We start from the raw sequence: 56,326 nt of genomic DNA on the forward strand, positions 1-56,326 counted from the left end.
CGCGAGCGCGATCCCAATCTGCTGGCCTTCGTCGCCGAATGCCGGATGTACGCGCGCAACTAAGCCACCAGTGCCCGCACGCAGAAGAAAAGCAGCGACGGCCCCAGCAGGCAGCCCAGGCCGGTGTGGAAGGTAGCGGTTAGGGCGCCATAGGGCACCAGTCGGCGGTCGGTGGCGGCGAGCCCCGCGGTGACGCCGCTGACGGTGCCGGCCAGGCCGCCGAAGACCATCGCCGAGCGCGGATTGTCCAGCGCCAGCAGCCGCGCCGAGGCGGGCGTCGCCACCATGACGATGATCGCCTTGATCAGGCCGGTGGCGATGGACAGTGCCATGACGTCGGAGCTGGCACCCAGGGCGGCGCCGGTCACCGGGCCGACGATGTAGGTCACGGCGCCCGCGCCGATGGTGGTCATGCTCACCGCGTCGCGATAGCCGAAGGCCCAGGCCACCGCGGCGCCGACGATGAAGGGCAGCACGGTGCCGAGGAGCAGGGCCACGGCGCCGATCATTCCGGCCTTGCGTGCCTCCGTGGCCTGGACCTCGAAGGCGGTGGCGACGATGGCGAAGTCGCGCAGCATGGCGCCGCCCATCAGGCCTATACCGGAAAACAGCGCAAGGTCGGCCAGGCCTTTCTGGCCACCGGTGACGGTGCCCCCGACCCAGGCCAGCACCAGGCCGATGACGATGGCGATGGCCGAGCCGTGCACCCGGCCAAAGGTCAGCCGGCGTGAGAGGACCACCGAGATCCACATGATCAGGCCGATCAGCGCGAAGGCGGCGACCAGGCCGTTGTGTTGCAGGGCTTTGGTGACGATATCGTTCATACTAGCGACCTCCGGCCGGCGCGGCATGGGCGATCGCTGGCGCGGGTGCCACGGCGGCGTCCGGCAATGGGGGTAGCGGTTCGCCGCGATGGCTGCGACTGATCAGGGCGATGGTCACCCCGCAGATACCCACGGCGCCGACGGCCGCCAGCACTGCCACGGGTCCGCCATGCAGGGCGGTGACCACGTTCTGCTGGGCGGCCATGGCCACCACCACCGGAATGTACAGCGCGCCCCAGAAGCCGACGCCGAATTCGCATTCCTTGCTCATGCCGCCATGCCGCTCCATGTAGAGCCGGGCGCAGATCAGCAGGAGCATGGCGATGCCCACCCCGCCGACATTGGATTTGACCCCGAGCAGGACGCCCAGGAAGTCACCGATGATGACGCCTGCAAGCATGCAGACGGCCAGGAGCGCTACACCGTAGATGATCATTGTTGTTGTCCTCGGTTGTGCTTGGGGGTGGGGTGAAGCCTGGCCGCTGCGCCCGCTTTTACCCCCTCTCCCTCGGGGAGAGGGCTGGGGTGAGGGCAGCCGCCGTATGGGGATTGCTCAGTCCAGTCGTGCCGCCTCCTCACGCCTGAGCGCGTCCAGGGTGTCAGGATGGGTGTCCTGCCAAGCCAGCACACCGCTGGCGGGCAAGACGCGTTTGGCCAGTTGGCTGAGGACGCTGCCGGGCGCCAGTTCGATGGCCAGCCGCACGCCGCGCTCGCGAGCGGCTTCCAGGGTGGCGTGCCATTCGATGGGCCGCGCCATGTTGAAGGCCAGGTCGTCGCGCAACTGCTCGGCACGCACCAGCCGTCGTGCCGAGGTACCGCTCAGATAGGCCAGCCGGGGCGCGCGTAGCTCGACCTCGGCAAAGGCCTGATCAAGGGTCTGGGCGGCTTCGGCGAGCAGCGGGCAGTGGGACGGCACGCTCATGGCCAGGCGCTTGGCCGCCGCGGCGCCCTGGGCACGCGCTGACTCGGTCAGCACGGCCAGGCCGACATCGCTGCCCGCGACCACGTATTGCTGCTCGGCATTGGCATTGGCCAGGTACAGCGGCGCGTCAGGCCGATGGTGATTGGCGACCAGGCTTTCCACCGTGGCACGGTCCAAACCAAGGATCGCCAGCATGCCGTAGCCCTTGGGATAGGCCGTCTGCATCAGCTCGCCACGAAGGGCCACCAGGCGCAGCGCATCGGCGAAGTCCAGAGCGTCGGCCACCACCGCTGCGGCATAGGCACCGATGGACAGCCCGGCCACCAGCTGTGGCGCCGGTCCGCGGCTCAGCAGCAGGCGCGCCGTGGCGACGCCGGCGATCAGCAGGCAGAGCTGCACGGCGCGGGTGTGTTCCAGGGCCTGGACGGAGTCCAGGTTCAAGGGATCGAGGTCCAGCACCGCGGCGGCTTCCGCCAGGGTACGCCGGACCTCGGCGTCGTCGGGCAGGGCATGCAGCATGCCGGAACGCTGGGCGCCCTGGCCGGGAAACTGGAAGAGGGTACTCATGCGGCGCGCGCCTCCGGCCAGGGATCGCTCACCAGCTGGGGACCGGCAGTGGTCTTGAGTAGCACGCGTGGGGCGTCTCCGGCCCAATCGGCCAGGGCGACGCCGCCGAGTGGGGTCTCCAGGAGGATATCTAGCCGGCACTGCGCCTGCACCTGCAGCGACGCCAGCAGGGCCCGCGCCTGGTCGCGCGGCAGCGGGGCGGTGCAGCGGATCAGCAGATCCAGATCGCTCCCGGCATGCAGCGCCGGCCAGCCGGAGGCCAGTTCGTAGCCCGCAGCGCCGGTGGGGCCCCAGGGCAGGTTCAGGTCATCCAGCAGGGTTTGCACGCGGGCCAGGGTGTCGAAGACCGGTAGATCGCGGCAGCCGGTCGTGATCCGCAGGTTTTCAGGTGCGCGCTGTTGCACTACGGCGGCTGGTACAAGCCAGGCCGCCAAGCGCTCGGCGCGGGTAGCGCCGCGTAGGCCGACCGGGATACGGCCGGCCTCGGGTGCGGTTCGGCGGACCACCACGGGCAGGCCAGCCTGGGCGATCTGGTGGGCCCAGGTGGGAGCGTCCGCGGGAAGGGTATCCGGGGTCAGGCCCCAGAGGAGGTCGTGGGGCCTGTGTTGGGCTTCGCGTCGCTCAACCCAACCTACGCAGGTGTTCCGTAGGTTGGGTTGAGCGCCAGCGAAGCCCAAGGGGCCCATCCGCCCGCTCATCACGCGTTCCATCCCGCCCGTAGGCGTTCGCGTACTGCGCGAGAAGCCGCGCGATTGGCGCCGTCCAGACGCAGTTTGAGATCGGTGGCGCCGCTGGCGAGCACATCGGCCTGGGCCTCGGCCAGGGCCTGGCGTACCTGCTGCAGATCGGCGGCCGAGGGCTGGTCGGGCTGAGTGACCTCCAGCTGGCGCCAGAGCAGGCCCAGGGAGGCATAGCTGTCCAGATCGTAAGCCATGGGCGGGATATCGGCGGCCAGGCGCTCCAGGTCTTCGACGCTGCGCAGGGTCACCCGCGCCGCCGAGGCCTTGCCCATGGCGTGCACCTGCACCTGGGGATCACGCAGGGCCAGCAGGCGATTAGCCTGGTAGCCGTGGGCGAGAAAGCCCCCGGACATGGCCTTGCCCACCAGCAGGCCCAGCACCGGGTGTCCGGCCAGGCGCGCTTCGGCATAGGCACCCGCGGCGCCGGCCAGGGCCTGGTGGATGCCATAGGCCTCCTCGCGGCGACCATAGGCCTGGCTGGGCACGTCCACCAGGGCGATCAGGGTGCGTTTCACCTGGGCGCCAGCATCCTCGGCGATGGCCTGCTGAATGGCTCGGGCCAGGCCCCAACCCTCCAGCAGACCGATCTCGCCCTGGCGGGCACGGGGGAAGGGATTGTCAGTATCGGGCACCACGGCCAGCCAGCGTGCGGGCCGGCCGGCCAGTTCGAGGTCGGCGACGCGCAGGGAGGCGGGCAGGCCGGCGACGGCCTCGCCCTGGCCGGCCAGGGCCTGGAACCAGGTCAGGCCGCGTTGCGAAGGCTGGGTGCTCATGGCTGGTCTCCGGCATAGAGGTGGCGGACCGCGGCGGCGTCCGCCTGGGGACGGGTATCGAGATCGGCGAGGCGCGTCAGGTAGTGGTCGGCCCGCTGGCTGCGCAGAGGGGCGGCAACGCCCTGGGTGAAGCCCTGGCGGATGGCGGTGGTCACGGCGGCGCTGTCGTCGGCAACGAAGACATCGGCCAGGCCCGTGGCGACCCGCTGTTCGCCGCCGGTCAGGCTCCAGATGAAGGGGCGGTCGCGGGAATCGTATTCCTCGATGCCGGCTTCCTGTTCGATCACCTGGGGGCCATTGAGCCCGAGGCGTGCCTCGCGGGTGACGATCAGTTGGGTGCACAGGCCGGCGGCGATGGACATGCCACCAAAGCAGCCGACGCTGCCAGCGATGACGCCGATGACCGGCTGATGTGAGCGCAAGGCTACGATGGCCGCCTGGATCTCGGCGATGGCGGCCAGGCCCAGATTGGCCTCCTGCAGGCGCACGCCGCCGGTTTCCAGCAGCAGCACCGCGCGGGTCGGGGTGCCGGCGAGATTGTCTTCCAGCGCCAGCTCCAGGGCACCAGCGATCTTGGCGCCGCCCACTTCGCCCATACTGCCGCCCTGGAAGGCGCCCTCGATGGCGCAGACCACCGCGGGCTGGCCGTCGATCAGCCCCTTGGCCACCACCACGCCGTCATCGGCCTGGCAGACGATGCCCTGCTTGGGCAACCACGGCGACATCAGTCGCTCGAAGGGCCCGACCAGCTCGCGAAAGCTGCCGGCATCGAGCACCACACGGGCCCGCTCGCGGGCGCCGAGTTCGACGAAGCTGCGGCTGTGCAGCAGCTCCTGGACATCGGGAAGAGGGGCTTCAGCCATGGGTGCTGTCCTCCAGGTCGAGGGTTTCCAAACCCTGCTCCAGGCGCAGGCGCACCACCCCAGGGGTGGCGCCGAAGTCATGGATGTCCAGGGTCAGGGCCGGCAGGTCCTCGCGGGTAGCGAACAGCCGATCGAAGAGGGCGCGCCAGCGCGGTTCGCTGCCGTTGACCGAGGTGGTCACCTTGAGGGTGAAGTCGGCCATGGCGGGTTCGAGCAGGACCTCCAGGTCCCCCGAACCGACACAGCCGACCAGGGCGCGACCCTGGCGGCGCTGGCTGGCCGGATAGCTGCAGGTGAAGTGTTCCATCAGAGGTCTCCAGGGAGCCGGGGCTCCAGGCGATCGACGAGAAGGGTGGCGGCCAGCAGATCGGCGGCGCCGCCGGGGGAGGCATTGGCGGCCAGCAATTGGCGGTCCAGCGTCAGCAGCTGGCGGCGCCCGCCGAGACTGGCGCTGCCCCCGGCCTGCAGCACGGCGCGGGCGCCCTGCTGCATGGTGGTGAGGGCCGCAGGGCCGGCACGGTGCAACACACAGGTATCGTCCAGCGCGGTCATGATGGCCAGAAGCGCATCCAGGCGAGCGTTCTGCTCGCCGGCACCGGCCTGGCGGCTGGCGCGCAGCTGCGGCAGGCCGCGCTGGTGGATGGCGGGAAAGCCCGCGGCGGCCTCGGCCCGGGCGCCGCCGACGCCGTAGCGCTGGGCGACGCGCTGGCCATGACTGGGCGCGGCCTGGGGCGCGTCCGGATCGGGCAGGCTGGCCAGGCGACCGGCCGCCAGGCACAGCGCCTGGGCAGAAGTCGGACGTTCATGTACCGCCGCCGTCACCAGCAGCCCCAGCGCCCAGATGGCGCCGCGATGGGTATTGACCCCGCCGGTGACCTGCAGCATGGCGGCTTCGCCGTCACGCCCCAGTTGGCCGATCAGGCAGCGCAGTTCGGCGGCGGGCAGCCCTCGCTCGGCGGCTTCGGCCATGGCCTGGAAACAGGGCTGCAGGGCCTGGGCCGAGGTCAGCATCAGGCCAAGGGTAAGGTCACTGTGGGCGCCCTGGCCGCGGCGATCCACCAGGGCCGGCTTGGGCGAGAGTTCGGCTTCGTCCACCAGGGCGGATACGGCCCACTCGGCCAGGCGCTCGGCGGGCGATGAGGTACGGCGGGCGAGGGCGCGCATCACCAGCTCCTGAACTTGGCCGGGGGTTGATAGAGACCGCCGGACCACTCCACCAGCTCGCCGATGCTCTTGGCCGCGAGCAGTTCGCGGCTGGCGTCGGTGCGACGGATGCCGAGGTCTTCAGGCAGGGCCACCAGGCCTTCCTGGCGCAGGCGCCGGGCCTCGGCCGGGTCGCTGCGCAGGCCAATGGCGGTGACCCCGGCCACGGCGGCGATCATCGCGCGGCGCTCTTCCAGGGAGCGGGCGCGGTAGAGATAGGCGATGCCTTCTTCGGTGAGCAGGTGGGTGACGTCGTCGCCATAGACCATGATGGGCGCCAGCGGCATGCCGCTCTTGCGCGCCACCTCCACCGCATCCAGGGTATCGACGAAGGTGGGTTTGCCGCCTTCCTGGAAGGTCTCGACCATCTGCACCACCAGCTTCCTGCCGCGTTCGAGCAGAGCCGGTGCGCCGTCGCCGGTCTGCTGCCGCATGTCCAGCCAGGCCGGGGTGGGGTGACGCCGACCGTGCGGATCATGGCCCATGTTGGGCGCGCCACCGAAGCCGGCCAGGCGCCCTCGGGTGACGGTGGAGGAATGGCCGTCGCCATCCACCTGCAGGGTGGCGCCGATGAAGAGGTCCACGGCGTACTGACCGGCCAGCTGGCAGAGCAGCCGGTTGGATCTCAGCGAGCCATCGCGACCGGTGAAGAAGACGTCCGGGCGCTGGGCGATATAGCCCTCCATGCCCAGTTCGGTGCCAAAGCAGTGCACGCTTTCCACCCAGCCGCTTTCGATGGCCGGGATCAGCGTGGGGTGGGGATTGAGGGTCCAGTGCCGGCAGATCTTGCCCTTGAGGCCCAGGCGCTCGCCGTAGGTGGGCAGGATCAGCTCGATGGCCGCGGTGTTGAAGCCGATGCCATGGTTGAGCGACTGCACCTGGTGGCGTTCGTAGATGCCGCGAATCGCCATCATCGCCATCAGCACGTGCACCGGCTTGATGTGGCGCGGATCGCGGGTGAACAGCGGCTCGATATAGAAGGGCCGATCGGCCACCACCACGAAATCCACCCAGTCCGCCGGGATGTCCACCCGTGGCAGCTCGGAGACATCGTCCACCAGCTGGTTGACCTGGACGATGACGATGCCGTCGCTGAAGGCCGCCGGCTCGATCAGCGCCGGGCTGTCCTCGGTGCTGGGGCCGGTATAGATGTTGCCGGCGCGATCGGCCATGAAACCGGCGCTGAGCACCACCTTGGGAATCAGGTCCACCAGCAGCCGGGCATAGAGTTCGATGTAGGTGTGGATGGCGCCGACTTCCAGCAGGCCGTCCTCCAGCAGCTGGCTGATCCTCAGGCTCTGGGTGCCGGCAAAGGAGAAGTCCAGCTTGCGGGCGATGCCGCGCTCGAACAGGTCCAGGTGCTCGGCGCGACCGACGCTGGGCATGATCATGTGCAGGTCGTGCAGCCGGGCCGGATCGACCTGGGCGAGGCTGCGGGAGAGGAAGTCGGCCTGCTTCTGGTTGTTGCCTTCCAGCACCACCCGGTCGCCGGGGGCCAGCAGCTGTTCCAGGGCGGCGACGATGGAGGCGGTGGGCAACACCTTGCCATCGGCCAGCGTGGCCACCCGGTCCAGGCGCTGCTGCTTGTCGCTGCGGCGCCTGGCGATCCGAGCCGGTGGGGAGGATGTCGTTGTCATTGGGGGCTCCACGAATCACCTGTCGTGGAGTCACCCTAGCCCTCGACTGCCGGGCGTTCAATCAACCTGAGGACGGAATCGTTACGCTGAAGTTAACGATTCCTTTCAACTCAGGTGCTTGCGGCCGGCTCAGGTCTTGTCGACCGGGGTGAAGATCGAGGTGGTTTTTGAGAACCAGCTGGTGGGGGTCACGTCGACATTGGCGTTGTCGAATCTCAGGCTGTTCTGCACCTGCTTGAGCGTCAGGTTCGCCTGCCAGTATTGCTCGTGGCCCAGCTCCTGGTTGGCCCGGTGCACCAGGTCTAGGGTTTCCTGGGCCGGCAGCACCGCAGTGGAGTAGTCGACGTCGACGCCGGCTACCTTGAGGATCTCGCCGGCGCCCTGGGTGTCGCCCTGCTGGATCTTCTCGTTGGCCCGGGCCACGGCCTGATTCTTGGCCGGGGTGGCGACATAGTCGTCATGTAGCGCCATGCCGCTCCAGATCGGCAGCCAGGACGTGGCCTTGGCGTCCTGCGCGGAGACCTCCATGAGTTTGCCGTCCTGACCGCGCAGGTCCCTGGCCGACTTGAGGTAGGCGGTCTTGTCGGTTTGGGCGGTCTGCAGCGCGCTTTCGGCGGCGGCCAGTTGCTGCTTGGCCTGATCGACATGGGCCTCGAAGAGGTCCTGGCGGGCAGCGACCACGTCCATGAAGGCCTGCTGGCCCTGCTGGGAGATCGCCGGCAGAGTGGCGACCTGCTGGGTGGCGATGTCGGGTCGGGTGTCGGCCAGGGCGGCGGTGGAAAACACCGAGGTGAGGGTCAGGACGAGAAGGCTCTTGGCGATACGACGATTGAGGTTCATGTGCTTCTCCCGGATACGAAAGTAACTGGAACCGCGGGGGTATCGGGCAGGGTTGCGAGATACCTTGAGTTCAGTGTCGATCCGGTGAGCTTAACGAACGCTTAGCAGGCTATCGGTAGGTGTAAAACGATGTTTCGGACGCTGGAACGGAAACAGCGCCCGCCCCGGAGAGTCCGGAGCGGGCGCTGTTGGCGGGCCGAGGGCCTAGCGCACCAGGCAGGGCTTCTTGTTATCGAAGGTCCAGTTGGGCGAGAGGAATTGCATGGCCATGGCGTCGTCCCGCGCGCCCAGGCCCTTGGTCTTGTACAGCTCATGGGCGCGGGCGAGGGCGTCCAGGTCCAGCTCCACGCCCAGGCCACCCTGCTGCGGCACCTCGACCAGGCCGCCCTTGATCTCCAGGGGCTGGCGGGTGAGGCGTTGACCGTCCTGCCAGATCCAGTGGGTGTCGATGGCGGTGATCTTGCCCGGCGCCGCGGCGGCGACGTGGGTGAACATGGCCAGGGAGATGTCGAAGTGGTTGTTGGAGTGCGAACCCCAGGTCAGGCCCCAGTCGTTGCACATCTGCGCCACCCGCACCGAGCCCTGCATGGTCCAGAAGTGCGGATCGGCCAGGGGGATGTCCACCGATTGCAGCTGGATGGCGTGACCCATCTGGCGCCAGTCGGTGGCGATCATGTTGGTGGCGGTGGGCAGGCCGGTGGCGCGACGGAATTCCGCCATGACTTCGCGACCGGAGTAGCCGTTCTCGGCGCCACAGGGATCCTCGGCATAGGCCAGTACGTGGTGCTGGTCGCGGCACAGGCGGATGGCTTCCTTGAGCGACCAGGCGCCGTTGGGGTCCAGGGTCACGCGTGCCTCGGGGAAGCGCTCGGCCAGGGCGGTGACCGCCTCGATCTCGGCGTCGCCGCTGAGCACGCCGCCCTTGAGCTTGAAGTCCTTGAAGCCGTAGCGGTCATAGGCGGCCTCGGCCAGGCGCACCACCGTCTCGGGGGTCAGGGCCTCTTCGTTGCGCACGCGGAACCAGGCGTCGTCGCTCTCGGCTTCGCTGCGATAGTCCAGCGTGGTCTTGTTGCGGTCGCCGACATAGAACAGGTAACCGAGCATGTCCACGGCATCGCGCTGCTGACCTTCGCCGAGCAGGGCGGCCACCGGCACCTCCAGGTGCTGACCGAGCAGGTCGAGCAGGGCGGCTTCGATGGCGGTCACCGCGTGGATGGTGACCCGCAGGTCGAAGGTCTGCAGGCCACGGCCGCTGGCATCGCGGCCGGCGAAGGCCTGGCGGACCTGGCCGAGGATGCGCTGGTACTGGCCCAGCGGCTGGCCGATCAGGAACTGGCGGGCGTCTTCCAGCGTCTGGCGGATGGTCTCGCCGCCGGGCACCTCGCCAACGCCGGTGCGACCGGCGTTGTCCTTGAGGATCAGCACGTTGCGGGTGAAGTAGGGGCCGTGGGCGCCGCTGAGGTTGAGCAGCATGCTGTCCTGGCCGGCGACGGGGACGACCTCCAGCGAGGTGACCACCGGGGTGCCGGTGTGCAGGGCCGGGTTGGCATTGAATTGAGTCATGGTCGGGCTCCTTGTCGATCAGCGAGAGGTTTCAGCGGCGAGCGGGGCTTCGGCGGGCGGCGTGGGTACGCCACGCAACTCGACGCGCTTGATCTCGCCCACGACGAACAGGTAACTGATGGCGGCCACCAGGGCATTGGCGCCGACGAACACCAGGGCCATCTTGAAGGAGCCGGTGGCGGCGATGATGTAGCCGATGATGATCGGGGTGGTGATGGAGGACAGGTTGCCGATGGTGTTGAACAGGCCACCGGAGAGGCCGGCGATCTGCTTGGGTGAGGTGTCGGACACCACCGCCCAACCCAGGGCGCCGATACCCTTGCCGAAGAAGGCCATGGCCATGAAGCCCACCACCATCCAGTCGGCGTCGACGTAGTTGCAGAGGATCATGCTCATCGACAGCAGCATGCCGGCGACGATGGGGGTCTTGCGTGCCACGCTCAGGCTGTTGCCGCGACGCAGCAGGTAGTCGGAGATCACCCCGCCCAGCACGCCGCCGATGAAGCCGCAGATGGCCGGCAGGGAGGCGATGATGCCGGCCTTGAGGATGGTCATGCCACGTTCCTGCACCAGGTACACGGGGAACCAGGTCAGGAAGAAGTAGGTGAGGGCGTTGATGCAGAATTGGCCCAGGTAGATGCCGGCCATCATGCGATTGGTCAGCAGCTGGCCGATGTAGCTCCACTTCGGGCCTTCGCTCTTCTTGCCGGGGGTATCCAGGTCGACCAGACCGCCGTTGCTGGCGATGTACTCGACTTCGGCGGCATTGACCCGGGGATGTTCACGGGGGCTGTAGATCACCGCCATCCAGACCGCCGAGAAGGCGATGCCCAGGACGCCCATCACCACGAAGACGTGCTGCCAGCCGAAGTGATAAACGATCCAGCCCATCAGCGGCGCGAACAGCACGGTGGCGAAGTATTGCGCCGAGTTGAAGATCGCCGAGGCGGTGCCGCGCTCCTTGGTGGGGAACCAGGCGGCGACGATGCGGGCGTTACCGGGGAAGGAGGGCGCCTCGGCCAGACCGACCATGAATCTCAGGGCGAACAGCAGGAATACCGCGGTGCCGATGCCGAATTCACCGATGTAGCCTTGCAGCAAGGTGAACACCGACCAGGTGAAGATGCTCGCCGCATAGACCTTCTTCGAACCGAAGCGATCCAGCAACCAGCCGCCCGGGATCTGACCGAGCACATAGGCCCAACCAAAGGCGGAGAAGATGTAGCCGAGGGAGACGGCACTGATGCCGAGGTCTTTTTGCAGGGCGGAGCCGGCGATGGAAATGGTGGCGCGGTCGGCATAGTTGATCGTGGTCACGACGAACAGCATGAACAGGATCAGATAGCGGACGCGCGTCTGCTTGGTTTCTTGCATGGAGAGCTCCCACTGGTTTGTTTTTGTGTGCGGGCGGAGATCGAGCAGCGGTCTTATGTTGTAAGTCGTCTGACAACGATAGCGTTATCATTAAACAGATAACGCTATCATTCAACCGGTAAATCTGTGGTGGGGTGCAAAAAATCCGTTAGGAGCTCTGGCGCTCGATGAGAACGAAACCGGTGTCGAGGTTGACCGCGGTCCGCTCGCCGGCGAGCCGGTTGAGCAGCGACTGGGCGACGCTGCGGCCCATGACATCGGCGTTGACGCTGACGGTGGACAGCGCCGGGGTCGCGAAGCGGCCATTGGTGGTGTCGCCGAAACCCATTACCGCCAGCTGCTCGGGAATGCGCAGGCCGCGGCTGTTGGCCTCGGCCACCACGCCCAGGGCCAGGGTATCGGAGCTGCACAGCACCAGTTCCGGTGGCACCGGGCGTTCCAGCAGGCGCGCCAGGCCGATCCGGCCGACCTCCCAGGTGGCGGGCAGCGGCAGCACTTCCATGGGCACTTCGCCGATACCCAGCTCGGCCAGCCGCGCCTGCAGCGCCAGGTTGCGGCGCATGGCGCGGGGATCGTCCACCGAGATCACCCCGAAGCGGCGATAGCCGCGGGCGACGAAGTGATCCGCCAGGGCCATGCCGACCTGCTCATGGGAAAAGCCCACCTGCATGTCCAGGGCCTCGGCGCTCAGGTCCCAGGCTTCCACCACCGGGATGTTCAGCGCCGCCAGCCGCTCGCGACTGGCCGGGGTGTGCAGGGTGCCGGTAAGGACGATGCCATCGGGCCGGCGGCCGAGGATGGCTTCCAGCAGTTCCTCTTCCTTTTCCGGTGAATAGCCGGTGGGACCGATCAGCGCCTGGTAGCCCGCCTCGGTGAGCCGCTCCATGATCGCCTGCACCACGGTGGCATAGATGGAATTGGCGATGGTGGGCAGCAGGATGGCCACCAGGCGACTCTTGCTGGAGGCGAGGCTGCCCGCCAGCAGATTGGGCACATAGCCCAGCTCCTTGACCACCGCCAGGACGTGCTCGCGAGTGGCGGCGCTCACCAGACTCGGCCGATGCAGCGCCCGGGACACGGTGATGGGCGACACCCCGGCGGCGAGGGCGACCTCGCGCACGGTGAGGGGCAGCTCGGTGGTGCCATCGAGCTGGGCGAGTTCGCGTCGGGACTTCCTGGCCAAAACGGGTCCTTGGATGAGAGAGACCGCCATTATGGGAGCAAGCCCCGGCGGTTGCCATGGGCGTCCGCCAGAGCCTTTGCTAGTCGACCGCTCGCGCTGCCCGGGCGCGACCGACCCGGGACTCGTTGCGCCGCCCCAGCTGGGCGGACACCTGGTGGCCCGCCTCGATGAGCTGGGGCAGGTCGAGACCGCTGGCGATGCCCAGGCCGTCGAGCAGATAGACCAAGTCCTCGCTGGCGACATTGCCGCTGGCGCCCTGGGCATAGGGGCAGCCCCCCAGGCCGGCGATGGCGCTGTCGAACACCGCGACGCCTTCGAGCAGACTGGCATAGACATTGGCCAGGGCCTGGCCATAGGTGTCGTGGAAATGCCCGGCCAGCCGGGTGAGCGGCACCTCCCGACCCAGTCGCTGCCAGAGCGCCCGGGTTCGGCCGGGGGTACCGACGCCGATGGTGTCCCCCAGGGAGACTTCGGCGCAGCCCAGCTCCAGCAGCTCGCGCGTCACGCTCGCCACCTGATCAGGTGCGATCTGGCCGTCGTAGGGGCAGCCCAGCACGCAAGATACATAGCCTCGCACCCGGATCCCCGCCGCCCGCGCGCCCTCGACCACTGGCACGAAGCGCGCCAGGCTCTCGGCGATGGAGCAGTTGATGTTGCGCTGGGAGAAGCCCTCCGAAGCGGCGGCGAAGACGGCGATTTCATCCACCCCCGCCGCCAGGGCGGCTTCGAAGCCTTTCATATTGGGCACGAGTACCGAACGGATCACGCCCGCCGGGCGGCCCAGTCCCGCCAGTACCTCGGCGGTCCCCGCCATCTGCGGCACCCACTTGGGCGAAACGAAGCTGCCCACTTCCAGATGTTGCACGCCGCTGGCGACCAGGGCCTCGCACAGCTGGATGCGCTCGGCAATGCCAAGCGCCTGGGGTTCGTTTTGCAGGCCATCGCGTGGCCCGACCTCGACCACCCGCACCCGGGACGGCAGGGCATCGCTCATGGTGCCGACTCCTCCAGTTCCACCAGGGCTGTGCCCTCGGCCACCAGTTCGCCAGGGCTGCAGAACAGCGCGGTCACGACGCCGGCGCGGGGCGCGCGGATGCTGTGTTCCATCTTCATCGCCTCCAGCACCACCAGCGGCGTACCGGCGTCCACGCTGTCACCCACCGCCACCGAGACGGCTACCACACTGGCGTTCATCGGCGCCGTGAGCCCACCGGCATCGGCCCGGCGCGCGACCTCGGCGAGGGGATCGGCCCAGATGACGGCTTCGAAACGGTCTTGCCATTCGAGGAACAGCACCTGCCCACGGCGATAGAGCCTGGCGCTCTGGCGGATGTCGTCTGCATGCCAATGGAGGCGATCACCGCTCAGCTCGACCGCCGACGAACCGGGCAGGGTGACGAGGCGCACCTCGCCGCGACAGGCCAGGCGTAGCGAGACAAGTGGCGGTCCACCCAGGCGCCAGCCCTGGCGGGAAGCCCAGGGCGACGTCGGGTCGGCAGTGGCCGGCAGCGTCGCCAGCCAGGCTTGGGCCGCCAGGGTCCAGAAGGCCTCCGGCAGCTCCCCGGGTGCGGGCAGCAAGGCATCCCGGTGACGCTCGATAAAGCCGGTATCCAGCTCGGCCGCGGCAAAGGCCGGATGGGCAAGCAGGCGCTGCAAGAAGGCGAGATTGGTGGCGAAGCCGCCCACCGCGGTTTCATCAAGCATGGCCAGCAGTCGCTGGCGCGCCTGTTCGCGGCTGTCGCCCCAGCCGATGAGCTTGGCCAGCATGGGATCATAGAAGGGCGATACCTCGTCGCCTTCCTCCACGCCGCTGTCCACGCGCCTACCCGGACCCGCCGTGGGCTCGCGGTAGAGCTGCAGGGTGCCCGAGGCCGGCAGGAAGCCCTGGTCGGTGTCCTCAGCATAGAGGCGCACCTCGATGGCATGGCCGTGCAGGGGCACCTGGGCCTGGGTGAGGGGCAGCGCCTCACCGGCGGCGACGCGCAACTGCCAGGCCACCAGATCCAGGCCGGTGATGGCCTCGGTGACCGGGTGCTCGACCTGCAGCCGGGTATTCATTTCCATGAAGAAGAAGTCGCCGCGGGCGTCGAGCAGGAATTCCACGGTGCCGGCCCCCACATAGCCGATGGCCTGGGCCGCCTGTACCGCGGCTTCGCCCATGGCCCGCCGTAGCTCAGGTGTGAGGCCAGGCGCAGGGGCTTCCTCGATCACCTTCTGGTGGCGGCGCTGGATGGAGCAGTCGCGTTCGTTGAGATAGAGGCAATGGCCGTGCCCGTCGGCGAAGACCTGGATCTCCACGTGACGCGGTTGCAGCACGTACTTCTCCACCAGCATCCGCGCATCGCCAAAGGCCGAGAGCGCTTCGCGCTGGGCGGAGGCGAGACCTTCGGCCAGGTCGGCTTCGCGCTCGATGATCTTCATGCCCTTGCCGCCACCGCCGGCGGTGGCCTTGAGCAGGACCGGATAGCCGATGCGTGCCGCGGCGTCGCGAAAGGTGGCCAGGGACTGGTCCTCGCCGTGATAGCCCGGCACCAGGGGCACCCCGGCGTCGGTCATCAGCGCCTTGGCCGCGGACTTGCTGCCCATGGCGCGAATCGCCGCGGCGGGCGGCCCGACGAAGACCAGTCCCGCCGCGGCCACCGCTTCGGCGAAGGCGGCGTTCTCGGACAGAAAGCCATAACCAGGGTGGATGGCCTGGGCGCCGGTGGCGAGGGCAGCGGCGATGATCCGCTCGCCAGCCAGGTAGCTGTCGGCCGGCTTGGCGCCCCCGAGGTCTACCGCCAGGTCGGCCTGGCGCACATGGCGTGCCCTGGCGTCGATGGCGCTGTGCACGGCGACGGTGCCCAGGCCCAGGGCCTTGGCGGTGCGCATCACCCGGCAGGCGATCTCGCCTCGGTTGGCGACGAGCAGACGGTCGAAGGTCATGGCGTGGTCTCCTGCCAGGCGGGGCGGCGCTTTTCCAGGAAAGCAGCTAGGCCTTCCTGGGCTTCAGGGGTGACGCGGACCGCGGCGATCAGGCCCTCGGTGAACTGGCGCACCGTGGGGCTCGGCACACCATCGCCGGCGCCGTCCAGGAGCCGTTTGCAGGCCCGCAAGGCCTGAGGACCGTTGTCCAGCAGGCGGGCGATCCAGGCTTCCACGAGGGGCTCCAGGTCGGCGGCGGGCGCGGTCTCGGCGACCAGGCCCAGCTCGGCGGCGCGCGCACCGGAGAAGCGTTCGGCACCCAGCATGTAGCGCCGTGCCACCCGTTCGCCCAGGGCGCGGATGACGAAGGGGCCGATGACGGCGGGCACCAGGCCGATGCGCACCTCCGACAGGCAGAAGGTGGCGTCACTGGCAGCCACGGCGAGGTCGCAGCAACTGACCAGACCCACGGCGCCGCCAAAGGCTGCGCCCTGCACCACGGCGAGGGTGGGCATTGGCAAGGCCTGCAGGCGATACATCACCTCGGCCAGGCGCTCGGTGTCGGCCTGGTTGGCGGCCGCGTCCAGGGTGGCGGACGCCTGCATCCAGGCGAGATCCGCGCCGGCGCAGAAGTGCCGGCCGCGCCCGCGTACGAGCAGAAAGCGCAGCTCGGCATCGGCGGCGATCTCGGTGAGCGCTGTGCCCAACTCCGCGATCATCCGTGCATCCAGGGCGTTGTGGCGGTCCGGACGGTCGAGCCAGAGGGTGGCGAAGCCGCGCGGGTCGCGGGTCAGATCCAGGGTTTGGAAGTCAGTCATGGCCTACATCCGGAAGACGCCGAAGGTCGTCGGCTCGAGAGGGGCGTTGAGACTGGCCGACAGGGCCAGGGCGAGGACCTCGCGGGTCTGGGCCGGGTCGATCACTCCGTCGTCCCATAGGCGCGCGCTGGAATAGTGGGCATGGGCCTGACGCTCGTACTGCTCGACGATGGGTGCCTTGATGCGCGCCGCCTCTTCGTCGTCGAAGGCTTCTCCGGCACGTTCGGCCTGCTCACGCTTGACCTGCACCAGCACCCCGGCCGCCTGCTCGGCGCCCATCACGCCGATGCGCGCGTTGGGCCACATCCACAGGAAGCGCGGATCGTAGGCGCGACCGCACATGCCGTAGTTGCCGGCGCCAAAGCTGCCGCCGATGATCACGGTGAACTTGGGCACCCGGGCGCAGGCCACCGCGGTGACCAGCTTGGCGCCGTGCTTGGCGATGCCGCCTTCCTCGTATTTCTTGCCGACCATGAAGCCGGTGATGTTCTGCAGGAAGAGCAGGGGGATGCGTCTCTGGCAGGCCAGCTCGATGAAGTGCGCGCCTTTCTGCGCCGATTCGGCGAAGAGAATGCCGTTGTTGCCGAGGATGGCCACCGGATGACCCTGCAGATGGGCGAAGCCACAGACCAGGGTGGTGCCGAACTGCGCCTTGAATTCGTCGAAGACGCTGCCGTCCACCAGCCGGGCGATCACCTCGCGCACCTCCAGCGGCTGCTTGGGATCGGCCGGGACCAGGCCGTAAAGGTCCTCGGCTGGATACAGCGGGGCGATTGGCGCCTTGAGCTGCAACTCACCCAGCTTGCGCCAGTTGAGGTTGGCGATGCAGCGCCGCGCCAGGGCCAGGGCATGGGCGTCGTTCTCGGCATAGTGATCGGCCACGCCGGAGGTACGGCAGTGGACGTCGGCGCCGCCCAGTTCCTCGGCGCTGACCACCTCGCCGGTGGCGGCCTTCACCAGCGGCGGCCCGGCGAGAAAGATGGTGGCCTGCTGGCGCACCATGATGGTCTCGTCGCTCATGGCCGGCACATAGGCGCCGCCAGCGGTACAAGAGCCCATCACCACGGCGATCTGTGGGATGCACTGGGCACTCATGGTCGCCTGGTTGAAGAAGATCCGCCCGAAGTGCTCGCGGTCGGGGAAGACGTCTTCCTGGCGCGGCAGGTTGGCGCCGCCGGAATCCACCAGATACAGACAGGGCAGGCGATTCTGCAGGGCGATGGCCTGGGCGCGCAGGTGCTTCTTCACCGTCAGCGGATAGTAGGAGCCGCCCTTCACCGTGGCGTCGTTGGCGATGATCATGCACTCGACGCCCTCGATGCGGCCGATGCCGGCCACTACCCCGGCCGCCGGCACCTCGTCCTCATAAACGTCGAGGGCCACCAGGGCGCCGATCTCCAGAAAGGGCGAGCCGGGGTCCAGCAGTTGGTCGATGCGCTCGCGGGGCAAGAGCTTGCCGCGGGCGCTATGGCGCGCCTGGGCCTTGGCGCCGCCGCCTTCGCGGATGCGCGCCAGCAGCGCGTCGAGCCGGGCCAGTTGTTCGGCCATGGCGGCGGCGTTGCGTTGATAGTCCGGGGTGCGGCGGTTCAGGGTGGAGGTCAGCACGGTCATGGAGGACTCCTCACCGGGTTTCGTTGAACAGCTCGCGCCCGATCAGCATGCGGCGGATCTCGCTGGTGCCGGCGCCGATCTCATAGAGCTTGGCATCGCGCAGCAGGCGACCGGTGGGGTACTCGTTGATATAGCCGTTGCCGCCGAGGATCTGGATGGCTTCCAGGGCCATCTGGGTGGCCTTCTCGGCGGTGTAGAGGATCACCCCGGCGGCGTCCTTGCGGGTGGTCTCGTCACGGTCGCAGGCCTGGGCCACGGCATAGAGATAGGCACGGCTGGCGGCGAGACCGGTGTAGAGGTCGGCCACCTTGCCCTGGATCAGCTGGAATTCGCCGATGCTCTGGCCGAATTGCTTGCGGTCATGGACGTAGGGCAGGACCACGTCCAGGCAGGCCTGCATGATGCCCACCGGGCCGCCGGCGAGGACCACGCGCTCGTAGTCCAGGCCGCTCATCAGCACCCTCACGCCCCCGTTCACCTGCCCCAGCACGTTGTCCTCCGGCACCTCGACGTCGTCGAAGAACAGCTCGCAGGTGTTGGAGCCGCGCATGCCCAGCTTGTCGAACTTACTGCCGCGGCTGAAACCGCTCCAGTCACGCTCGACGATGAAGGCGGTGATGCCATGGGCGCCTTGTTCCGGCTCGGTCTTGGCGTAGATCACATAGGTATGGGCATCGGGACCGTTGGTGATCCAGGTCTTGCTGCCATTGAGCACGAAGCGATCGCCACGCCGCTCGGCGCGTAGCTTCATGGAGACCACGTCCGAACCGGCGTTGGGCTCGCTCATGGCCAGGGCGCCGACGTGCTCGCCGCTGACCAGCCGGGGCAGGTAGCGCGCCTTCTGCTCCATGGTGCCGTTGCGATGGATCTGGTTGACGCAGAGGTTGGAGTGGGCGCCATAGGAGAGGGCGACCGAGGCGGAGCCGCGGCTGATCTCCTCCATGACCACTGCATGGGCGAGATAGCCGAGTCCGGAGCCGCCGTACTCCTCGCCCACGGTGATGCCGAGCAAGCCCAGGTCACCAAAGGTGCGCCACAGGTCCATGGGAAAGCTGTTGCTGGCATCGATCTCGCCCGCGCGAGGCGCTACCTCGCGGGCGACCAGGGTGCGCACCTGATCGCGCAGCAGATCGAGGGTCTCGCCCAGGGCGAAGTTGAGACTCGGGTAGCTCATGGGGTCACCTATTGTTGGGATTGTCGGGTGAGAGCGGTCGGCCGATCGGGCGCGCATGGGGCGGCCACCCGGTACGGCGCGGAGCTGAAAAAAACAGGACGGGGCAGCGCTGATGACCAGGCGCGGGCGTGGCGCGCAGGTGGACGCTGGAAAACCGTCGGGCAGGGCGGCCAACGGTAGGACAAGGGTGCGCACGGAGCGCGGCTGCGGAACGCGGGCGCCAGGGCGCGCATGACCCGTCCTCCTGTTCATTGTTCTTGTCATGGCGACCGCGAGAGGACCGCGGCGCGCCTGTGCCTCTGAGTCTAGGAGAGGAAATGCGCTATCGTGAAACGATAAAAATAGAATCCAGGTATTGGAAAATCAGATGGCAGTGCTCAAGGACATTTCGATGCGGCAGCTGCGCTACTTCGTCGCCGCCGCCGAGAACAGCCAGTTTTCCCTGGCCGCCAGCGCGGTCAACGTCAGCCAGTCGGCGGTCACCACGGCGGTCAGCCAGCTGGAGGCCCTGCTCGCCGTGCGGCTATTCGAGCGCCTGCCCCACGGCGTCAAGCTCACGGCCGAGGGGCACCAGTTCTACCACCATGCCCGACACATCCTCGACACCCTGCAGGACGCCGTGAGTCAGCCGCTGTTCCAGAGTCATGCCCTGACCGGCCAGGCCCGGGTCGGGGCTTCCTATGCGGTGCTCGGCTATTACCTGCCGACCCTCCTGGCGCGCTTCAAGCGCAGCTATCCGCAGATCGACATCGACCTGCGCGACATGGACAGACCCAGCATCGAGGCGGGCATCAACGATGGGACCCTGGAGCTGGGTCTCACGGTCATCTCCAACGTCGACGCCGCGCAGCCCTTCGAGCGCCATCTGCTGATGCGTTCGCCGCGCCAGCTCTGGTTGCCCAGCGCCCATCCCTTGCTCGCTCCGGAGCAGGTCAGCCTGGCCGACATCGCGCCCTATCCCTATATCCTCGCCACGGTGGACGAAGGGGAAACCTCCACCCTGCGCTACTGGCGCGCGGCCGGCCTGGAACCCAACGTGGTGTTCAAGACCTCGTCCATGGAATCCCTGCGCGGCCTGGTCGCCCATGGCTTTGGCGTGACCATCCTGTCCGACATGCTCTATCGCGGCTGGTCCCTGGAAGGCCGCAAGCTGGAAGCGCGCCCGGTGGCCGATGCCATCCCGCCCATGGAGCTGGGGTTGATCTGGAGCCCCGAGGAGCGCCTGGGACCCGGCGCCCAGGCGTTTCGGCAGTTTCTAGTATCGGCGGCGGGCTGAGGCGGACGCGCGAGGCCCGCCCTCCGGCCTCAGTGGGCGGCGGCCTTGGTCAGGTCGGCGTCGTTCCACTCGGTGTAGACGCAGGCATCGCTGGCGGCCCAGCGCAGGCGTACCACCTGGCCAGGTTGCAGGCCCTGGGTATGGGCCAGAGACTTGACCATCAGCTGGGCACCACCGGCAGTCTGCAGCACGCAGCTCTGGCTTTCCCCGAGGAAGAGGGCCTCGCCCACCCGGGCCGGGATCTCGTTCCAGCCCGCCGGCATGGCCAGGGTCGCCGCCTGTTCGGTGGTCAGCAGCTGCAGCTTTTCCGGGCGCAGCATCAGGAGCAGTTCCTGGTTCGGTCTGACGCTGGCGGTGGGCCGCATCGCCAGTTCCTGGCCCTCGAACGCGCAATGCGCCTGGGCGCGCGCGGTCACGCGCAGGAAATTGGAGTTGCCGAGAAAGGCGGCGACGAAGGCGTTCGGCGGATTCTGGTAGAGGTCGTAGCCACTGCCCAGGCCGACGATGCGCCCGTGGCTGAAGATGGCGATGCGCTGGGATAGCCGCAGCGCCTCCTCCTGGTCGTGGGTCACGTAGACGATGGTGATGCCCAGGCGACGGTGCAGCTGGCGCAGCTCGTCCTGCAGGTCTTCACGCAGCTTCTTGTCCAGCGCGCCCAGGGGTTCGTCCATCAGCAGGATGCGTGGTTCGTAGACCAGCGCCCGGGCGATGGCCACTCGCTGCTGCTGGCCGCCGGAGAGTTGCGCGGGACGCCGATGGGCGAAGGCTTCGAGCTGCACCAGGCGCAGCATGGCGTCGACCTTCTGGTTGCGTTCGGCGGCGCCGATCTTGCGGATATCCAGGGGGAAGCCGATGTTGTCGCGCACCGACAGGTGCGGAAACAGCGAATAGCGCTGGAACACCATGCCGATGTCGCGCTGGTGCGGTGGGACCCTCAGCAGCGAGCGGCCAGCCACGCTGATGGCGCCGGAACTGGGCGTCTCGAAGCCCGCCAGCATCGACAGGGTGGTGGACTTGCCGGAGCCGCTGGAGCCGAGGAAGGTGAGGAACTCGCCCTCCTGGATGTCCAGCGAGAGATCATCCACGGCGGTGAAATCGCCGTAGTGCTTGTTCAGGTTCTGCAGGCGGACCAGCGGGGCCGCGGGGGCGTTGTTCTGGAGTACGGCGCTCATGGCAGGCTCCGGGAGCTCAGCGGGAAAGGGGTTGGCGGCGGCGCAGCAGGGCAGCCGCGAGCATCACCAGCAGGGAAAGGCCGATCAGCACCGTGGAGGCCACGGCGATCACCGGTGTCAGGTCCTGGCGCAGCGTCGCCCACATCTTCACCGGCAGGGTCTGCAGGTTGGGGCTGGCCATCATCACGCTCAGCACCACCTCGTCCCAGGACACCAGGAAGGCGAACAGAGCGCCGGCGAACACCCCCGGCCAGATCCCCGGCAGGGTCACCCGGTAGATGGCCTGCAGGCGCGAGGCGCCGCAGATCACCGCGGCATCCTCGATGGACTGATCGAACAGCTTGAGCGAGTTGATGACAGCGATCAGGGCAAAGGGCAGGGCGACGATCACGTGGCTGACCACGAAGGCCAGCAGGGTGCCGGTGTAGCCCAGGCGCAGGAACAGGGCATAGATGGCCACGGCGATCACCACCAGTGGCACGATCATCGGCAGGGTGAAGACCGCATAGAGCGTCTTGCGCCCGGGAAACTTGCCGCGCACCAGGGCGAAGGCGCAAGGCACCGCCAGGGCTACCGAAACCAGGGTGGTCAGCAGCGCCACCTTGAGGCTCGCCAGGGCCGCCTGCATCCACTCCGGGTTGGAAAAGAATTGCTGGTACCACTTGAGCGTCCAGCCGGGCGGCGGAAAGACCAGCCATTGGGACGAGCCGAACGACAGCAGCACGATGAAGACGATGGGCAGCAGGAGCACCGCGGCGATGGCGCCGGTGATCAGCAGCAGGCCACCGCGCAGCCGCCAGCCGAGGGCACTGGGAGTCAGCAGCATGGGGTTACCTCGCGTTCTGGGGGTCGACCGGGGATTCCGGTTGCAACCTGAGATAGAGGGCGAACAGCACCAGGGCGATGACGATCAGCAAGGCCGCGGCGGCGCTGGCCAGGCCCCAGTTGAGGAAGGACTGCACCTGCTGGATGATGAACTCTGGCAGCATCATGTTCTGCGCTCCGCCCAGCAGCGCCGGAGTAACGTAGTAGCCGAGCGACATGACGAATACCATCAGTGCGCCAGAGCCCAGGCCCGAGCGGCACATGGGCAGGAACACCTTGCGGAAGTTGGTCCAGGGGCTGGCGCCGCAGATGGCGCCGGCCTGCAGCACCATGGGGTCCATGGCCTGCAACGTTGCCTGCAGCGGCAGCACGATGAAGGGGATCATGATGTAGGTCATGCCGATCACCACCCCGGTGAGGTTGTTGACCAGCGCCAGGGGTTCGTCGATCAGGCCCATCGCCATGAGCAGCTTGTTGATCACCCCCGAGCCCTGCAAGAGCACCAGCCAGGCGTAGGTACGGGCCAGCAGACTGGTCCACATCGACAGCAGCACGATGTTGAACAGCACCCGGCCCCAGCCGCGGGGCATCAGGGTGATGGTCCAGGCCAGCGGAAAGCCGATCAGCACGCTGAACAGGGTCACCAGGGCAGCAACGCCAAAGGTGTTGAGCAGCACCTGGGCATAGGCCCCATTGGCGAACAGGGTCTGGTAGTTGCCCAGGCCCGGCGTGGGTTCGAGGACGCCGCGCAGCAGCAGGCCGATCAACGGGACCAGGAAGAACAGGCCGAGGAACAGCAGGGCAGGGACGAGGTGACTCGCGCCCTTCCAGCGGACGGCGCGTTCACCCCGGGTCCGCGCCGGATCGTTCAGCGCACGGCGGTCCTTGGCAGTGCCGAGCACCGCCCGGCTGGAGCTGGAGGCAGACATGTCATTTCACCAGCCATTCGTTCCAGCGGCTGGCGATCTCGCCACCGTGCTGGGCCCAGTAGGCGAAGTCCAGGGTGACCTGCTCACTGCCGTAGGCGGTGGGCAGATTCTTGGCCAGGTCCGGGGTCAGCTTGGCGATGCTGTCGACGTTGACCGGCGCATAGGCGGTGAGATTGGCAAAATCCGCCTGGCCGCGAGCGCTGCTGGCCTCGGCCAGGAATTTCATCGCGGCGTCCTTGTTCTTGGCGCCCTTGGGCACCACCAGCATGTCGGCCATGACCAGGTTCTGTTTCCAGCTCACGCCTACTGGCGCGCCGTCCTGCTGCAGGGCGTGGACGCGACCGTTCCAGAACTGCCCCAGGGTCGCTTCGCCAGAGGCAAGCAACTGCTGGGACTGGGCACCGCCGCCCCACCAGACGATGTTCTTCTTGATGGTGTCGAGCTTCTTGAAGGCGCGGTCCAGGTCTAGGGGATAGAGCTTGTCCTTGGGTACGCCGTCGGCCAGCAGGGCCAGCTCCAGGACGCCAGGGCTCGGCCATTTGTAGAGCGCACGCTTGCCGGGGTAGGTGGTGGTATCGAACAGCGCCGACCAGTCCTGCGGCTGCTTGCTGCCGAGCTTGCCCTGGTTGTAGCCGAGCACGAAGGAGAAGAAGAAGGAGCCCACCGCATGGTCATTGACGAAGCGCGGATCGATCTTGGTGCGATCGATGGTCTTGAAATCCAGGGGTTCGAGCAGGCCCTGCTGGGCGGCGCGCAGGGCGAAATCGGCTTCCACGTCGACCACGTCCCATTGGACGTTGCCGCTTTGCACCATGGCCTGGAGTTTGCCGTAGTCGGTGGGGCCGTCCTGCACCACCTGGATGCCGGTCTGCTTGGTGAAGGGTTCGGCCCAGGCCTGCTTCTGGGCGTCCTGGGTGGTACCGCCCCAGCTGGTGAAGTTGAGACTTTCGGCCTGGGCCGGAAGGGCCAGCGTAGTCAACAGGCCGGCAGCGACCACAGAGACGACTTTAAGCTTCAGCAACATCGTGACGCCCTCTTTTGTTATTGGATCGGCGCGGCAGAGGTGCCGCGGCCTTGTAGGAGTCGTGCGATTCGAGGTGGATAGCGGCACCTCGAAGTAGAGCTGTCGACCCTGTCGAACGGGCCGTTTTGTCATTCGATATTATGGTATTCCAAACTTTTTGCAAGCTTGTCCAAGGCCTCTGGAAAAGGCTTCAGCCAGGGAAAGGCAGGGTCTCGACGATCTCCAATTCGTACCCGGTCAAGCCGGCGTACCGCAGGGGCAAGCCCAGGTGGCGAATACGCCCCACGCCCAGGTCCTGCAGGATCTGGGCACCGGTGCCTACCTCGGCATAGATGCGCGACTGGGAGCGTTCGAACAGCCGCTTGGGCTGGGTCAGCGAGGGCACCCGGGCCAGTAGCGCCTGGGAGGATTCGTGGTTGGCCAGCACCACCACGATGCCGTGGCCTTCCTGGGCGACGCGTTCCAGGGCAGCCCACAGGGTCCAACTCGGCGGCCCGCTGTATTCGGCACCGACCAGGTCGCGCAGGGGGTCCAGGGCATGGACGCGAACCAGGGTCGGCGTCTCGCGGTCGATGTCGCCCATCACCATGGCCAGGTGTACGCCGCCTTCGATGCGGTCCTCGTAGGTCAGCAGGCGGAAGGTGCCGTGCACGGTAGGCAATTCGCTCTCGCCGATGCGGGTGACGGTGTGTTCGTGGCGCAGTCGGTAGTGGATGAGGTCGGCGATGGTGCCCAGCTTGATGCCGTGGCGTTCGCCGAAACGTTCCAGATCCGGACGCCGGGCCATGCTGCCGTCGTCGTTCATCACCTCGACGATGACGGCGGAAGGGTCGCGACCGGCCAGGCGCGCCAGGTCGCAACCGGCCTCGGTATGGCCGGCACGGGTCAGTACGCCGCCATCGCGGGCGCGTAGCGGAAAGATGTGGCCGGGCTGGACTAGGTCCCGCGCGGTGGCGTCCGGCGCCACCGCGGCTTCGATGGTGCGCGCCCGGTCGGCGGCCGAGATGCCGGTAGTGACGCCGGTAGCGGCTTCGATGGACACGGTGAAGGCGGTGCCGTGGACGGTGCCGTTGTCACTGACCATCTGCATCAGGTTGAGCTGGCGGCAGCGTTCCTCGGTCAGCGTCAGGCAGATCAGGCCGCGGGCTTCGCGGGCCATGAAGCTGATCGCGGCAGGGGTGCAGGCATCGGCGGCGAGCAGGATGTCACCTTCGTTTTCGCGGTCTTCGTCGTCGACCAGGATGACCATCTTGCCGGCACGGAAATCCTCGATGATCGCTTCGATGGGATGGATGGCCACGGCTACCTCTCAGGGTTCTGGATTGTTCTGTAATCTGGTATACCATGAGACAAAACGTAGCGAAAGAGGCAAAGCGCCATGAAAGGTTATTGGATTGCAGAGGTCGATGTGACCGATCCCGAGGCTTATCGCGGCTATACGGAGCGCGCCCCTGCGGCCTTCGCCCGCTATGGCGGACGCTTCCTCGCGCGGGGCGGACGCGCCGAGCAGCTGGAGGGAGAGGGCTGGGCGACGCGCCGGGTCGTGATCGAGTTCGATTCCTACGAACAGGCCCTGGCCTGCTATCGCTCGGCGGAGTATCAGGACGCCTGCGGGCACCGGCAGACGGCGGCCCGGGCCGAGATCTTCATCGTCGAAGGACTCTGAGAGAGGCGGCCAGGCACGGCACTGCCGCGTCTGGCCGAAGACGGCTAGCGTTCGATGCGCGGCTCGTCCTGCACGCGGGGGATGAACAGCTCACGGGCCTGTTCGCCCTGGTGCTCCTGTTGCCGCTGCAGGTAGTCGAGGGCGACCTGGGCGGCGGCGCGGACGTGATCGACCGAAGCCTGGTGGGCGGCCAGGGCATCGCCACTGCGGATGGCGGCGACCATGCGCTCCATCTCCGCGTTGCTCGCCTGACGGCGATTGGCCTGGGACACCGAAGTGGCCCTCAGGTAGCTCACCCGCGCCTGCAACTGGCGCAGCTGGGTGGCGGCGACGCGGTTGCCGCAGCCCTCCATGAGCACGTTGTAGAAGTTCTGCACGGTCTCGATGACCTCTGGCAGTTCGGCGCCCTCCAGGGCCTTGCGGTTCTCCTCGAGGGCCTGTTCCAGCGCCTCGATTTCCCGGGGGCCGGCGCGCAAGGTGAAGAGTTGCACGATCAGGCCTTCCAGCACGCAACGCAGCTCATAGAGGTCGCAGGCATCCTCCAGGGTGATGATGGCGACGCGCGGCCCGCGGGCATCGGCGAATTCCACCAGGCCTTCGGATTCGAGATGACGCAGGGCTTCGCGCACCGAGGTGCGGCTCACGCCTAGGCGGTCGCAGAGATCGCGCTCCACCAGGCGGTCACCCGGCAGCAACTGGAAGTTCAGGATCGCCTGGCGCAGGCGATTGCACACCATTTCACGCAGGGTGACCGGGCTGCGGGTGATCTTGAAGCTGTCGTCTAGTTGCGCGCGTCTCATGGGGCTCTCTGGCGGACCGGTTCTACAGGCGACGACGAGGCACGCGACTACGTGGGGCCCGCGTGCTCGCCAGGGCGGAAGAGGGCAAGTCTAGCATGCCCCCTGCAGGCGTTCATGGGCCCATCCGCTCAGGCATAGATCGGTGCGGCGCCCATCCGACCCCGGTGATAGAGCATCGGGATCACCTCCTGGTCCGGCACGATCAGATTCTTCACCGCCCCGACGATGATGGCATGGTCGCCCCCGTCGTACTCGCGCCACAGCTCGCACTCGATCACCGCCGTGGCATCGGCCAGCAGCGGATTGCCCAGGGCGCTGCGCGTCCATTCGATGCCCTGGGTCTTGTCCTTGCCCTTGCTGGCGAAGGCATAGGCGATACGCTGCTGTTCGGCGCTCAGCAGGTGGATGGCGAAACCCTTGCCGTCACGCAGCAGGGGGTAGGTGTCGGAGCTGTAGTTGGGGCAGAAGAGCACCAGCGCCGGATCCAGCGACAGGGCGCTGAAGGCACTGGCGGTCAGGCCGGCGAGGTTGCCTTCGGCATCCAGGGTGGTGACCACGGTGACGCCGGACGGAAAGGCGCCCATCACTTGCTTGTAGATTGCGGGATCGATCATGACTGCCAACCTCGTTTAACGCATTACAAAGGGATCGGGCATCGGCGCCTGGGACAGATTGATCCATACCGTTTTGGTTTCGGTATAGGCCAGAACCGAGTCGATGCCGCTCTCGCGGCCGTAGCCGCTGTTCTTGAAACCGCCGATCGGCGCCATGGCCGAGACCGCGCGATAGGTGTTGACCCAGATGATGCCGGAGCGGATGTCCCGCGCCAGGCGATGGGCACGGCCCAGGTCGCGGGTCCAGATGCCCGCGGCGAGGCCCAGCTCGCTGTCGTTGGCCAGGCGCAGGGCCTCGGCCTCGTCCTTGAAGCGGATCACCGCGGCCACCGGGCCGAAGACTTCCTCCTGCATGATGCGCAGCGAGTGCCGGTCGCATTCCAGCAGGGTGGGTTCGTAGTACCAGCCGGCGCTGCCGGTGTCGGGTCGCTTGCCGCCCAGGCGCAGTGTCGCGCCTTCGGCCAGGGCCGCTTCCACCAGCCGCTCGACGATGGCGAGCTGCTGCTCGGTGGCCATGGGGCCCATCTCGCTGGCGTCGTCCTGGGGATTGCCGATGCGGATGCGCTGGGCACGCTCTACCAGTCGGGTGACGAATTCGTCGTAGATCTCGTCCTGCACCAGCAGCCGCGAGCCGGCCACGCAACTCTGCCCGGAGGCGGCATAGATACCGGCCACCGCGCCGTTGATCGCGCTATCGAGGTCGGCGTCGGCGAAGATGATGTTGGGCGACTTGCCGCCCAGCTCCAGGCTCAGCTTGGCGAAGTTCTCGGCGCTGGCGCGGACCACGTGGCGGGCCGTGGCGGCGCCACCGGTAAAGGCGATCTTGCGCACCAGCGGATGGCGGGTGAGGGCCGCGCCGGCGCCCGGACCATAGCCGGTCACCACGTTGAACACCCCGGGCGGAATGCCGGCTTCCAGGGCCAATCGCGCCAGCTCCAGGATGGTGGCCGAGGCGTGCTCGGACGGCTTGATCACCACGGTATTGCCGGCGGCCAGGGCCGGGGCGACCTTGATGGCGGTCAGGTAAAGCGGGCTGTTCCAGGGCACGATGCCGGCGACCACGCCCAGGGGTTCATGCACGGTGTAGGCGAAGAGGTCGGTCTTGTCGAGGGGCAGGGTGCCGCCTTCGAGCTTGTCGGCCAGGCCCGCGGTGTAGTGGAAGAATTCCGGCAGGTAGCCGACCTGGCCGCGGGTCTCGCGGATCAGCTTGCCGTTGTCACGGCTTTCCAGTTGGGCCAGGGCCTCCTTGTTGGCGGCGATGAGATCGCCCAGCCGGCGCAGGAGCTTGCCGCGGGCGCTGGCGGTCAGGCCACGCCAGGCCGACGCCTCGAAGGCGCGCTGGGCGGCCTGGACGGCGCGGTCGACGTCGTCGGCGTCGGCGTCGGGCAATTCCGCCCAGGCGGTCGCGGTGGCCGGATCGAGACTGGCGAAGGTACGGCCCGACTGGGCCGCGGTCCATTCGCCGTCGATGCACATCTGAAAACGTTGCAGGGTCATGCCACGTATCCCTTGATGGAAGTGGAAGGGGCCTTGTCCAGGGCGTCGTCGAGGAAGTCCAGCAGCAGGGCGTTGACCAGCTTGGGTGACTCGACCGGCATCATATGGCGCTGGTCGGCCAGCACGGCAGTGCGCGCGCGGGGAATCCGCGCGGCCAGCTGGCGCGCCATCTCCGGGGTCGAGCCGCTGTCCAGTTCGCCGGTGGCCACCAGGGTGGGCACCTGGAGGCTGTCCAGCCGCTCGGCGCCGTAGCGGTCCTGGGTGGCGAACAGGGCGTAGGTGGTCAGATAGCCCTGGGGGTCGTTGTTGGCAAAGGCCTGGCGCAGCGCCTGGATTTGCGCCGGGTTGGCGCCCTGATACTCACGGCTGAACCAGCGGGCCAGGGCGCTATCCAGGTTGGCGTCGGGGCCTTCGAGTTCGGCCTGGCGGGTCCGCTCCAGGACCCCGCTACGCTGCTCCACCGAGCGATTGAACACGCTGTTGAGGATCACCAGCGCGTCCAGCCGCTGCGGATGGCTCAGGGCGAAGGCCCGGGCGATCAGGCCGCCCATGGAGAAGCCGACCACCACGGCCGTTGCCAGCCCCAGGTGATCGAGCAGTTCGGTGAGCTGCGCGGCATAGTCGTCGAGCGTCGCCTGCGCCACCGGACGCTGGCTTTCGCCATGGCCGAGCATGTCATAGGCGATCACCTGGTAGCGCGGCGCGAGGCCCGCGAGTTGACCGCCCCACATCTCCTTGCTGAGCCCCACGCCATGGATCAGGACGAGCGGGCTGCCATCGCCGGCGATGCGGTAGGCAGTGCCGGCGGGGGTCTTGGCGTCTGTAGACCGGATCATTCGCGGATTCTCCTCAGCGCGCCTTTTCAGCCGCGAGTTCCTCGAGGTCGATGTAGCGGTTGCCGATGCGCGGATGCAGGCGGCCACCGTCGGCGGCGCCCAGCACCACCACGATCTCGTCGGCCCGCGGTGCGTCCTCGATGCGCATTTCCAGGGTGATGTAGTGGGATCTCAGGCCCTCGTCATCCTTGTGCATCATGGGGATCTGGATGGAAGTACCCGGGGCACCGCGCTTGTTGGTGAAGCTCAGGTAGCTCTTGGCCTGGACCGCCTCGCGGTAGTGGTTGCCGAATCTGAGGGTGTGGATCACCGCCGAGGCGTGTTCGATCTCGCCGTCGGCGCCGACCACCGCCGCCTTGCCATAGGCCTCGATGCGCTCGGCACCGCCGATGGCGCGGGTCAGACGCTCGACGATGAAGGCGCCCAGGTCGGAGCAGTGGGCCTTGATCTCGGGCTTGAGGTCTTCGACGAAGCCCTTGCCGACCCAGGGATTGCGGATCACCACGGCGACGCCGGCCATGGTCACCGGCTTGTCGGTCGCCTTGCCGCCTTCGATGTGGGTCTCTTCGAGATAGGTGACTACCTTGCGGATTTCGAAACTCATGCTGACTCCTGGGATGTCTGTTGGATGATGGTATGCCACGCAATTAGGCGTGTTGAAGGTCCGCGCCGGAGCGCGGACCCTGGATCAGGCAAAGGCCGGTGCCACCTTGTCGATGAACAACTGCAGCGACTTCTTCTTCTCGGCGAAGGGCAGGCTGTTGTCGCACCAGAAGCTGAATTCGTCGACGCCCAGTTCCTCGTAGTGACGCAGGCGGGTGATGACCTCGTCGGGGGTGCCGATCATGGTGTTCTTGCGGATGTTCTCCAGCTCGAACTCCGGGCGGCCGGCGAACTTTTCTTCCGGGCTGGGGGCGAGGAAACCGTTGACCGGGGTTTCCTTATTGCCGAACCAGGCATCGAAGGTGCGGTAGAAACGGCCGATGGCCTGGGCGCCGATCTTCCAGCCCTCGGGTTCTTCCGCCGCGTGCACATGGGTGTGGCGCAGCACCATCAGCTTGGGCCGGGCCACCCCGGGATTGTTGGCCAGGGCGTTGTCGAACTTGTGCTTGAGATCGACCACTTCCTCGTCGCCCTTCATCAGCGGCGTGACCATGACGTTGCAGCCGTTGGCCACCGCGAAATTGTGCGAATCCGGATCCCGCGCGGCGATCCAGATCGGCGGGGTGCCGACCGGCTTGGGCACGCTGGTGGAGGTAGGGAATTGCCAGACTTCGCCGTCGTGGGCGTAGTCGCCTTCCCAGAGCTTGCGCAGCGCCGGGACCAGTTCGCGCAGATGCTTGCCGCCAGCGGTGGCGGGCAGGCCGCCGGCCATGCGATCGAATTCCACCTGGTAGGCGCCACGGGCCAGGCCCACTTCCATGCGGCCTTCACTGATCACGTCGAGCAGGGCGCATTCGCCAGCCGCACGCAGGGGATGCCAGAAGGGCGCAATCAGGGTGCCGGCGCCCAGGCGGATGGTCGAGGTACGCGCCGCCAGGTTGGCCAGGATCGGCATGGGGCTGGGGGAGATGGTGTATTCCATCGCATGATGCTCACCGACCCAGACGGTGCAGAAACCGCCGGCTTCGGCCATCAGGGTCAGTTCGGTCAGCTCTTCGAACAGCTGCCGATGGCTGACGCTTTCGTCCCAGCGTTCCATGTGCACGAACAGGGAAAATTTCATAAGAAGCCTACCTCTTGTCTTCCACCTCGGCGCGAGGGCTCGGGTGTCTCTTGTTGGCGGTACGCGACGGCTCGGCCAGTCGATGTTTTTATTGGTATACCATAATACGTGAACTGGCAAGCAGAGATGTAACGAGATTCGGCGGCAGTCCCCAGACGTCACCGCCACAAGCCAAAAGGCGGTTGTGTAATCTGGTATACCGTAATACTTTCTGCTCACCAGGACGACCTGTCCAGCAGGCGTCTTCCACAACTACAACAATGGAATTCCTGGATGTCCGCAGCCCCTCGCTCTGCCGTCGCTATCGAAACCCATACCGTGGATCACGTCGCCCCGGCCGAACGCCACGGCCATAGCCGCGATCTCTTCACCCTCTGGTTCAGCACCAATATCGCGCCGTTGCCTATCGTCACCGGCGCCATGGTGGTCCAGACCTTCCACCTAAATCTGGCCTGGGGCCTGATGGCCATCGTGCTCGGGCATCTGCTCGGCGGGGTGGTGCTGGCCCTGGCCTCGGCCCAGGGACCGCGGCTGGGCATTCCGCAGATGGTGCAAAGTCGCGGCCAGTTCGGCCGCTATGGCGCCCTGCTGATCGTCTGCGTCACCGCGCTGATCTACGTGGGCTTTTTCACCTCCAACGTGGTGCTGGCCGGCAAGTCGATCCAAGGCCTGGTGCCGGCCGTACCCATGCCGCTGGCCATCGTGGTCGGCGCCCTAAGCGCCACGGCCATCGGGGTGATCGGTTATCGCTGCATCCATACCCTCAATCGCTGGGGTACCTGGGTCATGGGCGCGGGGTTGCTGGCGGGTTTCGCCATGATGCTGACCCAGCCGCTACCCGCGGACTTCCTGACCCGTGGAGGCCTCAATGCCAGCGGTTTCGTCGCTACGCTGTCGCTGGGGGTGATCTGGCAACTGAGTTTCTCGCCCTATACCAGCGACTATTCGCGCTATCTGCCGGAAGCCGTGGGGATCGCACGACCTTTCTGGGCGACCTACCTTGGCGCCACCCTGGGCACCATCCTGGCCTTTTCCTTTGGTGTGGTGGCGGTGCTGGCGGTGCCGGCCGGTAACGACGCCATGGCCGCCGTGGCCCAGGCCACCGGCTGGCTGGGCCCGGTGCTGATGGTGCTGTTCCTGCTCAACATCATCAGCCACAACGCCCTCAACCTCTATGGCGCGGTACTTGCCATCATCACCTGCGTGCAGACCTTCGCCGCCGGCTGGACACCGGGCGTCAAGGTCAAGGTGGTGCTGTCCAGCCTGGTGCTGGTGGGCTGCTGCAGCGTGGCGCTCATGGCCTCGGCCGATTTCATCGAAAGATTCATCGGCCTGGTACTGGCCATGACCATGATCCTGGTGCCCTGGGCTTCCATCAATCTCATCGACTTCTATCTGATCAAGCGCGGCGACTACCACATCCCTTCATTGTTCGCCGCCGACGGTGGCCGCTACGGTCGCTTCAACGGCCATGCCATCGCCGCCTACGCGGTCGGCATCCTGGTGCAGCTGCCGTTCGCCAACACGGCGTTGTTCAAGGGGCCCTATGCCGACCTGGTGGCAGGCGCCGATCTGTCCTGGCTGTTCGGGCTGCTGGTGACCTGCCCGCTGTATTTCTGGCTGGCCTACCAGGGCTCGCCGGCCCAGGCCGCCCGGCTGCAGGCTGCCTCGGCACAATGAGCTGGGTCGCTGTCGAAAACCACCTTCAATCCCCCTCCCGAGGAACCCCGCTCATGTTGCAAGACGCTTCCCTGTTTCGCCAGCAAGCCTATGTCGACGGCGCCTGGATCGACGCCGACAGCGGCGCCACCGTCCAGGTGGACAACCCGGCCACCGGCGAGACCCTGGGCACCATTCCCAAGCTCGGCCGTGCCGAGACCAAGCGCGCCATCGACGCCGCCAACCGTGCGCTGCCGGCCTGGCGGGCCCTGACCGCCAAGGAGCGCTCGGCCAAGCTGCGGCGCTGGTACGAGTTGATGATCGAGAACCAGGACGACCTGGGCCGGCTGATGACCCTGGAGCAGGGCAAGCCGCTGGCCGAGGCCAAGGGCGAGATCGCCTACGCCGCCTCCTTCATCGAGTGGTTCGCCGAAGAAGCCAAGCGCATCTATGGCGACACCATCCCCGGCCACCAGGCCGACAAGCGCATCCTGGTGATCAAGCAGCCCATCGGCGTCACCGCCGCCATCACGCCGTGGAATTTCCCCACCGCGATGATCACCCGCAAGGCCGGTCCGGCCCTGGCCGCCGGCTGCACCATGGTCATCAAGCCCGCCAGCCAGACCCCGTACTCGGCCCTGGCCTTGGTCGAACTGGCTGAGCGCGCCGGCATTCCCAAGGGCGTGCTGAGCGTGGTCACCGGCTCCGCCGCCGAGATCGGCGCCGAGCTGACCGAAAGCCCCATCGTGCGCAAGATCTCCTTTACCGGCTCCACCGAGATCGGTGCCAAGCTGATGGAGCAGAGCGCGCCCACCATCAAGAAGCTGTCGCTGGAGCTGGGCGGCAACGCGCCCTTCATCGTCTTCGACGACGCCGACCTGGACAAGGCCGTGGAAGGCGCCATCGCCTCCAAGTACCGCAACGCCGGCCAGACCTGCGTCTGCGTCAACCGTCTCTATATTCAGGATGGGGTCTACGACGCCTTCGCCGAGAAATTCAAGGCCGCGGTGGCCAAGCTCAAGGTCGGCAACGGCCTGGAGGAGGGCGTCACCATCGGCCCGCTGATCGACGCCAAGGCCGCGGCCAAGGTCAAGGAACACATCGACGACGCCGTGAGCCAGGGCGCCAAGGTCATCGCCGGCGGCAAGGCCCACGCCAATGGGGGCAGCTATTTCGAGCCGACCATCCTCGCCGACGTGCCCAAGAGCGCCAAGGTGTCCAAGGAGGAGACCTTCGGCCCGCTGGCGCCACTGTTCCGCTTCAAGGACGAGGCCGAGGTCATCGAGCTGGCCAACGACACCGAATTCGGCCTGGCCTCCTACTTCTATGCCCGCGACCTGTCCCGCGTATTCCGCGTGGCCGAGGCGCTGGAGTACGGCATGGTCGGCATCAACACCGGCCTGATTTCCAACGAGGTCGCGCCCTTTGGCGGCGTCAAGGCCTCGGGCCTGGGCCGCGAGGGCTCCAAGTACGGCATCGAAGAGTACCTGGAGATCAAGTACCTCTGCCTGGGGATCTGATCCCGTTCGTTGGGCTTCGCGGCGCTCAACCCAACCTACGGTCGAGGTAGGTTGGGTTGAGACGGCTCCATCGTCGAAGCCCAACAGTGCCCGAACTGGTCAGCCAAGGGTATGCAACTGCCCGGCCTCGGCCGTACCGAAATAGAGGCCGTGATGGCCCTGTACCTGTTCTTGAAGCCGGCGTTCGAGGATCTGGCGAATCGAGGGATAGGCCAGGTCGGCCCAGGGCAACTCGTCCGGCGCGAAAAAGCGGCGCTCCAAGGTCTCAACGCCAGCCTCGGCGTCGATTTCGACCAATTCGGCGCGGAAGATCAGATAGACCTGATTGACGCCCGCGGCATTGAAGATGGAGTAGGGCGCGAGGATCCGGGCCCTGACCCCGCTTTCCTCCCAGGTCTCGCGCAATGCGGCCTGTTCGGCACTCTCGTCGTTCTCCATGAAGCCTGCCGGTAGCGTCCAGTAGCCCCGACGGGGCTCGATGGCCCGGCGACAGAGCAGATAGCGGCCCTGATGCTCCACCAGGCACCCGGCAATCACCCGCGGATTGTCATAGAGCACATGGCCGCAGGCGGTGCACAGCAGCCGCTCGTGGCTATCCCCAGCGGGCCGGCCACGCCGGAGTTCGGCACTACCGCACTGGCAGCAGAAACGCGGAGATGAATTCATGCTGACCTCGCTTGACCGCCATTCTGATTGTTATGTCTTACGGTATACCACCGCTACGGATGGTAGGCGAGGGGGATGCGGTCAAAGCAGGACCCTGCCGTGCTCAGCAGCAAGGTCCTGACGCGTCAGCCCTTGGACTGGGCCGGATCCGCACTGCGTGGATAGGTACGCTCTTCCTCGATACGACCGTCGCTGGTGTGGATCTTGACGCTGCCGGTCTTGCCATCCAGGTATTGCGCCGCCTGGTGGACGATGGCGTCCTTGGTCGACGCCTTGAGCAGGGCACGATCGCCATGTTCCTCTTTGAATTCCCAGCCGGTGTCGGTAGGTACGATGTGGTAGTTCTGCATCTGGTCTCCCTGGGGCCGCTGGCCCGTGCCTGATCTTGGATTGCGCCTGTTTCGACCCGCGTTCGCCCAGGAACATTCGAGCGAAGCGGGTAGCCACCAGCCTCGATCCCTAGCCCTGCAGATAGACCACCTGGGTGTGGGTGTACTCATAGAGCCCGTGCTTGCCGTCGGCGCCGCCGATGCCGGACTTGCGCACCCCGGCGTGAAAGCCCTGCATGGCCTCGAAGTTTTCCCGGTTGATGTAGGTCTCGCCGAAGTCGATCTCGCGCATGGCGTGCATGGCCTTGCTCAGGCTGCGCGTATAGACGGAGGAGGTCAGACCGTATTCGCAGTCGTTGGCCAGGGCGATGGCTTCGTCGAGATCGTCCACCACCTGGATCGGCAGCACCGGGCCAAAGATCTCCTCGCGCATGATCGGCATCTCGGCGCGACAGTCCGCCAGTACCGTGGGCTGGAAGTGAAAGCCGCGGCCCAGGTCGGCGCGGCTGCCGCCGGTGACCAGGCGAGCACCCTGGCCGAGGGCGACATCGACCTTGGCCGCCACCTTGTCCAGGCCGGCGGCGTTGATCAACGGCCCCATCTCCACGCTGGTGTCGGCCTCGGGATCGCCGAACCGGGTAGCGGCCATGGCGCGGCCGATGCGCTCGATGAAGTCCTCGGCCACCGCGCGCTCCACATAGACGCGCTCGGCGCAGTTGCACACCTGGCCGGTGTTGATGATGCGCGAATCGCGGATGGCGCGTACCGCCAGGTCCAGGTCGGCATCGGCCAGGACGATGGCCGGCGCCTTACCGCCCAGTTCCAGATTGAGCTTGGTCAGATGCGGTGCGGCAGCGGCCATGATCCGCGAGCCGGTGCCGACGCTGCCGGTAAAGCTGACCATGTCGATGCCGGCATGGGCACTGAGCTGGCCTCCCACGGCGCCGGCACCGCTGACCAGGTTGAAGACCCCGGGCGGCAGGTCGGTCTCGGCCACCAGGCGGGCGAATTCATGGGCATTGATCGGGGTTTCTTCGCTGGGTTTGATGACGATGGTGTTGCCGGTGAGCAGTGCCGGCGCCAGCTTGCGGGCGATCAGGAAGAAGGGGAAGTTCCAGGGCAGGATGCCGGCCACTACGCCCAGCGGCTTGCGCAGCAGAAAGATCTGCTCGTCGGGTCGGTCGCTGGTGATGATCTCGCCTTCGATGCGCCTTGCCCACTCGGCCATGTAGTCGAGATAGTCGGCGGTGAAATTGACCTCCACCTCGGCCAGGCCTTGGACCTTGCCCTGTTCGGCGACAATGGTCCGGGCCAGCCGCGGTGCGTGCTCACGCAGCTTTGCCGCGATGCGCCGCAGATAGCCGGCACGCTCGATGGCTGGTTTGCGCGCCCAGGCCTTCTGGGCGCGGCGGGCGGCGGCGATGGCCTGGTCGACGTCTTCGCGACTGGACGCCGGTACCCGGGCCAGGGCCTCGCCGGTGGCCGGGTTATGGACGAGAAAGTTCTCGGCGGCCGGCAGGAAGCGGCCATCGATGTAGTTCTGGTAAAGAGGCAGATCGGCCATGGCGGACTCCGGGTCAATAGGTGCGAGAGGGCGCCTGGGGCGCTTCGAGGGGGCGATAGCGGGCCAGGTTGGCCAGCGCCGCCTGGCGGAACAGGCTGATGTCGATGCCGACGGCAACGAACTGGCAACCCCAGTCGCGATAGCGCCGGGCATCGTCTTCCTGGGGCGCCAGGATCCCGGCCACCTTGCCGGCCGCGCGGGTGGCATCGATGGCGGCGCGGATACGTGCCTGCACCTCGGGATGGCCCGGATTGCCGGCATGGCCGAGGCCGCTGGAGAGGTCGGCGGGGCCGACGAAGACGGCGTCCACGCCCTCCACCGCGGCGATCTCGGCGACGTTATCGCTGCCCAGCCGCGATTCCACCTGGACGATCAGGCACAACTCGGTGTGAGCGTTGTGCAGGTAGTCGGGTACCGCGTCCCAGCGGGTGGCGCGGGCCAGGCCACCACCGACGCCGCGGATGCCGTGGGGCGGATAGCGCATGGCGCGCACCAGGGCGCGGGCCTGATCGGCGGTCTCCACCATGGGCACCATCAGCGTCTGCACGCCGATGTCCAGCAACTGCTTGATCAGCACCGCATCGCCGGTCACGCAACGCACCACCGGCGCCGTGGGGTAGGGCGCCACCGCCTGCAACTGGGCGAGGATGCTTGGCACCGTATTGGGGGCGTGCTCGCCGTCGATCAGCAGCCAGTCGTAGCCGGTGCCGGCGGCGATCTCGGCGGCATAGCCGGTGGCGAAGCCGGCCCAGAGACCGTAGAGGGTGTCGCTGCCCGTGAGGCGGGCCTTGAAGGGATTGCGCGGCAGATCCATGACGGTCGTCTCCAGGGGAATCAGGAAGGGGTGTCCGGCAGGCGCACCAGCAGCCCATAGCTCAGGGCACCGGCCACCGCGACCGCGGCGGCGATGCCGAGCGCGAGGCCGAAGGAGCCGGTCTGCTGGACGATCATGCCGGTGATGACCGGGGCGAAGGCGCCGCCGAAGTAGCCACCGAAGTTCTGGATGCTGGCCAGCGAGGCCACCTGGTGCGAGGGCACGGCGACGCTCACCAGCGACCAGGTGCCGGCCACCGCCACGTTGAGGCTGAACAGCGCCAGGCTGAAGCAGAGGATGACGCTGCCGATGCCGGTCACCCCGGCGCTGCACAGGGCGAATAGCCCGGCCGCGGCCAGACCGCCGCAGATCGGCAGCTTGCGACTGAAGGCCAGGCTGCGCCCGCTGCGGGTCAGGCGATCCACCAGCAGGCCACCACCGATCACGCCACAGGCGCCGGCCAGGAACGGCAGGCTGGCGACCCAGCCGGCCTGGGACAGGGACAGGTGGTGAACCCGCTCCAGGTAGGCCGGCAGCCAGGTCAGGAACAGCGACAGCATGTAGATGATGCCCACGTAGCCGATCACCACGCCCCAGGTCAGGCGGCGGCGGAACAACCCCAGCCAGTCGGCGAAGGTCAGCCGCAGACCGGCGTCCTGGGGTGGCAGTCCGGCGTCCAGGTGTGCCCGCTCGGCGGCGTCCAGCGCTACCTGGACCCGATCGCGATAGCTCAGGTACCAGAGCGCCGCCACCAAGACGCCCAGTACGCCCATGGCGATGAACATCTGCCGCCAGCCCAGCCACAGAAGCAGGGCGGTGAGGATCGGCTGGGAGATCGCCGGCCCCAGAGAGGAGGAGAGGTTGAAGATGCCGGAGGGCAGGCCGCGCTCGCGCACGTTGAACCACTCGCTGACCACCTTGGCGCCGGCCGGGAATTGCGGCGCCTCGCCGATGCCCAGGCCGACGCGGGCAAGGATCATCAGGTGCAGACTGCTGAGCAGCCCGAGCACGCCCTGGGCGATGGACCAGAGGCAGATGCCCAGGCCCAGGGTCAGGCGCGCGCCGAAGCGATCCAGCAGGCCGCCGATGGGCAGCTGGGCGAAGGCATAGGCCCAGGCGAAGGCCGACAGCAGCAGGCCCATCTCAGTCGGCGTGAAGCCAAGCTCGCCGCTGATGGTCTGGTTGGCGATGGCCAAGGTGCTACGGTCGAGGTAGTTGACGAAGCCGGCCAGCACCAGCAGCGCCAGGGCGACTACCTGCACCCGCTTGAGGCGGGCGCTCTTGGGAGGTAGTGGCGTCGCGGCGGGGCGCGCATCCGGTACCGGTGTCACCAGGGTATCTTGGGTCGCTTTCATCCAGCCCTCCCGGGCAACGCCTCAGTGGCGATAGGGTCGTTCCAGGGTGCACTCCGGATTGAGGCGCACGCCGAAGCCGGGCCGATCCAGCGCCGAGGCGCGCATGCGGCCCCGCACCGGGACGGGTTCGTCGAGCAGCTGCGGATGGAACATGGGCACCACCTCGTCGGCCTTGGGCGCCATCATCAGGAACTCGGCGAAGGGACTGTTGGTGCGGGTGATGACGAAGTGGTAGCTGTAGACGGAGGAGCCATGGGGCACCACCAGGGCGTTGTGGGCATCGGCCAGTGCCGAGATGCGGATCAGCTCGGTGAGGCCGCCGCACCAGCCGACGTCCGGCTGGAGGATGTCGCAGCAACCCATCTCCAGCAGCAGGCGGAAGCCCCAGCGGGTGGCCTCGTGCTCACCGGTAGTGACCAGCATGCCCTTCGGCACGTTGCGCCTGAGTTCGGCATAGCCCCAGTAGTCATCCGGCGGCAATGCCTCCTCGATCCACTTGAGGCCGAATTCATGGGCGCCCTGGGCCAGGCGGGTGGCGTAGTTCAGGTCCAGGCTCATCCAGCAGTCGAGCATCAGCCAGAAGTCGTCGCCGACCCGTTCGCGCATGGTCGCCAGGGCCTCGAGATTCTTGCGCAGGCCTTCCTCGCCCTCGGCCGGGCCATGCTGCAGAGGCAGCTTGCCGCCAATGAAGCCCATCTCCTTGGCCAGGTCCGGGCGCGCGCCGGTGGCATAGAACTGCAATTCGTCACTGACGGCGCCGCCGAGCAACTGGTGTACCGGTTCCTGGCGCAGCTTGCCGAGCAGGTCCCAGAGCGCAAGATCCACCCCGGAGATGGTGTTGAGCACGATGCCCTTGCGGCCGTAGTAGAGAGTCGAGAGGTACATCTGGTCCCAGATCTTTTCCAGGTCGGTGACCTTGGCGCCCTCCAGGAAGCGCGCCAGGTGTCGCTCGACGATGAAGGCGCCCAGCTCGCCGCCGGTGGTGACGGAGAAGCCCACGGTACCGTCACTGGCCTCGACTTCCACTACCAGGGTGCCCAGCACGTTGATGCCGAAGCTGCGGCGGCTCTGGCGGTATTCCGGGTACTTGGCCATGGGCGTGGCGATGTGGTCGTCGATCCAGTGGCCGTCGCCCTGGTCGTGATAATCGGCGCCGCCGCCACGAAGGGTGTAGGCACGAACCTGCTTGATGGTGGGTAGGGTCATGGAAAGGGCTCCCTTAGTGACTGGGCGTGAGCTGGGCTTGGGGATCGACCTGGCGACGCTGGCGCAGGCCGAGAATCAGGGCGGCCGCCACCAGGGTGGTCCCGGCGAGCAGATAGAGGCCGGCGCCGGGGTGGGCGAAGGTCACCTCGGCCCAGCGCTTGGCCAGGGGCGCGATGAAGCCGCCGATGGCGCCGCAGGTGTTGATCAGGGCGATGCCGCCGGCCGCGGCGCTGCCGCGCAACTGGTCGGACGGAAAGGTCCAGAACAGCGGCTGCACGGCGATGAAGCCGGCGGCGGCGAAGCACAGGGCGATCAGCGCATAGAGCGGCGAGAAGGTCACCGAGGCGGCGATGCCCAGCCCGGAAATGGCCAGGGTGGCGGCCGCGGTGCGGCGGCGTTCGCCGGTACGATCCGACCAACTGGGGATCAGCCAGGCGGCGAGCAGGGCGCAGACCCAGGGAATCGCCGAGACCAGGCCGACCAGCAAACCGACCTTCTGCCCCAGCAGGCCGGCCACCTGGGTCGGCAGGTAGAAGACCACGCCATAGACGCTGGCCTGGATAAGCAGGTAGATACTGCACAGCAGGAGGATGCGCGGCTGACCGAGCAGACGCAGCAGCCCGCCGTGATGGGGCTTGGCGGCGTCCTCGGCATCCAGCGCTTCTTGCAGCGCCTGCTTTTCCGCATCGCTCAGCCAGCGCGCATCGCGCGGCCGGTTGTCCAGGTAGAACCAGGCCCAGACCCCCACCAGGCTGGCCAGCACCCCTTCCACCAGGAACATCCATTGCCAGCCGTGCAGGCCGCCGAAGCCGTCGAATTCCAGCAGCAGCCCCGACAACGGGCTGCCGAAGATGAAGGCCAGGGGCGCGCCGAAATAGAAGAAACCCAGCGCCCGGGCGCGATAGCGCGAGGGAAACCAGTAGGTGAGGTAGAGGATGACCCCGGGAAAGAAGCCGGCTTCGGCTACCCCGAGCAGGAAGCGCAGCACATAGAAGGATGTCGCCGTGTGGGCGAACATCATGGCGGCGGAGATCAGGCCCCAGCTGACCATGATCCGGCACATCCACAGCCGGGCGCCGACGCGGTGCATGATCAGATTGCTGGGAATCTCGAGAAAGGCGTAGCCGACGAAGAAGACCCCGGCGCCAAAGGCGAAGGCCGCGTCTGAGATGCCGGTATCGGCCTGGAAGGCGACCTTGGCGAAGCCTACGTTGGCCCGGTCGAGAAAGGCCATGACGTACATCAGCAGCAGGAAGGGCAGCAGGCGCCGGGTGACCTTGGCGACCAGCCCCGGTGACAGGGTGGTGTGCATGGCGATCTCTCTTGTTGTTGTGATTCGGCCACGGCTCAAGGTAGTCGCAGTCGCAATGCCTGGATAATCGCTTTTTGTTTAGGACCGATACCCTTAAGGTATCGGTATGCCTCACCCGCCTGGCCAGAGCCGTTGAGCCCGGCTGGACGCCTCCGCTCGCGCCTCCAGGATGCTGCCGATGAACGCTTCCCCCCATGCCCGTGCGCTGTTCGGCCGGCTGCGCTACAAGCACCTGCTGATGCTGGTGACCCTGGCCGGGACCCGCAATCTGCACCGTGCTGCCGAAGCCCTGCACATGTCGCAGCCGGCCACCACGCGCATGCTGCAGGACGTGGAGGAGGCCTTTGGCTGCGTGCTGTTCGAGCGTCAGGCGCGCGGGTTGCAAGCGACCGCGCTGGGAGAAGAGGTCCTCGACTTCGCCAGGCGCGCCCTCAACGGTCTGGATCGTTGCGCCGAAGATCTCAATGCGCGACGCGCCGGGGGGTACGGGCATCTCGCAATCGGCGCCATCATGGGTGCCTTGCCCGACCTCGTGGTGCGGGCCATCGCCGAAAGCAAGGCGCGCCAGCCGGGCCTGCAGCTACGCATCCTAGGCGACACCAGCGATCAGCTCACCGAATTGCTCGAGCAGGAACGGATCGACGTGGCCATCGCCCGGTTCACCCAGCCGGCGGACCGCGGGCGTTTCGTCTTCGAGCCGCTGGGCAACGAGCATCTGGCCGTAGTGGTGCGTACCGGACATCCGCTGACCGGTCGCATCACGCCCGATCTGGCGGAACTGGTGGCGGACTGGCCGTGGATCCTGCAACCCGAGGCCAGTCCGGCACGGGTGGCGCTGGAAGCGGCTTTCGCCCGCCGTCAGCTGCCGCCCCCCGCAGACGTCATCGAATGCGGCTCGGTGTTCGCCATGCTGCAACTGGTGCAGATCACCGACGCCATCCTGGTATTAACCGAGGCGGTGGTGCGCGATCACCTGCGTACCGGGCTGATGGTCTCGCTCGACCTGGAAATCACCGAACCCCTGACGCCCTTCGGTATCCTGCTGCGCACGGGGCAGGTACCCAGCGCGGCCCTGGAAGGATTTCTCGGCCTGCTCAGGCAGCAGGCCGCTGGCGCCACGGCCTGAACGAGACGAGGGCTTTCGCCGCCGCCGGTGCACGGCGAGAAATATTTTCTCTACGCCTGTTGTTTCTTCCCTGATAAATCAGTATCTTAGCCGCCGCTGGTGCAGAGAACCCCCGCTGAACAGGTTCTCGGCAACTGCCAGCCGGATGCCGCAAGGCTTCCATGCGCAGCGGTAGTTCAGTCGGTTAGAATACCGGCCTGTCACGCCGGGGGTCGCGGGTTCGAGTCCCGTCCGCTGCGCCATATACCACCCATGAGCTCTGCCTCGCGGGTATCGAAAGAAGCGGCCCTTGTGGCCGCTTTTTTTCGTCCGGTACTTTTGTCGCCAAGTCTTGCTGCCTGGAAACCCCAACGCCTCGGTAGCCTCCAATGGCTATTGTCGGTTTACGGGAGTGGCCATGAAGATCGCCTGTCTGGGTTGGGGTTCGTTGATCTGGAAGGCGGCGGAATTGCCGGTCGCCTCGGACTGGTTCGCCGAGGGCCCCCTGTTGCCCATCGAATTCGCACGAGAGGGTGACAGCGGCGAATTGGCCACGGTGCTTTGCGAAGGTGTGGCCGAGGTCCAGGTACTCTGGGCCTTTCTTGCGGTCGACACCCTGGAAGCGGCCCGCGAAGCCCTGCGCGAGCGCGAAGGCGTTCCAGTCGAGCAGCCCGCGTGCATTGGCAGCTGGCCAAGCGGTCCGCAATCGCCATTCCAGCAACGAATCGCAGCGTGGGCAGGCGAGCAGGGGCTCGATGCGGTGGTCTGGACTGCCTTGCCGCCGCGCAGCGGTGGCCTCAATCAGCGCATGCCCAGCGTGGAAGAGGCGCTCGACTACCTGCGTAAACTCGACCTTGAGCGCCAGGCTCACGCGCGGGACTATATTCGCCGAACGCCGGTGGCCATAGATACTGAATACCGGCGGGTAATAGCCCATACCTTCAATTGGCAACCCGCGCCTGAAGCGCAGCTGGATCTGGATGCGTCCGCCTGAGGTCCATTCCAGCGCGTTTCTCCAACGCTTTTTCAAAGGAACTGATCGCGGTTCAACCAAGTTCTCATCGATTATGCAAGTTAGGATTGGAACTTTTAATCGGCCGGTCTTCCTTGCGCTATAGCCTGCAACTACCTGCTTCACCGGAAACTTTGAGTATTGGCGTCTGCCAGCGTCGATTCATCGGCTTGGCTTAACCTTTTCTTAACGTTCAAACTTGCCATCGCGCATAATGCCCCCTATTTTACAAAAAGGTTATTTGCCACTGGCAACCGTGACATCAATCCTTTATCTTCGCGTTCAAGTTTCGCCCGCGGGCGAAATCCTACATTCCCTTTTTCATGTTGTTGTCAGGAGCGTCCATGTCCCGTCTCGCCGAATTCCGTGCTGCCGAAGAACAACTTCGTGCTCAGCTGCAATTGCTCGAAGACCTCAAGCAGGACAGTTCCCTGCAGAAGGAAATCGAATTCGAAAGCAAGCTGCAGGAGTTGATGGACGAATACCAGATGAACCTGGGCGATATCATCGGCATCCTGGATCCGAACGCCGCCCCCAAGCACAAGGCCCAGACGCCGCATCCGGAAAAGCCGGTTGGCAAGCGTCGCCCACGCAGCACCAAGCGTTATCAGCACCCCAAGACCGGCGAGATCATCGAGACCAAGGGCGGCAACCACAAAGTGCTCAAGGCTTGGAAAGCCGAACACGGCGCCGATACCGTGGAAGGCTGGTTGCAGTAAGGCGTTACCCGGGTTTCGGTCGGTGCCGTGCAAGACGTGTCTACCGACCGGAATCTTTCTACCGCTAGAGCCGCCTGAGCACGTTCCGCAATTCCGCCAGCATCAGACCGCCAATATCGGGCGATTGTCGTCCATGCGCATCTTGGTCGCCGATTCCGGTCATATTCATCATATCTTCAATGCTTCTACGCCGGGGTTGGAAGGCCATGCCGGTCGCGCTTTTGCAGGCGCTTCGGAAAGTGAAGACTGGGCGGGCAGGTGCTTTTCTTAATGGACGAATCCTATCCAGCCTAGGCGGACTAACCGTCGTGACGCAGGCGATAGCCCACACCGGGCTCCGTCACGATATAACGCGGGGCGACCGGATCGTCTGCCAACTTCTGTCGGAGATGGCCGATCACGATGCGCAAATAATGACTGTCCTGCGCATGGGTCGGGCCCCAGATATCGATCAGCAACTGGCGCTGAGTTACTACGCGTCCTGGATAGTGGGCGAGGGCGGCCAGCACGGCGTATTCCTTGCGCGTCAGAGCGATCTCGCTCGCGGCCAGAGTGACCCGGCGATAGGCGAAATCCACTCTCAAGTCACCCACGTCCAAGGCCGCGATCTGCGGGGTCGCCGTGGTCGGGCTCTGGCGGAGCAGGGCGCGACTGCGCGCCAGGAATTCCTGGATACCGAAGGGCTTGGTCACATAGTCGTTGGCGCCTGCATCCAGGGCGCGGACCTTCTCGCGCTCGTCCGCCCGTACCGATAGCACCAGCACCGGCACCGCGGACCATTCGCGCAATTCGACCAGCACGTCCTGGCCGTCGCGATCGGGCAGGCCCAGGTCGAGGATGACCAGATCCGGCTGGCCCAGCGCCGCCTGGGCGAGGCCCTCGGTGCCGGTGGCGGCTTCACTGACCTGATAGCCCCGGGCCGCGAGGCTGATGCGCAGGAATTTGCGGATCTGGGGTTCGTCGTCGATGACGAGGACGTGAGCGGGCATCTGGGGCTTTCCAGGCAAGAGGGCATCATCATAGCGTCTGGTACTGCAGGGATACGCAGCCTTATTCCGCAGGTGGCGCCGCCGGTAGCGGCAGGTGCATCCGCAGCGTGGTGCCACGACCGTCCAGGCCGTCTTCCACGCTGACCCGCCCGCCATGGGCGCCCACCATGCCCTGGCAGATCGCCAGGCCCAGGCCGGTGCCCTGGCCGCCCCGGTCACCCCGCGCGGCGGTATAGAACATGTCGAAGATCCGTGGGCGCTCTTCCGGCGGGATGCCCGGGCCTTCGTCGGCTACGGCGATCTGCAGTTCACCTCCCTGGCGTAGCAGGCTGATCTCCAGCCGGCCACCGGGTACGGAAAAGCGGATGGCGTTCTCCAGCACATTGACCAGCGCCTGTTCGATCAGCGCCGGATGAACCCAGAGCAGTGGCAGACCCGCCTCGATCCGGGTGGCTACCTGCAATCCGCTCAGCAGCGGCTGCAGGCGCTGCAGGGCGCTGGCGAGGATGTCGCCGGGGTCGACCCAGTCCCGTGCCAGCTGCAAGCTGCCGTGGCCGAGGCGGGTCATGTCCAGCAGATTCTGGATATAGCGATCGAGGCGTTCGGCCTCCTGGCGGGTGGCTTCCAGCAGTTCCTGTCGATCGCTGGCGGGAATGGCGTCCCCGAGGGTGGCCAAGGCGTCGATGGAGCCGCGCATCACCGTCAGCGGCGTGCGCAGGTCATGGGACACCGAGGCGAGCAGGGCGCTGCGCAGCTGTTCGGTCTCGCCGTGCAGGCGGGCGGCCTCCAGATCCTCGCTGAGGCGGACCCGTGCCAGGGCCTGGCCCAGGGGCTGCGCCAGGCTGGCCAGCTGGCGACGCTCCGCGTGGTCCAGGGGTTGGGCGTTGTCTCGTCGCACGCCCAGCACAGCCAAGCTGCCGCTCTCACTCAGCAGCGGCCACCACCACCAGCCGCCGGAGGGCAGGGTGTCGGTGCCGCGACCGGCCGGCTTTTCCTGCTTCCAGGCCCATTCGGCGGCGATGCGCTCGTTGTTGGCCAGGGTCAGATCGCCCGGTTGGGTCACCAACTGCCCGGCCTTTTCCGGCAGCAGCAGGCAGACGTGGCGAGTCGCGTCGCCCAATTGCTTGAGCGTGACACTGACCACCGCCTGGCGATCGCTGGCGGCGCTCAGCTGACGGGTGAAATCCAGTAGCGCCAGCGTCTCGCGCTGGGTCAGGCGTAGCGCCTGCAACTGGCGCCGCTGGCGAGCGGCCAGATCCCCGGTGAGCAGCGCCATCAGCAGGAAGAAGGCCAGGGTGAGGACATCCTGCTCGCGGTTGATGGTCAGCGAGAAGGCCGGCGGAATGAACAGGAAATCGTAGGCGAGAAAGCCCAGCAGGGCGCAGAACAGCGCCGGGCCGCGACTGCTGCGTACCGCCACCAGCAGGACGGCGGCAAGAAAGATCAGCGAGATATTGGGCAGTTCCAGCAGCCCGGACAGGCCTTCGGCGATGGCCGCGGCTACCGTGGTCGCCAGGATCGCGGCGCCATAGGGGCCGGGTTTGATCGCCCGCCGCGGGCGGGCGGCGGCCGGGGCGTCGCGATCCAGATCGAGGATGGCGATCTCCAGTCCCTGGGCCAGGCGCAACAGACGACTGGCCAGGCGACGCCGCAGGCTGAAACCGCGCGGCCGGCCGCGGCCGATCAGCAGCACGCTGGCGCGCTGGTCGCGGGCATGGCGGACCAGGGCGCGGGCCGGATCGCTGTCTCTCAGGGTCAGCACCTCGCCGCCCAGGCGTTCGGCCAGGCGCTGGCTAGCCTGGAGGTTGGCGCGGGCGGCGTCGTCCAGCGGCTGGCCGGTGTCGACGTGGATCAGGGTCCAGGGTAGGTGGCGCTGGTCGGCGAGGCGGCTGGCATGGCGCACCAGGCGCTCCGCGGAAGGCGCGGTGCCAGCGCCGACGATCAGGCGACCCAGCAGCGGTGGCGCGGCCTGGCCCTGCTGGCGGTATCTCAGGGCGAGCGCCGAATCCACCTGGGCCGCGGCGGTACGCATGGCCAGTTCGCGCAGGGCGGTCAGATTGGTCTGGCTGAAAAAGGCATCGATGGCCGCGCGCGCCTGCTCGGGCACATAGACCTTGCCCTCGCGCAGCCGCTCCAGCAACTCCCGGGGTGGCAGGTCGATGAGCACCAGGTCATCGGCGTCGAGCAGCACCTGGTCCGGCACCGTCTCGCGCACCTGGACGCCGGTGATGTCGCGCACCTCGTCATTGAGGCTTTCCAGGTGCTGGACATTGACCGTGGTGTAGACGTTGAGGCCGGCGGCGAGCAGGTCTTCGACGTCCTGCCAGCGCTTGGCATGGCGACTGCCGGGGGCGTTGCTGTGGGCCAGTTCGTCGACCAGCACCAGCTCCGGCGGATCGGCCAGCAGGCCTTCCAGATCCAGTTCGGTCAGCTTGAGGCCGCGATGCTCGACCCGCCGCAGCGGTTGCTGGGGCAGGCCGGCGAGGAGGGCGGCGGTCTCCCGCCGCCCATGGGTTTCAACGATCCCGGCGCGCACCCGGCGGCCCTGGCGCAGCGCGGTCTGGGCCGCCTGCAGCATGGCGTAGGTCTTGCCCACGCCGGGCGCCGCCCCCAGGAAGACCTTGAGGCGGCCACGGCCTTCGCGGTGTTCGGCGAGCAGCGCCTCGGCGCGCCCGGTGCTGTCGGTCATGGAGCCAGTTCCGCCAGGGCCAGATTGAGAAGCAGGACATTAACCGTTGGCGGACCGAAGCGCGAGGTGCGCGTCTGCTCGCTCACCAGGGCTTCCAGGCGCTCCGCTGCCAGGCCGCGTGCGGCCGCGACCCGGGCGATCTGGTAGCGGGCGCCGGTCGGGGTGAGGTCCGGGTCGAGGCCGCTGGCGGAGGTGGTCACCAGCTCCTGGGGCACCGGGCCTTGGCCAGCCATCTGGATGTCGGGCAGCGCCTTCTCGATCCGCTCGCGCAGCGCTGGCGACGACTGCGCCAGGTTGCTGGCACTGCTGGAGACGGTGGCGTAGTCGCCGGCAGAAGGGCGCGGCTGGAACCACTCGGGGCCGCTGAATTTCTGCGCGATCAGGCGTGAGCCGAGGACGCCGCCGTCGGCGCGCTGGAGCAGGCTGCCGCCGGCCTGGTCGGCGAACAGCGCCTGGCCGAGCACCGTCACCAGCAGCGGGTAGGCGCCCCCGGTCAGGGCGCTGAGCAGCAGGAGCATCAACACGGCGGAACGCAATTGCATGAGCATGGCGGTTTCCTCAGACCAGACCCAGGGCGCCGAGCGCCAGGTCGATAGCTTTGATGCCGACGAAGGGCACGACGATGCCACCCAGGCCATAGATCAGCAGGTTGCGGCGCAGCAGGGCGGCGGCGCTGGCGGCCTTGACCCGCACCCCGCGCAGCGCCAGGGGAATCAGCGCGACGATGATCAGGGCGTTGAACACGATGGCCGAGAGGATGGCGCTCTGCGGACTGGCCAGGTGCATCACGTTAAGCACGTTCAGCTGTGGATAGATGCCGGCGAACAGCGCGGGCAGGATGGCGAAGTACTTGGCCACGTCGTTGGCCACCGAGAAAGTGGTCAGGGCGCCGCGGGTCACCAGCAGTTCCTTGCCCACCTGCACCACGTCGAGCAGCTTGGTGGGGTCCGAATCCAGATCTACCAGGTTGGCGGCCTCGCGGGCGGCCTGGGTGCCATCGTTCATCGCCATGCCGACATCGGCCTGGGCCAGGGCCGGGGCGTCGTTGGCGCCGTCGCCGCACATGGCCACCAACTTGCCCTCGGCCTGTTCGCTGCGGATGCGCTCCAGCTTCTTCTCCGGGGTGGCTTCGGCGATGACGTCGTCCACTCCGGCCTCGGCGGCGATGGCGGTGGCGGTGAGGGGGTTGTCGCCGGTCACCATCACGGTCCGGATGCCCAAGGTACGCAACTCGGCGAAGCGCTCGCGAATCCCCGGCTTGACCACGTCCTTGAGGTGGATGGCGCCCAGCAGCCGGCCTTCGCCGCAGACCAGCAGCGGGGTGCCGCCGCTCTTGGCAATGGTCTCGATCTCCCGGGCCAGGACCTCCGGCAGGTCGGCGCGGGTCTGGCCGAGAAACAGCAGCACGGCGTCCACCGCACCCTTGCGATACGCGCGGCCCTGCCAGTCGATGCCCGACAGGCGCGTCTCGGCGCTGAAGGGAATGGGCGTGACCTGGGCGCGCGGCGGCTCTTCCAGCGGGTGCAGATTGCGCAGGTATTCCACCACCGAGCGGCCTTCCGGGGTTTCGTCGGCAAGGGAGGCATAGAGGGCGCCCTCCGCCAGGGCCTTGGGGGTGATGCCCTGGGCCGCGTACAGGGCGCTGCACCGGCGATTGCCGAAGGTGATGGTGCCGGTCTTGTCCAGCAGCAGGGTATGGACGTCACCGGCGGCTTCCACGGCGCGCCCCGAGGTGGCGATCACGTTCAGCCGCACCAGGCGATCCATGCCGGCGATGCCGATGGCCGAGAGCAGGCCGCCGATGGTGGTGGGGATCAGGGTTACCAGCAGCGCTACCAGGAAAAGCAGCGGCAGCTCGCCACCGGCCAGGGCGGCGAAGGGCTGCAGGGTCACCACCACCAGCAGGAAGATCAGCGTCAGGCCGATCAGCAGGATGTCCAAGGCGACCTCGTTGGGGGTCTTCTGGCGCTTGGCGCCTTCCACCAGGGCGATCATGCGGTCCAGGGTCGATTCGCCGGGGTTGGCGGTGATGCGCACCCGGATCCAGTCCGACACCACTCGGGTGTTGCCGGTGACGGCCGAGCGATCGCCGCCGGATTCGCGGATCACCGGCGCCGATTCACCGGTGATGGCCGCCTCGTTGACCGCGGCCACGCCTTCGATGATCTCGCCGTCACCGGGGATCAGCTCGCCGGCTTCCACACGCACGATCTGGCCCTTGCGCAGCGAGCTGGCCGGCACCATGCGCTGCTCGCCGTTTTCCTCCAGGCGCGCGGCGAGGTTCTGGCCGATGCCCTTGAGGCTGTCGGCGCGCGCCTTGCCACGCCCCTCGGCGAGGGCTTCGGCGAAGTTGGCGAACAGCAGGGTGAACCACAGCCAGAGGGTGATCTGCACCGCCACCCCGGTGCTCACGCCATTGTTGGGCGCCAGGCACAGCAGGGTGGAGAACAGCGCGGTGATCTCCACCACGAACATCACCGGCGAGCGGATCTGCTGGCGCGGGTCGAGCTTGACGAAGGCCTGCCGCAGCGCCTGGCGCCACAGGGTGCCAGGGGTAGGAGTGGGCAGGGTGTGGGTCTGGGCATCCATTTCAGCGGACTCCGAACAGTTGCAGATGGTCGGCGATCGGCCCCAGGGCGAGCGTCGGCAGGAAGGTCAGGCCGCCCACCAGCAGCAGGGTGATCACCAGCAGGGTGACGAACAGCGGGCCGTGGGTGGGAAAGCTGTTGGGACCGAGCGGCACGGGTCGCTTGGCGGCCAGACTGCCGGCGATGGCCAAAATCGGCAGGATGTAGCCGAAGCGACCGGTCAGCAGGGCCAGGCTCAGCATCAGGTTGTGGAAGGGGGTGTTGGCGCTGAAGCCGCCAAAGGCCGAGCCGTTGTTGGCCGTGGCCGAGGTGTAGGCATAGAGCAGCTGGCTGACACCATGGGGGCCGCTGGCGCCGATCCCGGCCACGCCGGCCGGAACGCTGGCAGCGATGGCGCCCAGCACCAGCACGCCCAGCGGCATGACCAGCAGGGTCGCCACCAGCAGCCGCACCTCGGGAGCTTCCAGCTTCTTGCCCAGGTATTCCGGGGTACGACCCACCATCAGGCCGGCGATGAAGACGGCGATCAGCACATTGAGCAGCATGCCGTAGAGACCGGCGCCGACGCCGCCAAAGATCACCTCGCCGAGCATCATGTTGAACAGGGCGATCAGGCCGGTCAGGGGTGCCAGGCTGTCATGCATGGCGTTCACCGAGCCGTTGGAGGCGGCGGTGGTCACCGTTGCCCAGAGCGCCGAGGCGGTACCGCCGAAGCGGGTCTCCAGGCCTTCCAGGGACGCCCCCTGGGTGATCGCCAGGCCGGCCAGCGCGGGGTTGGCGTGGTTCTGGGCACCGATGGCCACGGCGCCTCCGACCACCAGCAGGCTGAACATGGCGGCGAAGATCGCCCAGCTCTGCCGCCGATCCTTGACGTAGTGGCCAAAGCTGAACACCAGCGCGGCCGGAATCATCAGGATGGCCGACAGCTCCAGCAGATCGCTCAGCGCCGTGGGGTTCTCGAAGGGGTGCGCCGAGTTGACGCCAAAGAAGCCGCCGCCGTTGGTACCCAGCTGCTTGATCGCGATCTGGCTGGCCGCCGGGCCCAGTGGCAGGGTCTGGCTAGCGCCCTGCAGGGTGGTGGCATCGACATAGGCGGCGAAGGTCTGGGGCACGCCCTGCCAGATCAGCAGCAGCGCGAGGGGCACGCACAGCGGCAGCAGCACATAGAAGGTGGCGCGAAACAGATCGACCCAGAAGTTGCCGATCTCCTGGGCACTGCGGCGGGTGATGCCGCGGGCCAGGGCGGCCAGCACGGCGACGCCCACCGCGGCGCTGACGAAGTTCTGCACGCCCAGGCCAACCATCTGGCTGAAGTAGCTCAGCGAGGCTTCGCCGCTATAGGCCTGCCAGTTGGTGTTGGTGACGAAACTGATGGCGGTGTTCAGCGCCAGGGTCCATTCCAGCCCGGGCAGCTGCTGCGGATTCAACGGCAGACCGCCCTGGAGTACGAGGATGGCGAACAGCAGACCGATGCCCAGCCCATTGAACAGCACCAGGGCGATGGCATAGGTGCGCCAGTCCTGGCCGCGACCATCTGTGCCTACCACCTTCAGCGTCAGGCGCTCCAAGGGGCCGCCGACAAAGGTCAGCCAGGTCCGCTCGCCTTCCAGCGCACGGTAGAAGTAACGCCCCAGGAAAGGGGCAGGAAGAAAGGTCAGGGCCAGGAAGGCCAGGATCAGGAACGCGGCTTGGCTATCCATGCCGCCTCCCTAGGATCGGCCGGCGCGCAGCAGCGCCGCCAGCAGATAGACGAACAGACCCAGTGCCAGGAGCAGGGCCAGAAGATTCCAAGGGGTCATCACGAGTTCTCCAGAGACGGCCGTTGCCGCGTGGAGAAATTGTCGGGAGGAGGGGCGTAAAGAAGCGAGGCGGGGAGCGGTGGCGGGGCGTAAAGAAAGCGTTAAATCGGCCCCGCCCGCCAGTGCTGGCGGGGCCTTGTGACTATTGCTTGGGCGCGGCCTGCTGGTCTTCCTTGGCCTTCTTGTTGGCCTCGTGGTGCCCGATGGCGCAGCCCGCGGCGGCACCGGCGACGCCGTGACCCCCGGCGACATGGCCCGCGGCGCCGCCGACCACGGCGCCCTTGACACAGCCAGCGGCAAAGGTGGCTTGGCTGGCGCCGAGTAGCAGAGCGGAAAGGGCAAGGGTAGGCAGGAGCTTCATGGTGGCGACCTCTCGTGGGTGCGAAGTAATGTCCTGTAACAATTGACCTTGACGAGCCTCGCCAGTTCTCCTGCGCTACAGCTTGGCCGCCAAGTCGCCCTGGACGCTGGGTCGTTGGCGGACTATCGATATCGCGGCCATGGGCCGCTCCTACAGCCATGCCTGAAGCTGCAGGAGCGGCCCATGGCCGCGATACGGACTGGGCTTGGGGAGAGCGTGAAGAGTCTGCGTTAAAGCCGTCTCAGGCGCCGTGCGAATGGCTGCTTCGGTGAATAGTCGCGATGTTGATAGCGACTCATGTCCACCGCTGGAAAGCGCCTCATCGCATTCAGGCGTGACCGTGCTGCTGCTCTTCCTTGGCCTTCGCCGCCATGTGATGGCCGATGACGCAACCGGCGACGGCACCGGCGATGGCGTGGTGACCAGCCACATGTCCCGCCACGCCGCCAACCACGGCGCCCTTGATACAGCCCGCTGCCATCGTCGTCTGGCTGAGACCGAGCAACAGGGTGGATAGGCTCGCAATGACAAGACGTTTCATAGGGTGATCTCGATAGAAGGAAAACTTGAGGGTAGGGCGTTTGGGTTAACCGCTGCTTAAGACCGGTTCAAGGGGAGGCAGCTGTCCTGGACAGCCAGGATCGCGGCGCAATAAAAAACCGCCCCGAAGGGCGGTTTTTCAGTACCTAACGCTAACGTCAGACTTCGACGGCGGCGATACGGGCCTTCTCGGCGCTTTCACGGAATTCGGCGATCTGGTCGAAGCTCAGGTAGCGGTAGACGTCCGCGGCCATGCTGTCGATGCTCTTCGCGTATTCCATGTATTCCTCGACGGTGGGCAGCTTGCCCAGGATCGAGGCCACCGCGGCCAGTTCCGCCGACGCCAGGTAGACGTTGGCGCCGTCGCCCAGGCGGTTGGGGAAGTTACGGGTGGAGGTGGACACCACGGTGGCGTTGGCGGCTACGCGGGCCTGGTTGCCCATGCACAGCGAGCAGCCCGGCATTTCCATGCGTGCGCCAGCCTTGCCGTAGATGCCGTAGTAGCCTTCCTCGGTCAGCTGGTGCTGGTCCATCTTGGTCGGCGGCGACAGCCACAGGCGGGTCGGAATCGAGCCCTTGACCTTGTCCAGCAGCTTGCCGGCGGCGCGGAAGTGACCGATGTTGGTCATGCAGGAACCGATGAACACCTCGTCGATCTTGTCGCCGGCCACCTGGGACAGCAGGCGGGCGTCGTCCGGATCGTTCGGGGCGCACAGGACGGGCTCGTTGACCTCGGACAGGTCGATCTCGATGACTTCGCTGTATTCGGCGTCGGCATCGGCGGCGAGCAGTTCCGGGTTGGCGATCCAGGCTTCCATGGCGCGCGCACGGCGCTCCAGGGTACGCGGGTCACCGTAGCCTTCCTCGATCATCCAGCGCAGCAGGGTGATGTTGGACTGCAGGTACTCGGTGATGGACTCCGGCGACAGCTTGATGGTGCAGCCGGCGGCGGAGCGCTCGGCGGAGGCATCGGACAGCTCGAACGCCTGCTCCACGGTCAGGTCTTCCAGGCCTTCGATCTCGAGGATGCGGCCGGAGAAGATGTTCTTCTTGCCTTTCTTCTCGACGGTCAGCAGGCCCTTCTGGATGGCGTAGTAGGGAATGGCATGCACCAGGTCACGCAGGGTGATCCCGGGCTGCATCTTGCCCTTGAAGCGCACCAGTACCGACTCCGGCATGTCCAGCGGCATGACGCCGGTGGCCGCGGCGAAGGCCACCAGACCGGAACCGGCCGGGAAGGAGATGCCGATCGGGAAGCGGGTGTGGGAATCGCCACCGGTGCCGACGGTGTCGGGCAGCAGCATGCGGTTCAGCCAGCTGTGGATGATGCCGTCGCCCGGACGCAGGGAAACACCGCCACGGGTGCGGATGAAATCCGGCAGGGTGTGGTGGGTCTTGACGTCGATGGGCTTGGGATAGGCGGCGGTGTGGCAGAAGGACTGCATCACCAGGTCAGCCGAGAAGCCCAGGCAGGCCAGGTCCTTCAGCTCGTCGCGGGTCATCGGGCCGGTGGTGTCCTGGGAACCGACGGTGGTCATCTTCGGTTCGCAGTAGGTGCCGGGGCGCACGCCCTCGACGCCGCAGGCCTTGCCGACCATCTTCTGCGCCAGGGTGTAGCCCTTGCTGCTCTCGGCCGGCTGGTCCGGCTTGTTGAACAGGTCGGTCGGACCCATGCCCAGTTCGGCACGCGCCTTCTCGGTCAGGCCACGGCCGACGATCAGCGGGATACGGCCGCCGGCGCGGACTTCGTCCAGCAGCACGGGGGTCTTGAGTTCGAAGGTGGCGAGCACCTCGTCGCTGCCATGGCGGGTGACCTTGCCAGCCTTGGGATAGACGTCGATGACGTCGCCCATTTCCAGCTCAGACACGTCGAATTCGATCGGCAGGGCACCGGCGTCTTCCATGGTGTTGTAGAAGATCGGCGCGATCTTGGAGCCGAAGCAGAAACCGCCCGCGCGCTTGTTGGGCACGTAGGGGATGTCGTCGCCGAAGAACCACAGCACCGAGTTGGTGGCGGACTTGCGGGAAGAACCGGTGCCGACCACGTCACCGACGTAGGCGACCGGGAAGCCCTTGGCGCGCACTTCCTCGATCTGCTTGAGCGGACCGATGCTGCCTTGTTGCTCGGGCACGATGCCGTCGCGGGCCATCTTCAGCATGGCCAGGGCGTGCAGCGGGATGTCCGGACGCGACCAGGCGTCAGGGGCGGGGGAGAGGTCGTCGGTGTTGGTCTCGCCTGGCACCTTGAACACGGTCAGGGTGTACTTCTCGGCGATTTCCGGACGCTTCCTGTACCACTCGCCTTCGGCCCAGGACTGCATGACGGCCTTGGCGTGGGCATTGCCCGCCTTGGCTTTCTCGGCCACGTCGTGGAAGGCGTCGAACATCAGCAGGGTGTGCTTGAGTTGCTCGGCGGCCACGGCGCCCAGTTCGGCGTCGTCCAGCAGCTCGACCAGGGTGGCGATGTTGTAGCCGCCCTGCATGGTGCCCAGCAGCTCGGTAGCGCGCTGACGGGAGATCAGCGGGGACTGGGCTTCGCCCTTGGCGATGGCGGAGAGGAAACCGGCCTTCACGTAGGCGGCTTCGTCGACGCCCGGCGGTACGCGGTTGGTAATGAGGTCGACGAGGAATTCTTCCTCACCGGCCGGGGGATTCTTCAGCAGTTCGACCAGACCGGCCGTTTGTTCGGCGTTCAGCGGCTGGGGCACGATGCCCTGGGCGGCACGCTCTTCTACGTG

53 protein-coding genes and 1 tRNA gene (2 of these 54 running past the window's edge) are annotated in these 56,326 nt (G+C 67.0%); 9 read left to right on the forward strand and 45 right to left on the reverse strand.

The features are described from left to right. Positions 1-63: the 3' portion of a LysR family transcriptional regulator gene (locus NRG74_RS05535; RefSeq protein ID WP_257705953.1), read on the forward strand. Its footprint begins 846 nt before the window's first position; only the last 63 of its 909 coding nucleotides appear in the window; its start codon lies off the left edge, out of view; the stop codon is at positions 61-63. Here the strand turns inward: NRG74_RS05535 and madM are convergent. The 18 genes from madM to NRG74_RS05625 form a co-directional block, all read right to left on the reverse strand. Next, positions 60-824, reverse strand: coding sequence for a malonate transporter subunit MadM (madM, locus tag NRG74_RS05540; protein ID WP_017641181.1), 765 nt, complete (start codon positions 822-824; stop codon positions 60-62). The two genes, NRG74_RS05535 and madM, sit on opposite strands and share 4 nt — an antisense overlap. A gap of 1 nt (position 825) precedes the next feature. Continuing rightward, positions 826-1,260 carry a malonate transporter subunit MadL gene (madL, locus tag NRG74_RS05545; RefSeq protein ID WP_184287752.1) on the reverse strand — a complete coding sequence of 145 codons (435 nt, stop codon included), beginning with the start codon at positions 1,258-1,260 and terminating at the stop codon, positions 826-828. 117 nt (positions 1,261-1,377) lie between these two features. Further along, a complete protein-coding gene (gene mdcH / locus NRG74_RS05550; RefSeq protein WP_257705954.1) occupies positions 1,378-2,313 on the reverse strand; it encodes a malonate decarboxylase subunit epsilon in 936 nt (311 codons plus the stop codon). Continuing rightward, positions 2,310-2,891, reverse strand: a complete 582-nt coding sequence (locus NRG74_RS05555; RefSeq protein ID WP_257706562.1) for a malonate decarboxylase holo-ACP synthase — start codon at positions 2,889-2,891, stop codon at positions 2,310-2,312. Before NRG74_RS05555 ends, mdcH begins: the two co-directional genes overlap by 4 nt. Before the next feature lie 119 nt (positions 2,892-3,010). Beyond that, a complete protein-coding gene (gene mdcE, locus NRG74_RS05560; protein WP_257705955.1) occupies positions 3,011-3,826 on the reverse strand; it encodes a biotin-independent malonate decarboxylase subunit gamma in 816 nt (271 codons plus the stop codon). Further along, complete coding sequence (locus NRG74_RS05565) at positions 3,823-4,689, reverse strand: biotin-independent malonate decarboxylase subunit beta (RefSeq protein WP_257705956.1); 867 nt, start codon at positions 4,687-4,689, stop codon at positions 3,823-3,825. The genes mdcE and NRG74_RS05565 overlap by 4 nt, the downstream gene beginning before the upstream one ends. Further along, entirely contained in the window at positions 4,682-4,996 is a 315-nt protein-coding gene (locus NRG74_RS05570) for a malonate decarboxylase subunit delta (RefSeq protein WP_160922573.1), read from the reverse strand. Before NRG74_RS05570 ends, NRG74_RS05565 begins: the two co-directional genes overlap by 8 nt. After that, positions 4,996-5,853, reverse strand: coding sequence for a triphosphoribosyl-dephospho-CoA synthase (locus tag NRG74_RS05575; RefSeq protein WP_257705957.1), 858 nt, complete (start codon positions 5,851-5,853; stop codon positions 4,996-4,998). Before NRG74_RS05575 ends, NRG74_RS05570 begins: the two co-directional genes overlap by 1 nt. Further along, a complete protein-coding gene (gene mdcA, locus NRG74_RS05580) occupies positions 5,853-7,529 on the reverse strand; it encodes a malonate decarboxylase subunit alpha (RefSeq protein WP_158896446.1) in 1,677 nt (558 codons plus the stop codon). The genes NRG74_RS05575 and mdcA overlap by 1 nt, the downstream gene beginning before the upstream one ends. A gap of 129 nt (positions 7,530-7,658) precedes the next feature. Further along, a complete protein-coding gene (locus NRG74_RS05585; protein WP_257705958.1) occupies positions 7,659-8,369 on the reverse strand; it encodes a YfdX family protein in 711 nt (236 codons plus the stop codon). 204 nt (positions 8,370-8,573) lie between these two features. Next, positions 8,574-9,932, reverse strand: coding sequence for a glucarate dehydratase (gene gudD, locus NRG74_RS05590; RefSeq protein WP_257705959.1), 1,359 nt, complete (start codon positions 9,930-9,932; stop codon positions 8,574-8,576). An 18-nt stretch (positions 9,933-9,950) separates the two neighbouring features. Then, positions 9,951-11,306, reverse strand: a complete 1,356-nt coding sequence (locus NRG74_RS05595) for an MFS transporter (protein WP_017640446.1) — start codon at positions 11,304-11,306, stop codon at positions 9,951-9,953. Between the two features lie 148 nt (positions 11,307-11,454). Then, positions 11,455-12,489, reverse strand: a complete 1,035-nt coding sequence (locus NRG74_RS05600; RefSeq protein ID WP_257705960.1) for a LacI family DNA-binding transcriptional regulator — start codon at positions 12,487-12,489, stop codon at positions 11,455-11,457. A gap of 79 nt (positions 12,490-12,568) precedes the next feature. Then, positions 12,569-13,483: a hydroxymethylglutaryl-CoA lyase gene (locus NRG74_RS05605; protein WP_257705961.1), complete on the reverse strand. Its 915-nt coding sequence runs from the start codon at positions 13,481-13,483 to the stop codon at positions 12,569-12,571. Beyond that, positions 13,480-15,414 (reverse strand): acetyl/propionyl/methylcrotonyl-CoA carboxylase subunit alpha, encoded by a 1,935-nt coding sequence (locus NRG74_RS05610; RefSeq protein WP_257705962.1) that lies wholly within the window; start codon positions 15,412-15,414, stop codon positions 13,480-13,482. Before NRG74_RS05610 ends, NRG74_RS05605 begins: the two co-directional genes overlap by 4 nt. After that, entirely contained in the window at positions 15,411-16,211 is an 801-nt protein-coding gene (locus NRG74_RS05615) for an enoyl-CoA hydratase-related protein (protein WP_257705963.1), read from the reverse strand. Before NRG74_RS05615 ends, NRG74_RS05610 begins: the two co-directional genes overlap by 4 nt. A 3-nt stretch (positions 16,212-16,214) precedes the next feature. Further along, positions 16,215-17,822, reverse strand: a complete 1,608-nt coding sequence (locus NRG74_RS05620; RefSeq protein WP_257705964.1) for a carboxyl transferase domain-containing protein — start codon at positions 17,820-17,822, stop codon at positions 16,215-16,217. A gap of 10 nt (positions 17,823-17,832) precedes the next feature. Further along, positions 17,833-18,996, reverse strand: coding sequence for an isovaleryl-CoA dehydrogenase (locus tag NRG74_RS05625; RefSeq protein ID WP_257705965.1), 1,164 nt, complete (start codon positions 18,994-18,996; stop codon positions 17,833-17,835). Between the two features lie 367 nt (positions 18,997-19,363). Here NRG74_RS05625 and NRG74_RS05630 point away from each other — a divergent pair, with 367 nt between their 5' ends. Further along, on the forward strand, positions 19,364-20,272 hold the full coding sequence (locus tag NRG74_RS05630; RefSeq protein ID WP_257705966.1) for a LysR family transcriptional regulator: 909 nt from the start codon (positions 19,364-19,366) through the stop codon (positions 20,270-20,272). 29 nt (positions 20,273-20,301) lie between these two features. Here the strand turns inward: NRG74_RS05630 and NRG74_RS05635 are convergent, their stop codons facing one another. From NRG74_RS05635 to ribB, 5 genes are all read right to left on the reverse strand, one after another. Next, positions 20,302-21,444: an ABC transporter ATP-binding protein gene (locus tag NRG74_RS05635; protein ID WP_257705967.1), complete on the reverse strand. Its 1,143-nt coding sequence runs from the start codon at positions 21,442-21,444 to the stop codon at positions 20,302-20,304. A 16-nt stretch (positions 21,445-21,460) separates the two neighbouring features. Next, positions 21,461-22,270 (reverse strand): ABC transporter permease, encoded by an 810-nt coding sequence (locus tag NRG74_RS05640; RefSeq protein ID WP_257705968.1) that lies wholly within the window; start codon positions 22,268-22,270, stop codon positions 21,461-21,463. 4 nt (positions 22,271-22,274) lie between these two features. After that, complete coding sequence (locus tag NRG74_RS05645) at positions 22,275-23,198, reverse strand: ABC transporter permease (RefSeq protein WP_082696340.1); 924 nt, start codon at positions 23,196-23,198, stop codon at positions 22,275-22,277. 1 nt (position 23,199) lies between these two features. Further along, on the reverse strand, positions 23,200-24,222 hold the full coding sequence (locus tag NRG74_RS05650; RefSeq protein WP_257705969.1) for an ABC transporter substrate-binding protein: 1,023 nt from the start codon (positions 24,220-24,222) through the stop codon (positions 23,200-23,202). Between the two features lie 190 nt (positions 24,223-24,412). Next, on the reverse strand, positions 24,413-25,471 hold the full coding sequence (ribB, locus tag NRG74_RS05655; protein ID WP_430707807.1) for a 3,4-dihydroxy-2-butanone-4-phosphate synthase: 1,059 nt from the start codon (positions 25,469-25,471) through the stop codon (positions 24,413-24,415). A 129-nt stretch (positions 25,472-25,600) separates the two neighbouring features. On the opposite strand from ribB, the gene NRG74_RS05660 reads away from it, so the two are divergent. After that, complete coding sequence (locus NRG74_RS05660) at positions 25,601-25,888, forward strand: DUF1330 domain-containing protein (protein ID WP_059315040.1); 288 nt, start codon at positions 25,601-25,603, stop codon at positions 25,886-25,888. A 44-nt stretch (positions 25,889-25,932) separates the two neighbouring features. On the opposite strand, the gene NRG74_RS05665 is transcribed toward NRG74_RS05660, so the two are convergent. From NRG74_RS05665 to NRG74_RS05690, 6 genes are all read right to left on the reverse strand, one after another. After that, entirely contained in the window at positions 25,933-26,688 is a 756-nt protein-coding gene (locus tag NRG74_RS05665) for a GntR family transcriptional regulator (protein ID WP_059315039.1), read from the reverse strand. Positions 26,689-26,816: 128 nt separating this feature from the next. Then, complete coding sequence (locus NRG74_RS05670) at positions 26,817-27,302, reverse strand: flavin reductase family protein (RefSeq protein WP_059315038.1); 486 nt, start codon at positions 27,300-27,302, stop codon at positions 26,817-26,819. Positions 27,303-27,317: 15 nt separating this feature from the next. Beyond that, a complete protein-coding gene (locus NRG74_RS05675; RefSeq protein ID WP_257705972.1) occupies positions 27,318-28,799 on the reverse strand; it encodes an aldehyde dehydrogenase in 1,482 nt (493 codons plus the stop codon). Then, on the reverse strand, positions 28,796-29,635 hold the full coding sequence (locus NRG74_RS05680; protein ID WP_257705973.1) for an alpha/beta fold hydrolase: 840 nt from the start codon (positions 29,633-29,635) through the stop codon (positions 28,796-28,798). The genes NRG74_RS05675 and NRG74_RS05680 overlap by 4 nt, the downstream gene beginning before the upstream one ends. A 13-nt stretch (positions 29,636-29,648) precedes the next feature. After that, complete coding sequence (locus NRG74_RS05685) at positions 29,649-30,239, reverse strand: amino acid synthesis family protein (RefSeq protein WP_184287806.1); 591 nt, start codon at positions 30,237-30,239, stop codon at positions 29,649-29,651. Positions 30,240-30,323: 84 nt separating this feature from the next. Then, positions 30,324-31,361, reverse strand: coding sequence for an LLM class flavin-dependent oxidoreductase (locus tag NRG74_RS05690; RefSeq protein WP_160922555.1), 1,038 nt, complete (start codon positions 31,359-31,361; stop codon positions 30,324-30,326). Positions 31,362-31,634: 273 nt separating this feature from the next. On the opposite strand from NRG74_RS05690, the gene NRG74_RS05695 reads away from it, so the two are divergent. Both NRG74_RS05695 and gabD read left to right on the forward strand, forming a co-directional pair. Then, the gene (locus tag NRG74_RS05695) at positions 31,635-33,041 is read left to right on the forward strand and encodes a purine-cytosine permease family protein (protein ID WP_257705974.1); all 1,407 of its coding nucleotides are present in this window, start codon (positions 31,635-31,637) and stop codon (positions 33,039-33,041) included. Between the two features lie 53 nt (positions 33,042-33,094). After that, on the forward strand, positions 33,095-34,540 hold the full coding sequence (gene gabD / locus NRG74_RS05700) for an NADP-dependent succinate-semialdehyde dehydrogenase (protein ID WP_437181169.1): 1,446 nt from the start codon (positions 33,095-33,097) through the stop codon (positions 34,538-34,540). 99 nt (positions 34,541-34,639) lie between these two features. Here the strand turns inward: gabD and NRG74_RS05705 are convergent, their stop codons facing one another. From NRG74_RS05705 to NRG74_RS05735, 7 genes are all read right to left on the reverse strand, one after another. Continuing rightward, entirely contained in the window at positions 34,640-35,206 is a 567-nt protein-coding gene (locus tag NRG74_RS05705) for an NUDIX hydrolase (RefSeq protein ID WP_257705976.1), read from the reverse strand. 125 nt (positions 35,207-35,331) lie between these two features. Next, positions 35,332-35,556, reverse strand: coding sequence for a DUF2188 domain-containing protein (locus NRG74_RS05710; protein ID WP_059315031.1), 225 nt, complete (start codon positions 35,554-35,556; stop codon positions 35,332-35,334). A gap of 109 nt (positions 35,557-35,665) precedes the next feature. Further along, complete coding sequence (aldA, locus tag NRG74_RS05715) at positions 35,666-37,099, reverse strand: aldehyde dehydrogenase (protein WP_257705977.1); 1,434 nt, start codon at positions 37,097-37,099, stop codon at positions 35,666-35,668. A gap of 13 nt (positions 37,100-37,112) precedes the next feature. Further along, positions 37,113-37,913, reverse strand: coding sequence for an HpcH/HpaI aldolase/citrate lyase family protein (locus NRG74_RS05720; protein WP_257705978.1), 801 nt, complete (start codon positions 37,911-37,913; stop codon positions 37,113-37,115). A 20-nt stretch (positions 37,914-37,933) separates the two neighbouring features. Continuing rightward, entirely contained in the window at positions 37,934-39,268 is a 1,335-nt protein-coding gene (locus NRG74_RS05725; protein WP_257705979.1) for an MFS transporter, read from the reverse strand. Positions 39,269-39,289: 21 nt separating this feature from the next. Further along, positions 39,290-40,474 (reverse strand): L-rhamnonate dehydratase, encoded by a 1,185-nt coding sequence (gene rhmD / locus NRG74_RS05730; RefSeq protein WP_257705980.1) that lies wholly within the window; start codon positions 40,472-40,474, stop codon positions 39,290-39,292. Between the two features lie 13 nt (positions 40,475-40,487). Then, positions 40,488-41,786: an MFS transporter gene (locus NRG74_RS05735; RefSeq protein WP_257705981.1), complete on the reverse strand. Its 1,299-nt coding sequence runs from the start codon at positions 41,784-41,786 to the stop codon at positions 40,488-40,490. A 178-nt stretch (positions 41,787-41,964) separates the two neighbouring features. Here NRG74_RS05735 and NRG74_RS05740 point away from each other — a divergent pair, with 178 nt between their 5' ends. The 4 genes from NRG74_RS05740 to NRG74_RS05755 all read left to right on the forward strand — a co-directional run bounded on the left by NRG74_RS05740 (position 41,965) and on the right by NRG74_RS05755 (position 44,622). Further along, the gene (locus NRG74_RS05740; protein WP_093251439.1) at positions 41,965-42,912 is read left to right on the forward strand and encodes a LysR family transcriptional regulator; all 948 of its coding nucleotides are present in this window, start codon (positions 41,965-41,967) and stop codon (positions 42,910-42,912) included. Positions 42,913-43,077: 165 nt separating this feature from the next. Beyond that, positions 43,078-43,154, forward strand: a tRNA-Asp gene (locus NRG74_RS05745). Between the two features lie 155 nt (positions 43,155-43,309). Then, the gene (locus tag NRG74_RS05750) at positions 43,310-43,885 is read left to right on the forward strand and encodes a hypothetical protein (RefSeq protein WP_257705982.1); all 576 of its coding nucleotides are present in this window, start codon (positions 43,310-43,312) and stop codon (positions 43,883-43,885) included. Between the two features lie 362 nt (positions 43,886-44,247). Next, positions 44,248-44,622 (forward strand): histone-like nucleoid-structuring protein, MvaT/MvaU family, encoded by a 375-nt coding sequence (locus tag NRG74_RS05755; protein ID WP_017640462.1) that lies wholly within the window; start codon positions 44,248-44,250, stop codon positions 44,620-44,622. A gap of 299 nt (positions 44,623-44,921) precedes the next feature. Here the strand turns inward: NRG74_RS05755 and NRG74_RS05760 are convergent, their stop codons facing one another. The 9 genes from NRG74_RS05760 to acnB form a co-directional block, all read right to left on the reverse strand. Beyond that, positions 44,922-45,611, reverse strand: coding sequence for a response regulator (locus NRG74_RS05760; RefSeq protein WP_257705983.1), 690 nt, complete (start codon positions 45,609-45,611; stop codon positions 44,922-44,924). Between the two features lie 61 nt (positions 45,612-45,672). Beyond that, the gene (locus NRG74_RS05765; protein WP_257705984.1) at positions 45,673-48,300 is read right to left on the reverse strand and encodes a sensor histidine kinase; all 2,628 of its coding nucleotides are present in this window, start codon (positions 48,298-48,300) and stop codon (positions 45,673-45,675) included. Continuing rightward, positions 48,297-48,848: a potassium-transporting ATPase subunit KdpC gene (gene kdpC / locus NRG74_RS05770; RefSeq protein WP_257705985.1), complete on the reverse strand. Its 552-nt coding sequence runs from the start codon at positions 48,846-48,848 to the stop codon at positions 48,297-48,299. The genes NRG74_RS05765 and kdpC overlap by 4 nt, the downstream gene beginning before the upstream one ends. A gap of 10 nt (positions 48,849-48,858) precedes the next feature. Next, positions 48,859-50,889: a potassium-transporting ATPase subunit KdpB gene (gene kdpB / locus NRG74_RS05775; RefSeq protein ID WP_257705986.1), complete on the reverse strand. Its 2,031-nt coding sequence runs from the start codon at positions 50,887-50,889 to the stop codon at positions 48,859-48,861. A gap of 1 nt (position 50,890) precedes the next feature. Then, on the reverse strand, positions 50,891-52,588 hold the full coding sequence (kdpA, locus tag NRG74_RS05780; RefSeq protein ID WP_257705987.1) for a potassium-transporting ATPase subunit KdpA: 1,698 nt from the start codon (positions 52,586-52,588) through the stop codon (positions 50,891-50,893). Positions 52,589-52,597: 9 nt separating this feature from the next. Next, complete coding sequence (locus NRG74_RS05785; RefSeq protein ID WP_017640468.1) at positions 52,598-52,687, reverse strand: potassium-transporting ATPase subunit F; 90 nt, start codon at positions 52,685-52,687, stop codon at positions 52,598-52,600. 142 nt (positions 52,688-52,829) lie between these two features. Continuing rightward, positions 52,830-53,048, reverse strand: a complete 219-nt coding sequence (locus NRG74_RS05790; protein ID WP_017640469.1) for a hypothetical protein — start codon at positions 53,046-53,048, stop codon at positions 52,830-52,832. 328 nt (positions 53,049-53,376) lie between these two features. After that, a complete protein-coding gene (locus tag NRG74_RS05795) occupies positions 53,377-53,589 on the reverse strand; it encodes a hypothetical protein (RefSeq protein ID WP_017640470.1) in 213 nt (70 codons plus the stop codon). A 157-nt stretch (positions 53,590-53,746) separates the two neighbouring features. Next, on the reverse strand, positions 53,747-56,326 hold the 3' portion of the coding sequence (acnB, locus tag NRG74_RS05800; protein WP_257705989.1) for a bifunctional aconitate hydratase 2/2-methylisocitrate dehydratase. Its footprint extends 21 nt past the window's final position; only the last 2,580 of its 2,601 coding nucleotides appear in the window; the start codon falls outside the window, past its right edge — the gene reads right to left on this strand; it ends in the stop codon at positions 53,747-53,749.

Origin of the sequence: Pseudomonas oryzihabitans (genome assembly GCF_024652905.1) — a bacterium.
GTDB lineage: Bacteria > Pseudomonadota > Gammaproteobacteria > Pseudomonadales > Pseudomonadaceae > Chryseomonas > Chryseomonas benzopyrenica.

Coding starts and splice junctions, on each gene's coding strand:
- madM (WP_017641181.1), bottom strand. CDS start 824: ATGAACGATATCGTCACCAAAGCCCTGCAACACAACGGCCTGGTCGCC.
- madL (WP_184287752.1), bottom strand. CDS start 1,260: ATGATCATCTACGGTGTAGCGCTCCTGGCCGTCTGCATGCTTGCAGGC.
- mdcH (WP_257705954.1), bottom strand. CDS start 2,313: ATGAGTACCCTCTTCCAGTTTCCCGGCCAGGGCGCCCAGCGTTCCGGC.
- mdcE (WP_257705955.1), bottom strand. CDS start 3,826: ATGAGCACCCAGCCTTCGCAACGCGGCCTGACCTGGTTCCAGGCCCTG.
- NRG74_RS05565 (WP_257705956.1), bottom strand. CDS start 4,689: ATGGCTGAAGCCCCTCTTCCCGATGTCCAGGAGCTGCTGCACAGCCGC.
- NRG74_RS05570 (WP_160922573.1), bottom strand. CDS start 4,996: ATGGAACACTTCACCTGCAGCTATCCGGCCAGCCAGCGCCGCCAGGGT.
- NRG74_RS05575 (WP_257705957.1), bottom strand. CDS start 5,853: ATGCGCGCCCTCGCCCGCCGTACCTCATCGCCCGCCGAGCGCCTGGCC.
- mdcA (WP_158896446.1), bottom strand. CDS start 7,529: ATGACAACGACATCCTCCCCACCGGCTCGGATCGCCAGGCGCCGCAGC.
- NRG74_RS05585 (WP_257705958.1), bottom strand. CDS start 8,369: ATGAACCTCAATCGTCGTATCGCCAAGAGCCTTCTCGTCCTGACCCTC.
- gudD (WP_257705959.1), bottom strand. CDS start 9,932: ATGACTCAATTCAATGCCAACCCGGCCCTGCACACCGGCACCCCGGTG.
- NRG74_RS05595 (WP_017640446.1), bottom strand. CDS start 11,306: ATGCAAGAAACCAAGCAGACGCGCGTCCGCTATCTGATCCTGTTCATG.
- NRG74_RS05605 (WP_257705961.1), bottom strand. CDS start 13,483: ATGAGCGATGCCCTGCCGTCCCGGGTGCGGGTGGTCGAGGTCGGGCCA.
- NRG74_RS05610 (WP_257705962.1), bottom strand. CDS start 15,414: ATGACCTTCGACCGTCTGCTCGTCGCCAACCGAGGCGAGATCGCCTGC.
- NRG74_RS05615 (WP_257705963.1), bottom strand. CDS start 16,211: ATGACTGACTTCCAAACCCTGGATCTGACCCGCGACCCGCGCGGCTTC.
- NRG74_RS05620 (WP_257705964.1), bottom strand. CDS start 17,822: ATGACCGTGCTGACCTCCACCCTGAACCGCCGCACCCCGGACTATCAA.
- NRG74_RS05625 (WP_257705965.1), bottom strand. CDS start 18,996: ATGAGCTACCCGAGTCTCAACTTCGCCCTGGGCGAGACCCTCGATCTG.
- NRG74_RS05630 (WP_257705966.1), top strand. CDS start 19,364: ATGGCAGTGCTCAAGGACATTTCGATGCGGCAGCTGCGCTACTTCGTC.
- NRG74_RS05635 (WP_257705967.1), bottom strand. CDS start 21,444: ATGAGCGCCGTACTCCAGAACAACGCCCCCGCGGCCCCGCTGGTCCGC.
- NRG74_RS05640 (WP_257705968.1), bottom strand. CDS start 22,270: ATGCTGCTGACTCCCAGTGCCCTCGGCTGGCGGCTGCGCGGTGGCCTG.
- NRG74_RS05645 (WP_082696340.1), bottom strand. CDS start 23,198: ATGTCTGCCTCCAGCTCCAGCCGGGCGGTGCTCGGCACTGCCAAGGAC.
- NRG74_RS05650 (WP_257705969.1), bottom strand. CDS start 24,222: ATGTTGCTGAAGCTTAAAGTCGTCTCTGTGGTCGCTGCCGGCCTGTTG.
- ribB (WP_430707807.1), bottom strand. CDS start 25,471: ATGGTCATCCTGGTCGACGACGAAGACCGCGAAAACGAAGGTGACATC.
- NRG74_RS05660 (WP_059315040.1), top strand. CDS start 25,601: ATGAAAGGTTATTGGATTGCAGAGGTCGATGTGACCGATCCCGAGGCT.
- NRG74_RS05665 (WP_059315039.1), bottom strand. CDS start 26,688: ATGAGACGCGCGCAACTAGACGACAGCTTCAAGATCACCCGCAGCCCG.
- NRG74_RS05670 (WP_059315038.1), bottom strand. CDS start 27,302: ATGATCGATCCCGCAATCTACAAGCAAGTGATGGGCGCCTTTCCGTCC.
- NRG74_RS05675 (WP_257705972.1), bottom strand. CDS start 28,799: ATGACCCTGCAACGTTTTCAGATGTGCATCGACGGCGAATGGACCGCG.
- NRG74_RS05680 (WP_257705973.1), bottom strand. CDS start 29,635: ATGATCCGGTCTACAGACGCCAAGACCCCCGCCGGCACTGCCTACCGC.
- NRG74_RS05685 (WP_184287806.1), bottom strand. CDS start 30,239: ATGAGTTTCGAAATCCGCAAGGTAGTCACCTATCTCGAAGAGACCCAC.
- NRG74_RS05690 (WP_160922555.1), bottom strand. CDS start 31,361: ATGAAATTTTCCCTGTTCGTGCACATGGAACGCTGGGACGAAAGCGTC.
- NRG74_RS05695 (WP_257705974.1), top strand. CDS start 31,635: ATGTCCGCAGCCCCTCGCTCTGCCGTCGCTATCGAAACCCATACCGTG.
- gabD (WP_437181169.1), top strand. CDS start 33,095: ATGTTGCAAGACGCTTCCCTGTTTCGCCAGCAAGCCTATGTCGACGGC.
- NRG74_RS05705 (WP_257705976.1), bottom strand. CDS start 35,206: ATGAATTCATCTCCGCGTTTCTGCTGCCAGTGCGGTAGTGCCGAACTC.
- NRG74_RS05710 (WP_059315031.1), bottom strand. CDS start 35,556: ATGCAGAACTACCACATCGTACCTACCGACACCGGCTGGGAATTCAAA.
- aldA (WP_257705977.1), bottom strand. CDS start 37,099: ATGGCCGATCTGCCTCTTTACCAGAACTACATCGATGGCCGCTTCCTG.
- NRG74_RS05720 (WP_257705978.1), bottom strand. CDS start 37,913: ATGGATCTGCCGCGCAATCCCTTCAAGGCCCGCCTCACGGGCAGCGAC.
- NRG74_RS05725 (WP_257705979.1), bottom strand. CDS start 39,268: ATGAAAGCGACCCAAGATACCCTGGTGACACCGGTACCGGATGCGCGC.
- rhmD (WP_257705980.1), bottom strand. CDS start 40,474: ATGACCCTACCCACCATCAAGCAGGTTCGTGCCTACACCCTTCGTGGC.
- NRG74_RS05735 (WP_257705981.1), bottom strand. CDS start 41,786: ATGCACACCACCCTGTCACCGGGGCTGGTCGCCAAGGTCACCCGGCGC.
- NRG74_RS05740 (WP_093251439.1), top strand. CDS start 41,965: ATGAACGCTTCCCCCCATGCCCGTGCGCTGTTCGGCCGGCTGCGCTAC.
- NRG74_RS05750 (WP_257705982.1), top strand. CDS start 43,310: ATGAAGATCGCCTGTCTGGGTTGGGGTTCGTTGATCTGGAAGGCGGCG.
- NRG74_RS05755 (WP_017640462.1), top strand. CDS start 44,248: ATGTCCCGTCTCGCCGAATTCCGTGCTGCCGAAGAACAACTTCGTGCT.
- NRG74_RS05760 (WP_257705983.1), bottom strand. CDS start 45,611: ATGCCCGCTCACGTCCTCGTCATCGACGACGAACCCCAGATCCGCAAA.
- NRG74_RS05765 (WP_257705984.1), bottom strand. CDS start 48,300: ATGACCGACAGCACCGGGCGCGCCGAGGCGCTGCTCGCCGAACACCGC.
- kdpC (WP_257705985.1), bottom strand. CDS start 48,848: ATGCTCATGCAATTGCGTTCCGCCGTGTTGATGCTCCTGCTGCTCAGC.
- kdpB (WP_257705986.1), bottom strand. CDS start 50,889: ATGGATGCCCAGACCCACACCCTGCCCACTCCTACCCCTGGCACCCTG.
- kdpA (WP_257705987.1), bottom strand. CDS start 52,588: ATGGATAGCCAAGCCGCGTTCCTGATCCTGGCCTTCCTGGCCCTGACC.
- NRG74_RS05785 (WP_017640468.1), bottom strand. CDS start 52,687: ATGACCCCTTGGAATCTTCTGGCCCTGCTCCTGGCACTGGGTCTGTTC.
- NRG74_RS05790 (WP_017640469.1), bottom strand. CDS start 53,048: ATGAAGCTCCTGCCTACCCTTGCCCTTTCCGCTCTGCTACTCGGCGCC.
- NRG74_RS05795 (WP_017640470.1), bottom strand. CDS start 53,589: ATGAAACGTCTTGTCATTGCGAGCCTATCCACCCTGTTGCTCGGTCTC.